We start from the raw sequence: 57,671 nt of genomic DNA on the forward strand, positions 1-57,671 counted from the left end.
TACTGGTTCACTATCGGTCACTAGGTAGTATTTAGCCTTGGGAGATGGTCCTCCCGGATTCCGACGGAGTTTCACGTGTTCCGCCGTACTCAGGATCCTGGACAGAGGAGACTTAATTTCGTTTACAGGGCTCTCACCTTCTCTGGCTGATTTTCCCAAATCATTCAACTATCAAATCTCTTGGTAACTCTAAAGTCCAGTCCTACAACCCCGAGAAGCAAGCTTCTCGGTTTGGGCTCTTCCCTCTTCGCTCGCCGCTACTGGGGGAATCGAATTTCTTTCTCTTCCTATGGGTACTTAGATGTTTCAGTTCCCCACGTCTACCTTCAACTAAGCTATGAATTCACTTAGCGATAACAGGCCGTTAGGCCTGCTGGGTTGCCCCATTCGGAAATCTCCGGTTCACAGTTTACTTACAACTCCCCGAAGCATATCGCAGTTAGTCACGTCCTTCATCGGCTCCTAGTGCCAAGGCATCCACCATGCGCCCTTAATAACTTAACCTCGCTTAATAATTTAAGCTATGAGTTTGCGATTAAGAACTAATTCTTGTTTTAACTCTTTAAAACGCGGTGTTTTCTCGGTTTTTCATTAAATAAGAAATAGAATAAATATCTAGTTTTCAAAGAACAAGTTTGAGAGTAGAACTCTCAAAACTAAACAAAGTTTTAAACCCCGTGTAGGTTTCCGTAATTTTCCTTAGAAAGGAGGTGATCCAGCCGCAGGTTCTCCTACGGCTACCTTGTTACGACTTCACCCCAATCATCTGTCCCACCTTAGACGGCTAGCTCCTAAAAGGTTACCCCACCGGCTTTGGGTGTTACAAACTCTCATGGTGTGACGGGCGGTGTGTACAAGGCCCGGGAACGTATTCACCGCGACATGCTGATTCGCGATTACTAGCGATTCCGACTTCATGCAGGCGAGTTGCAGCCTACAATCCGAACTGAGAACGGCTTTAAGAGATTAGCTTGCCCTCGCGAGTTTGCGACTCGTTGTACCGTCCATTGTAGCACGTGTGTAGCCCAGGTCATAAGGGGCATGATGACTTGACGTCGTCCCCACCTTCCTCCGGTTTGTCACCGGCAGTCTCGCCAGAGTGCCCAACTTAATGCTGGCAACTGACAACAAGGGTTGCGCTCGTTGCGGGACTTAACCCAACATCTCACGACACGAGCTGACGACAGCCATGCACCACCTGTCATTTTGTCCCCGAAGGGAAAATCTTATCTCTAAGATGGTCAAAAGATGTCAAGACCTGGTAAGGTTCTTCGCGTTGCTTCGAATTAAACCACATGCTCCACCGCTTGTGCGGGCCCCCGTCAATTCCTTTGAGTTTCAACCTTGCGGTCGTACTCCCCAGGCGGAATGCTTATTGCGTTAGCTGCAGCACTGAAGGGCGGAAACCCTCCAACACTTAGCATTCATCGTTTACGGTGTGGACTACCAGGGTATCTAATCCTGTTTGCTACCCACACTTTCGAACCTCAGCGTCAGTTACAGACCAGAGAGCCGCTTTCGCCACTGGTGTTCTTCCATATATCTACGCATTTCACCGCTACACATGGAGTTCCACTCTCCTCTTCTGCACTCAAGTCCTCCAGTTTCCAATGCAATTCTTCGGTTAAGCCGAAGGCTTTCACATCAGACTTAAAGGACCGCCTGCGTTCCCTTTACGCCCAATAAATCCGGACAACGCTTGCCACCTACGTATTACCGCGGCTGCTGGCACGTAGTTAGCCGTGGCTTTCTGGTTAGATACCGTCAATACAAGAACAGTTACTCTCTCGCATGTTCTTCTCTAACAACAGAGTTTTACGATCCGAAGACCTTCTTCACTCACGCGGCGTTGCTCCATCAGGCTTGCGCCCATTGTGGAAGATTCCCTACTGCTGCCTCCCGTAGGAGTTTGGGCCGTGTCTCAGTCCCAATGTGGCCGATCAACCTCTCAGTTCGGCTACGTATCATTACCTTGGTAGGCCGTTACCCCACCAACAAGTTAATACGCCGCGGGTCCATCCAAAAGTGATAGCCGAAACCATCTTTTACATAATGACCATGCGGTCATCATGGTTATGCGGTATTAGCACCTGTTTCCAAGTGTTATCCCCCTCTTTTGGGCAGGTTACCCACGTGTTACTCACCCGTTCGCCACTCAATTTTCAATCGGTGTAGCAAGCTACGATGATTGAAAAAAGCGTTCGACTTGCATGTATTAGGCACGCCGCCAGCGTTCGTCCTGAGCCAGGATCAAACTCTCATTTTAGAATTTGTGACTCATTTTTATACTAGCGAATTGACTTCGCAAATGTTTTTGCAGTTGTTTCCAACTGACCCTACACATTTGGTTTGTCTAAAACTTTGTTCAGTTTTCAAAGATCTACTCAAATGCCATCACCAATTAACAGTAGCGACAACTCTTAAAATTCTAACAGCTATCACTTTAACTGTCAAGAATTATTTTTAACAATCATTAAAAATAATTTCTAGCGACAACTATTTCAGTTTACTCAACTTTCATGTATCTGTCAAGTGTTTTTTATCTTAACTGACTAAAAGTGATTTAAACTGGATTAACCACCGGATTAATATCTTAAGCAGTCGACTTTTATATCATACCTGCTTTAAGCAACTTAGTCAACACTTTTTTATATAGATTAGCAATTAAATAACAATTTAAATCATAAAAAAATAGGGCAACGAATCTTCTATGATTCATTACCCTATTTCTATCCCTACTTTACAGAATCTTATTCAAAAAATCTTTCGCCCGTTCTGACTTAGGGTTACTGAAGAATTCATCTGGACTTGCTACTTCTTGAATATAACCATCAGCCATAAACCATACCTGGTCTGCTACTTCTTTTGCAAATCCCATTTCATGAGTGACTACAATCATCGTCATCCCTGAATCGGCTAAATCACGCATAACTTTTAAAACTTCCCCAACCATTTCTGGGTCTAGCGCACTAGTTGGTTCGTCAAACAGCATTACTTCTGGATTCATCGCTAAAGCTCGCGCAATTGCTACCCGTTGTTGTTGTCCCCCAGATAAACTTTGAGGAAATTGGCTGGCTTTATCCGCTAGTCCTACTTTGGCTAGTAACTCTTTAGCAGTTGTTTCTGCCTCAGTTTCACTAACCCCCTTAACTTTCATTGGCGCCAACTTGATATTTTCCAAAACGGTCATGTTAGGGAAGAGGTTGAAGCTTTGAAAAACCATCCCCATCTTTTCTCTTAATACATTTAGCTCTTTATCTGAAATATTGGTTAGTTCACTACCTTCAAAAATTACCTTCCCCGCCGTTGGTTTTTCTAACACATTTAGGCACCGTAAAAAGGTACTTTTTCCTGAACCGGATGGTCCAATTACACAAATAACTTGACCTTGTTCTACCTTTTCAGAGATATCTTTTAAGACTTCGTTTTTTCCATAAACCTTTTTTAAGTTCTTAACTTCAACTATTGTTTTAGGCATGTTTCATCTTCCCTTCAAAATAGTTTAATACTTTCGATAACGTAAATGTTACTACAAAGTAAATCAACATCGTGATAAATAGTGGCATTACCCCTTTATAGGTTGCTGATTGTACTAATTGGGTCTGATACATTAAATCACCTACACCAATAACTGAAACAATCGAACTTTCCTTGATTAAAGTGATAAATTCATTACCTAATGCTGGCCAAATGTTCTTGATGGCTTGGGGAATGACAACGTATTGGTAGGTTTGCTTTTGACTCAAACCTAAACTTCTAGCTGCTTCTGTTTGACCGATAGCAATCGATTCAATCCCGGATCTAATAACCTCTGCTACGTAAGCGGCGGAGTTTAGTGACACCGCAATAATCCCTGCTACTAATGCTGGTAAGGATTGGATAATCGCCCCAACCCCAAAGTAAACAAACATTACTTGCACCATCAATGGAGTTCCCCGGATAAATTCAATGTAGGCAACAGCTAGACTGTGTAAAATTTTGCCGTTTGACAAGCGCATTAAAGCTAAAAGGACCCCTAAGATAAAGCCGAAGAAAACAGCCACCACAGTAATTAATAAGGTGTATTCCAAGCCCTTAGCGAAGTAAGTCCAGTAGTTCAACATTGTATTTTGCTTACTTGCTGTTTGCATATATTGGGCTGCGTTAGGAACATATTGTTGGTCGATTAAATCAGCCTTCTTAACATCCGCAATCGTCTTGTTAGCTGCTGCAACTAGACTAGCAGACCCCTTAGGAAAAGCAATCGCAGTCCCGGTTTCATTCGTATTGACTTTAACTTTTGAATTAAAAGCGTATAAATTACTATTGTTTTGAACATAGGCCTTAGCCGTTGCCTCTTCCATTAAGACCCCTGCGACTTTGCCAGATTGTAAAGCTAAAATTAGGTTATTTAATTTAGCCAACCCTTTAACCTTGGCACCATCCATTTGTTTTTGGATTAAGGAGTATTCTAACGTCCCATTTTGTGCCCCAACAGTTTGGCCGGAAAAACTGTCTTTCGTTGTGTACTTAGTCTTATCTTTTTTATTGATAACAATATACTTGCCACCAGTATAATAGATATTTGAAAAATCTACGCTCTTTTGTCTTTCCGGAGTTGGGTTCATTCCGGAAATAACCGCGTCAACTTTATGAGTTTCAAGTGCTACTAATAATGAATCAAAGTTCATATTCTTAATTACTAACTTTACACCCATATCTTTTGCAAATTGCTTAGCTAGATCAATATCAATCCCAACATACTTTGTTTTGCCATCAACTTTAGCCGTAAATTCATAAGGTGGATAGTCGGCACTTAGCCCTACTACCAAAGTCCCCTTATCTTTTACTTTTTGTAGCGAATCGTCAGTTGTTTGACTACTATTAGTTGCTGCCCCCTCATTATCAGCAGCTTTGATTTGACTGACAGGTATAAATAGCGTTACTAACAATGTAAATAATATCAATAATTGCTTTAGTTTTTTCATAAGCTCTCCCTCTTTTTATTTCCTGATGATGTGTCTTAGTATACTATCTAATGGTTATTTATGCAATATAAAACGATAAAATGAATATAAAATGTAAATATTCATTTTGCTTGTTCCCACGTCCAGCCCTATAAATCCCGCTTAATTTATGATTTATCCTTTAATTCAGGCTAATTATTAAGTAAAAAATATGCAGTAAGCCTTAGGCTGACTAATTGAATTTTTCAACCAAAACTGTTATTCTTGAGAAAAAATAGGGAGTGACTACCATGAGTTTAAAGGTTAATCAACAAGTCGATCTTGAAACCTTATTCAATAAATTTGCGCTTGATCCAATAGAACCACCTAAAAAAAAGGCTGATTCCAAACAAGCAGAAGCTGCTGACAAGAGCGAAAAAAAGCCTCGTTCTAAAAACTAAGCTAGCTAACTTTACTAAAAAATCTACGTACTATGAACTAGTGTGAGTTTATAGTACGTAGATTTTTAATTTATTTAGCTGGTGAATATCCGTCTGGATAACGCTTGTTTAAGGTTTCAATATTATTTTTAGCCACTTCATCGAAAGGAATATCGGCCCACTGAGCAATCTGCGACAAATACCACAAGACATCTCCTATCTCATGAATCATTTTGTCCCTATCTAATTCCTTACCTTTGAAAGTATAATCTTTAATCAAATAAATTAACTGCCCTGCTTCTCCTGCTAAGCCCAAGGCACAATTAGTTAATACCTGCTCATTTCCGTATAGGGTCCGGTTTGCTTTTTCTTGATACTCGTTAAATTCCAAGTTAATTAGCCCCACTTTCTAATTGAGCTTGTTGTTCAATCCAAGCCCAAATATCTTCTTTACCTTGTTTAGTTACCGCAGAAAACAACACTAACTGATCCTTGCCGGTTAACTTCAAGGTCTTTTTAATCGTACTTTCTGCCTTGTTCCATTTACTCTTAGGGATCTTATCGAGTTTAGTTCCCACAACCAGTAATGGCAAATTATAGTAGTGCAAGAATTCTACCATCTGTTGGTCTAACTTAGTTGGCTCGTGTCGTGCATCAACTAGTGAAATTACCCCTTTTAACTCCTGACGTTTTTCAAAATAAGTTTCTAGCATCCGGCCCCATTTTTCCCGTTCCTTTTGCGAAACCTTTGCATAACCATAGCCAGGTACATCTACAAAATATAATTCATCTTCAATATTGTAAAAATTCAGGGTTTGAGTCTTACCAGGTTGACTTGAAGTCCGTGCATAATTTTTCCGGTTGATTAAACTATTGATTAACGATGATTTACCAACATTAGACCGCCCTGCCAAAGCAATTTCTGGATACCCTTTATCCGGATATTGTTCAGGCTTAACGGCACTAATCGTTAGTTCTACATTATGTACTTGCATTCAAAAGAAACCTCTCTATCCTTTAGTTATCACCAACCATTTTACCATACTTATAAACGACTAGCGAAAATAAAAAATAACCCTCGAAAAACACCCATATGTAGCGCTTTTCGAGGGTTACTTTCAATCATTATTTAACTTTTACGACTTCTTTATCACCGTAGTAGCCACAGTTTGAGCATACGTGGTGAGACTTACGTAATTCGCCACAGTTAGGGCATGCACTCATGCCTGGCGCTGTAAGCTTGTAGTGAGTCCGACGTAATCTTTTACGTGTCTTAGATGTTTTACGTGCTGGTACAGCCATTGGGAAAACACCTCCTTAATCTATTTCAAAAATATCCAACAAAAAGAATTTTACTTGTTCTAGCCAAAATTTGCAACTAATCTTCTTGATTTTCTCCAAAAAAATCGGCTAACTTCGCTAACCTAGGATCAAGTGTTTTTTCATCTTTTCGTAGTTGTTCCAACTGACTTTCACTGACAACCCGCCAGTCCTGGCCCGAAGGCATCTGCTTGGACTGAGCTTGTTGCTCTGCTTTTGTCAACACCTGCATAGGAATTTGCAATAAAATATTATCTTCAATTACTCTGTCAAAATCAAGGATATCCTTGTCTAACACAATCACGACGTCAGTATCTTCAAAGCCTGACAAATCATGCTCATGGTAGGAGACATAGTGTTCCGTGACTTCAAATGAAAGTGGCAACACCGTTGGTTCAAGTGATCTAGTAGACGGCAAAGTCAACTCGACTTGGACCTTGAAATAACCTAAAACTCCTAATTTATCCACGGAAAAAAGCCCTTGAACAGCAACCTTAGAAGCAGAAATTATCTCTGGACGCCGCTTTTTTAAAGCTGAAGTTAAATCAAGCTCTTCGTTAACCATAATCGGTTCACTGCCGGCTTGACGTAACTCATTTAGTGACCATTTCATGCTATTTTCCTCCTAATGCAACAAAATTTATTATACTTGGGTCAAAATACTTTGTCAATGCTTTTTCCTTGACACCCCTCTAAAAAATGCGCAGTGGCGCCTTTTTCAAGTCCTGCTCTTTACCAGTTAGACTTTGATAAAGCTTCCCTACCCGGTAATCTACCGCTAATGGCCCCTTAGCATCTTTTTGGGTAACCTTGGTTACTAACGGATAAGTAAACTGTTTTTTCTTAGCGTTCAGGTATTCTTGGCCCCGCTTGGTAAAGCCTAAAAGCCTAAAATAAGGGGCTTCATTATAACTTGTGATATCTTCAGTTTGTAAGTTCAATAACATTGCAACCGCCAGGCGGGCTAACCTTGTATAGGTAAAACGCTTGGTTTTGACTGCGTGCAACCAATCATCGAAGCTACTACCATGGGCCAGCTCATTAGCCTTTTGGACTAACCGGTACTCTATCCCCTCGGCCATCCCGTAAATATTAGCTAACTCCTTAGGCGTAGTTGTTAATAACTTATAGCGCAAAAACGGCCAGAAATCATCCCAAAAAACTAAGGAGTTAGCACTCAGGTCGGCATAGGTTTCATGTGGAACATAGGTCCTTAATTCAGCTAGCCGCCCTTGTTGGTAATTGCTTCTAATCGCTGAGGCGCTTGCTATCTGTTGACCAGCTTTCAAGGCCAACTCGTGATAACCAGCTTGGATTCTTTGAATAGGTTGCAACTTTAAAGGTGAACCCAGCTTTAAATTAGCCTTAGCATATGCTAAGGCTAATAAATCATTTGGCTCAGCTAACTCATGACCTAAGGCCTGTGTAATCGCAGCTTGAATACTAGCCGCATAAGATTGATTGTACTTTTTAAACTCGCCTTTTAAGCCTTGAACTTGACTAGCATAATTCATAAAATCATATTCTGCATGCTCCGCCCCAAAGACTAGATAATCTACCCCCAAGCTAGCTAATCCGTTGACGCCGTTAAAGGCAAACCTATCTGCAGGCTGAATGCAAGCTTGGGGCGGGAGTTCAATTATTAAATCGACTCCATTTACAAGTGCCTCTTTGGCCCGAGTCCATTTATCTAAGCATGCAGGCTCGCCTCTTTGCAAGAAGTTACCACTCATCACCACCACGATACAAGCCGTGGGTGCCTTTTCTTTAATTACATTTAGTTGGTGTAAATGTCCATTATGAAAGGGATTGTATTCAGTAATAATTCCTACAGCTTCCAGTTTACTCACCTACTTTTGACAAATAAAAAACCATCGTTCATCAGTTTTAGTAGCCTCTTTCCTAGCAAAATCAGCGCTAACTTCCACTTGTTTAAAACCCGCTTGGGCCAACATCGTTTTATACGTCACCAATGGATAGGTCCGCTCATAGTGAAGCTCGCTTAAGCGTTCATAGGCGGCCTTTTTATCATCATAAATAAAAAAGGTTAAATCATGAATAACACTGTGCTCGTCTTGCCCTGAGTAGCTATTCCACAAAAAAGCTTGCTCCTCGTCGCTGTAATTATACATGTAGTCCGGATAAACCACATCGGTCTTGTAGGGGGTAATCACATCAAATAAGAATTTCCCACCTGGCTCTAGGTGTTGGTATACCGCTTGAAAACAAGCTTGTAAATCAGCTTGGGTTGGCAGATAACACAAGGAATCCGCAAAACAAGTAACGTACTCATAATTTTCCAACTGACTCAAATCAGTCATATCGCCTTGATAAAGCTCTAACTCCACCCCCGCTTGACGAGCATGGTAATCAGCCAAAGCTAACATTTCTTCTGATAAATCTAAGCCTGCTACTTGATAACCATTTTGAGCCAAACTAACGGCTAACCTCCCGCTACCACATGCTAAATCTAACAAGTTGGCATTAGCAGGAAGCTGGGTTTTAACTAGGTCTAGCCAATTAGCATACATGTCTGGATCCATTAACTCATCATACAACTGTGCGAAGGTCGTATAAATCATTAGTCTTTCACCCAGTCAGAAACATCCACTAGTGGTGCTTCAGCCCATAATTTTTCTAAGTTATAAAATTGTCTTGTTTCTGTTCTAAAGACATGGACCACCACGTCACCAAAGTCCAATAGTACCCAGTTAGCCGCGTTTTTACCTTCAATATCACGAACTTGTACGCCAGCTGCTGCAACCTTTTCTTCAATCTCATCGGCAATCGCTTTTACTTGCCGTTCTGAATTGGCTTGCATAATAACAAAATAGTCAGCTAATAAACTAACATTTGCTACGTCTAAGGCCACAATTTCTTCGGCCCGCTTACTATCTGCTGCTTTTACAACTGTTTCTAATAATTCTTTGCTATCCATTAAAATCCTCCATATTTTTACCAGCGACATAGGCATTATAGGTTAAAATAGCCGCTGGGTAGATTGTTTTATTTTGTGCCAGTAAATACTCTAAGGTATGTTTAGTTTCATAAGCCACTGCTAAATCTAAATCTTTTTCAGCTAATTTTCGGGCTAGTTCAACCCCCGGAAAATCACGGCCAGCCTCGATAAAGTCGGCTACATAGATAATTTTATCAAGGGTCGTCATAACGGCCGCGCCCACCGTATGCTTTCTCACCGCATTTAAGACGCGTTCATCATTAATGTTTAACTCGGCTTTGATAATTTCGGCCCCAACCACTCCGTGCCAAATGAAGTTATTCCAGTTCAATAAATCCTGATCTAAACCATTGGCCATAATAACTTGCTTGAAGTCAGCGTCACTTCTTTCTTTAGCATAGTCGTGGACCAAGGCAGCGATACTAGCTAGTTCCTCATCTTCATTAAATCTAAGTGCAAGTTTCCTAGCAGCCTGCTCAACGCCTAAAATATGCTTATAACGATACTCACTGACACTAGCCGCTACCCGGGTTAATAATTCTTCACGCTTATTGCTTGGAAAAATTCCCTCTTTATATATTAACTCATTCACGATATAACCCTTCTTTATCAATATATTGCGCTACCCCATCCGTTACAAGATATTTGATTGAACATCCTTGCGCTACTTTTTGCCTAATTAGTGATGAACTAACTCCGATTGTAGGAACATCTACCCACAAGAGTGGATACTTACTAGTCCGTTTAAAACCCTCACGACTAACTGCTACGAACTGAATCATTTTAACTAACTCATCAATTCGATACCACTTAGGTAAATATTCGACCATGTCGCCACCTATGATAAAGTAATAATCATTTTCTGGGTGAAGCTGCTTTAGGTACTTAACGGTATCATAACTGTAAGATACCCCGCCTCGCTTCAGTTCAATATCTTCTATCCCTAACTTAGGGTTACCCTCGACACTTAGTTTCACCATTTCTAAGCGTTGCTTTGCCGCAATTGTTTCCTTAGTGTCTACATGGGGCGGCAGATTATCTGGCATCAGCAAGACCTCATCTAAATCTAGTTGATCTAAGACTTGATCCGCCATTACCAGGTGACCTAGGTGAGGCGGGTTAAACGTCCCCCCAAGTAAGCCAACTTTTTTCTTAGGCCCCTGGTAGTCCACCTGACTCAAAACTGCTACCTGTGGTGTTTTAACTGTACAAACCGTCACCGAAAACACTTCCTAGTTCTTCTATAATTTGGCCACTTCTAGCGAATATGACCGGTGTTCTTTTTTCTTAGCGGGACAATACAAGACCAAAACATGTCCAATTGTTTGTACCACTTGAATTTGACTGTGCGCTTCAATAAATTCCTTTACTTCAGCCACTTCCACCATCGTATTTTGTAATAAATTAATTTTTAATAACTCTCTTTTTTCGATTGCATCTTCAATCTGTTTGAGCCAGTTGGCACTAAGTCCATCCTTACCCACTTGAAATAAGGGCCGCATCTCGTGTGCTTGACTCCTTAGATACCGTTTTTGTTTTCCTCTTAATTCTGCCATCATTTTCCTCCTTAAACCATCGCCCGTCTTAAGACAACCGCAACTCCTTCAGGAGCCCAGCCTGCCACAACGGCTCCTGCTTTAACCGTAATCCAACCTAAACCAGCAAAGACTAAGTCGCTTTTAACATCGACTTTAAACTCAAATCTCACTAACTTAGGAAACTTGGCTAACTCATCTTTACTTGGTGGAGCTAACAATTCCCCTGCGTGCTTATCATAAAAACTAGCCGCATTTTGCGTCTTGGTTCTGTGAATCATTAGGTTATTATCTAGATAAGCAACTACCCCTTGCTTAGGTCCTGCTAAATAATCAAACCGCGCTAACGCCCCTAAAAAGAGGGTTTGGCCTTCATTTAACTGATAAACCTTAGGCTTAATTTCCTTTTGAGGACTAGCCAATTTCAATGTTTTAGCAGACAAGTAGTGGGCCATTTGGTGACGGTGAATAATCCCTGGGGTATCAATTAAATCATGTCCATCGCCAAAGGGAATTTCAATCCGATCTAACGTCGTTCCTGGGAAGCGTGAGGTGGTAATTAAATCACTAATGCCCGTTTTTTGCTTGATAATTTGGTTAATTAATGTCGACTTCCCGACGTTAGTAACACCCACAACGTATACATCTCGCCCTTGCCGGTACTTATCAATTAAGGCTAACAACCGGTCAATCGAATGGTTTTTCTTAGCACTTGTCAAAACAACCTCTAGCGGCCGTAACCCTTGCTTATTGGCTTCCTGTCTAACCCAATCTTGCAACTTAGAGCGTTTTAAAGACTTAGGCAACAAGTCTTCCTTATTTCCCACCATCAAAACGGGATTATTGCCTACGAAGCGATGCAGACCAGGAATTAATGAACCATTAAAATCAAAAATATCGATTACGTTTACTATTAAGGCGTCTGCTTCGCCAATACGGTTTAATAAGGCCAAGAAATCATCGTCGGTTAAAGAAACATCTGCCACCTCATTATAATGTCTTAACCTAAAACAACGTTGGCAGTAAACTTCATTGGTATCTAAAGCTTTTTCCAAAGCAGATTTCGGTGTAAACCCTGGTTGGTTCTTATCCACGGTTTGAATCTTTGCCCCACAACCAATACAATATAAAGCTTCATTTAATTCAGTCATTTAGTGTATGCCCCCAACTTTCCTTTAAGTCACCTTGTTTTAGTAATTGCTTTTTCACAATTTTTTCAATCCCGCGATTAATCCGTGTATTCCACGCATCAGTTTGAACGATTGGCTTAACTAATATACTACGAATGTTAGTATGGTTAGCAGCAGCAATGTCTGTTAAGAGTTGGTCACCCACCAGCACTAATTCACTATCTTGCACGTCAAATTGTTTCTTCGCCAGCTTAATGCCACGTCCTAATGGTTTTAGGGCCCGGGAAATAAACGGCAAGCCAAAAGGTGCCACCGCCTTTTTTACCCGCTGATGATTGTTATTAGAAACAACCACCACCGGAAGTTCGGCCTTCTTCATGACCTCTAACCATTCACGTAATTGGGGGGTGCCCAAAGGATTATTCCAGGCAATCAATGTATTATCCAGGTCAGTTAACACTACCTTAATTCCCCGTGCCTTTAATTCTGCCGGTTGCAAATCATAAATTGACTCTATCATCCAAGTTGGTTTGAATTTATTAAACATCCTTCCCTACTAGTCACTCAAACTAGCTTTTCCTTCCTAAAAATTTATCTTTCTTAATTATAGTTGATTATTTATAAAATAGGCAACTTATCCGCTAACCTATTAAGAAATTCTCACCTAAAATAAAAGGGCCATACCATTGCTGGCACAGCCCTTTACCTTATTAACTAGTGCTTATTTTGCTAAAGCCTTCTTAGCTTCTTCAACGATTGCAGTAAATGCAGCTGCATCGTTAACTGCAAGGTCAGCTAACATCTTACGGTTAACATCAATTTCAGCTAACTTCAAACCGTGCATTAACTTGCTGTAGCTAATATCATTCATACGTGCTGCAGCGTTAATCCGTGCAATCCATAATTTACGGAAGTTTGACTTAGTCTTACGACGATCACGGAATGCATATTGGTATGACTTCATAACTTGTTGCTTAGCAACCTTGAATTGAATATGCTTTGAACCGCGGTAACCTTTAGCTAATTTTAAGACGCGCTTACGACGTTTACGCGTAACTGTTCCACCTTTAACACGTGGCATGTGAATTCCTCCTTAAAAGTAAACAAACAATTTGTCTGTTTTAGCCATCTCATTGGGCTAGATAATCTATAACTGTGCTTTCTACTGGCACTACAGTGTAAAACGAACAATGAAAGTTTATTTCATTTGGGAAAGCATTTGCTTGATACGTTTCATATCTGAAGCAGATACCATTGATGCCTTGCGCAATTGGCGACGTTGCTTCTTAGTCTTACCGTGGAAACGGTGTGATGTGTAGGCGTTTGAACGCTTCAAACCACCATTTCCTGTACGCTTAAAGCGTTTTGCTGATGCGCGGTGTGTCTTTTGTTTTGGCATGATACAATCTTCCTCCTAGATATTTTAGCTGTTATTTTTCAGCCTTAGGTGCGAGCATTAAGAACATGCTACGCCCATCCATTTTTGGTTTTGATTCAACAGTGGCCACTTCTTTTGTCTCCTCTGCGAACCGATTAAGAACGTCACGACCAATTTCCTTATGGGTAATCGCCCGACCCTTAAACCGAATCGAAACCTTAACTTTATCACCCTTAGCAAGGAATTTTTGTGCATTCTTCATCTTCGTGTTGAAGTCATTCGTGTCAATCGTTGGGCTTAAGCGGACTTCCTTAACGTTAACCACTTTTTGCTTCTTCCGAGCTTCACGCTGTTTCTTCTGCAACTCAAAACGATACTTCCCATAATCCATGATCTTGGCAACAGGCGGCTTCGCTTTGGGTGCCACTAACACAAGGTCTAAGTTAGCTTGGTCTGCTAACTGTAATGCTTCTTGCTTGGTTTTTACCCCAAGTTGAGAACCATCAACTGCTATTAAACGTAATTCGCGTGCGCGAATACCGTCATTTACCATCTTATCAACTGCTATGGCGTTTCACCTCCAAATAATCTCAGAGAAAATGCAGAAAAAAACGGGCATCTATCACTAGACGCCCGCACTAATCCGTTTTTATCGGAATTAATTTCAGTTATCCTTGCCCAGGAACTCACTTATTCCTTAGGCGAGAAGCGGGAGCCTCTGCTTTTTTCTCAACTTTTACATAGTAACAAAGATTACTAAGTCTTGTCAAGGCTTAATTTTCTTTTCGTGAGTATGATTCGATATCGCGACTCAACATTGCCATAAAGTCAGCTTGACTCATAGCTTGAGTTTGTTCTTCACCATACTTACGTACAGTTACAGTTTCTTCGGCCTTTTCGTTATCACCAACTACTAAAGTGTATGGAACCTTATTAACTTGCGCTTGCCGAATCTTGTAACCCATCTTTTCGTTACGATCATCGATTGAAACCCGGATATGGTGAGCTGCTAACTTACTTTGAAGTTGCTTAGCGTAATCGAAGTGTAATTCATTTTTAACCGGGATAATTTCAACTTGCTTTGGTGCCAACCAAGTTGGGAAAGCCCCCTTGTAAATTTCGGTTAGGTAGGCTGTGAACCGTTCCATTGTTGAAACAATTCCCCGGTGAACCATAACTGGGCGGTGTTCTTGCCCATCGGCCCCAATGTATGATAGGTCGAAGCGTTCAGGTAATAAGAAGTCCAATTGGATGGTTGACAATGTTTCTTCGCCACCCAGAGCAGTTCTTGTTTGCACGTCAATCTTAGGACCATAGAATGCAGCTTCACCTTCTGCTTCAAAGTATTCTAAGCCCATATCATCCATAGCAGCTTTTAACTTGCTTTGAGATTTTTCCCACATTTCGTCGTCATCGAAATACTTTTCAGTATTTTCTGGATCCCGGTAACTAAGACGGAAACGATAGTCAGTGATATCAAAGTCATGGTAAACTTCTGTCATCAGTTGAATCAAGGTCTTAATTTCATCTTCGATGTGATCTGGTTCGATGAAGTCATGACCATCATTTAGCGTCATTTCCCGTACACGGGATAAACCAGTCAAGGCCCCGGATTTCTCATAACGGTGCATCATCCCTAATTCTGCGATTCGAAGTGGTAATTCCCGGTATGAACGCTTGTGGTGGTTGAAGACTTGAATGTGAGATGGGCAGTTCATTGGCCGTAATTCAAGCATTTCACCATCACCCATATCCATTGGTGGGAACATATCTTCACGGTAGTGGTCCCAGTGGCCGGATTGCTTATAGAGATCTAAGTTAGCTAAAACTGGGGTATAAACGTGTTGGAAGCCCCAAGCTACTTCTTTATCGATGATGTAACGTTCAATTGCCCGTCTGATTGTAGCACCGTTAGGCATCCAGTATGGCAATCCTGCCCCAACCTTAGGGTCAACAAAGAACAAGTCCAACTTGTTACCGATTACCCGGTGGTCACGTTCACGTGCCTCTTGTTGCCGCACTAACTCTGCATCCAAGTCTTTTTGCTTCAAGAAGGCAGTCCCATAAACCCGTTGAAGCATTGGATTACTTGAGGCACCCTTCCAGTAGGCACCAGCTACTGATAGAATCTTAAAGACCTTAACAGCCCCTGTCTTTTCAAGGGTCACAACATTAGAGAAGTCTACAAAATCGCCTAACTTCTTACCAATTACTTGACCTTCTTGTGCTTGTTCTTCAACCAACTCTGTTTGATAAGGGTCACCGGCTACTAATTTTAACGCTTCTTCTTTTGAGTAGCTGACTGTTTCAATCTCTAAGTTAGCCTTTACCAATTCCTTCATTTTGGCTTCAATTTTTTCAAAGTCTGTTTCTGCCACTTGGCCTGCTTGGTTATCGGTATCGAAGTAGAAACCATGTTCAGTTTCTTGACCTTGACCAAAGTGCATTTCTGGATAAAGTTGCTTTAAAGCGGCAGCTAACACTTTAGAAGCTGTATTCCATAAAACAACTAACCCTTCGTCAGAATCCTTAGTGATAATTTCAAGCGCTCCATCTTCTGTTAAGCCTGCTTGGTAGGCAACTAGCTTACCATTGTACTTACCAGCTACTGCCTTTTTGGCAAGGCTGATTGAAATTGACTCAGCAATTTCTTTCGTTGTAACACCAGCTGCAAATTCTTTGACAGCACCATCTGGAAAAGTTACTTTAATTTGTCCCATTCTGCTTCCTCCTAGAATTGATAAATAAAAAAGTCCCTAGTATCTACTGATACTAGGGACGTCATTAACGTGGTTCCACCCGATTTTTAAGGCTAGACTAAGCCTAACCTCCTCAAGTCCGTTGTTAACGGGTTCGACCCGGCCCAACTTTTCATTGGGCTCTTAAAATAAGAGCGGCAAAAAATTTACTGCGAGGTTTTCAGTCACGCCCTCGCTCCCTGCTTAAATTTCATTTAACTCTTACACGATTTAACTATATTTAAGCACTATCTAAAAAAGATTGCAAGCTTAAATTTACTTTTGTCTACGATTAGGCCCCTCTACCAAATACTCACTGGCCAAAAAGCGGATTCGTTCCATGATTCTGCGCGCCTTGACAGGCTCTGCTTCCCCCCGGTTATTGACCGTTAAATATTCACTTTCTAGCTGGGCCATCGCTAGGTTGGAACTAAAAAAGGTTGGTAGTTCTTCTTGCATGCGGTATTGGAGAATAACCCCTAACACATCATCACGCAACCAAGAACTAAGCTGTTCTGCCCCAATATCGTCTAGCATTAATACCGGTGCTTTTTTGATTTCATCAATTAGCTGCTTAGTGTTATTTTCACCAATCGCACTTTTTATTTCAACCGCAAAGGAAGGAAAATGAACCAAGGTACTTTTAAAACCATTAGCTGCTAATTCGTTGGCAATCGCAGCTAATAAAAACGTTTTGCCCACGCCAAATTTCCCTTGGAGATACATTCCCTTATGAAACTCCTGTGGTTGTTCTTGATAGGCATCAATAAAAGCTAGCGCCGCCATTAAAACGTCTTGGCGCTTGGTTTGATCATAATCTTCGATACGTGCCCGCCTAATACTCTTAGGCATATTAATTGTCCGCACCCGCGTCTGTCTAGCTAATTGTTCCCTTTGAGCTAGCAATTCAGCCGTTGGTACATAGTTAACCTCTATCCTATGCTGCGAAATCATTAAACTAGGTGAATAACCCTGCATGGGAATTTCTTTTCCCTGGGCAATATTTTCCTTAATTTTAACGTACTCGTATAGTTTGCTAGCACTTCTTTCGATATCTTCTTGGGTCAATTCAGCCCGGTGTGCTTGCAGAAAAGTTTTTACATCAGGGTCTGCTAATGCTTTAGTGACTAACTTCTGGTAGCGTTGCCGCATATCAGTCGTCCTCATTTTTTCCTGCAATACCTTACCTACATTTTCCACTAGCCTCACCTCAACTTTCCGATTTCTTCTTAGCATTAATCTTAGCCATTAACTGCTCAATTTGCTTACTCTTAGCCGGGTCATCAGGCGTGTCCTTTTCTTGATAATCAGGTTTTGCCCAAGCTGGTAAGCTCTCCTTTTGAATAACCCGTCTTTTAACTGGTTGAAACTTCGTTTGCTTAGCTTGTTTATCTTTACGTTGATAAAAACTCCTTACCTGTCTAATAGCATCTTCGGGATTGCTAATTTGTTTTTTAGCCCAATCTGCTGCAATACTTTCAAAATTAGAGCCAAAGTAAGGTTTATTTTGATCTGACAATAGGTAGTGAATCAAAATATTAATCACCGCATTAGGTAGGCTTTGTCGTTCGACTAAATTTTGAACCAAGTAGCGCTCATTTTTAGTCGCAAAGGTACCCATGTCCGTCTTTAATTTCTCTAAAAATTCAAGGGGTAAGTAGGCCCGACAAGCTGCTATTAATTGTAAATCTTCAGTGGTCATTCCACTATTATCCACCTTGGCAGGCGGTGCCACTTCTGTTTGGATACTGGCCTTTAAATTTAACCGACTCTCAAACTGCTGGTTAGCTAATTGCTTAAATTTCAGCAAGTCAACTTGCCCTGTTTGGACATTGGCCGCCTGCTCTAGCAGCTGCACTATCTGTAACTCATCTAAGCCATAAAGGAGGTGGACCGTTTTTAGGGCATCATAGTGCTCTACTAATACCTGGGCATTTATAAAGGATTTAGTCAATAGTTGCTGTAAGAACTGCTTGTCTAGGTCATCTTCTAAATTAGCAACCACCTTACTTGCAGCAACTTTTTGCCCACCAATCACTTTGGGGGTATATAAATTATCTGTCTGTGTTAACTTATACACCTCTAATAAATTTTTGGTAATTTCCACCGCCTGAGGGTGATTTAGTTGCTTAGGATTGTACTTTCTTTCGAGTTGTTCAAATTGTCTTTGCCCCACCGTTTCCAACAGCAAGGCGGCCATCAAATCATCAGTAAAAAAGCTCTGCCCCATCAATGGTTGTTGGACTTCATAGATGTAGAGCTTGCCTAAAGAATCCTCTTGCATATAAGTTTTCAAAAGGCCTAGGGCCTCTAACTTAATGCGCGCCTCATAAAAAGTTGGCAAATCTACACCTAGGTTCACCAGTAATTCTTTATGCGCCTTGCGCTTAGACAAAAGTGGCTTATAATCAACATTGGCGCTCAAAAAGGCATACACCCCGTAAGCACTTACCCCCATTAATGGCTGGTACAATGGTAATGCCTGGCTGACCATTTCTAGATTCAACCAGGTCTTAGCCGTTATTATAAAACCGGCTTGCACATCCAAGTCTTTCCAGCCGGCAACAATTTCACGCCCGCTCCTTAACATCGCCTCTACCTTCTTTATTAATTATTAATGATGCTCTCTATCCATCAATTCATTTAATTCATCAGCAAAAGCACGCATATCCTTAAATTGGCGGTAAACACTGGCAAAGCGAATATAGGTTATCTCGTCAACATCTACCAAGATATCCATTATATACTGTCCAATTGCTTGGCTAGAGATTTCGTTTCCCCCAACTGCTCGGACCTTAGCTTCAACTTGATCAACAATTTTCGTTATTTCATCCATGCCAACAGGCCGTTTTTCAGCCGCCCGCATAATCCCCCGTAAGATTTTATCACGACTAAACTCTTCACGCGTTCCATTTCTTTTAATTACTAGTAATGGGGTTACTTCAATTCGTTCAAAGGTTGTAAACCGATAACCACACTGTTCGCATTCACGGCGCCGCCGAATAGCATGCCCATCATCAGCGGGCCGACTATCTACTACCCGTGAACTATTATTATGACACTGGGGACACTTCATTGTTCCTCACCTCAGTATTAATTCTTAAAATTTATGCAAATCAGCATAAAGCTTCTATCTTAAGCCATTTTAGCACTTGTTGATAGGTTTCAGCAACGCTTTTAGAATTGTCAATTAAAACATCCGCTAACTCATTACGCTTACTTGCTGGCAACTGGTTAGCAATTCTTTTATGAGCTTCAGCTGCGCTTAGATTATCCCGCTTCATTACCCGTTCAAGTTGCAACTTGCTTGGGATTGTTACTACCATTACTTTGTCACATAAAGTCTGATATCCTGTTTCAAACAGGAGGGGGATATCTAAAACAACCAGTTTAACTTGGGCTTTTTTAGCTGCCTCTATTTCACGTAAAATCTCTGCCCTAATTAGCGGCCCGGTAATGTCGGTTAGGTTTTTGAGCAATTCCTTATTGCTAAAAACTAACTTACCTAATTTCTTACGGTCTAATTCACCGCTGGCAGTAAGGATTTCTTCACCAAACTTAGCCACAATCTGCTTTAAACCACTACTCCTTTTAGCCACCACCTGCCTAGCAATCAAATCAGCATCTATAATCAAGGCACCATTTTGGGCTAAATAAGCACTAACAGTCGATTTACCACTGGCAATTCCACCGGTTAATCCTAAAATATAAGTCATTTTACTTCACCTGTTGACAGTGAGGGCAAAAATGCGTCCCCCGTTGTGCGAGCACTATTTTTTCGATTGGCGTTTGACAGCGAGGACAAGGCTTGCCTGTCTGACCGTAAGCATGTAGAGCGAATTGGAAGGAACCCGTCTGCTCAAAGGCATCGGTATATGAACGAATGGTGGTTCCCCCTGCTTCAACTGCTTTGCTTAACTCCTCAATTGTGTTGTCATGAATCGCTTGGGCTTGCTTGCTGGTTAACTGGTTACAAGGGGTAGCGGGATGGACCTTACTTAACCATAAAATTTCATCAGCATAAATATTACCAATGCCCACCACTAAATTTTGATCTAATAAAGCCGGTTTGATGGCCTTTTTCTTTTTTTGCAACTGTTCATAAAATGTTGCAAAGGAAAATTCAGCCGCGGTCGGTTCAGGTCCTAGTTTGGCTAAAGACTTGACCGTCTGCTCACTTCCAGTCTGCACTAATTGCATGCGCCCAAACTTCCGCACGTCATTGTAACGCAACTGGCGCCCGTCAGCCAAAGTAAAAATAACGTGCGTGTGTTTTTCAACAGGCGCGTCCGCTTGTCTGACAAAATATTTACCTTCCATCCGTAAATGCGAAATCACAGTCCACTCATTACTAAAACGTAACAGCAAAAATTTCCCCCGTCGGTCAATTCGCTCTAGCGTCTGCCCGGTTAAACGCTGCTTGAATTCATCACTAGCTCCTATAATCATTTTCGGATATAAAACTTCTACTTGGCTCACCTTACTTCCAGCTACTAAAGACATTAAGCCCCGTCTAACTGTTTCAACTTCTGGTAACTCTGGCATTTAATTTCCCCCTTACTTAGCATCGAACCAACTGCGTCCATGCTTGCTTTCAACTTTTAACGGCACCGTTAATTTAACCGCCGAATCCATCACCTCTGGGACTAGGCGTTCTAAAATTGGAATTTCTTCTTTTGGCGCTTCAAAAATCAATTCATCATGCACTTGGAGTAACATTTTTGCAGCTAAGTTTTCTTTAGCCAACATCTCGTTCATCCTAATCATGGCAACTTTGATAATGTCTGCTGCACTCCCTTGAATTGGCGTATTCATTGCAGTTCGCTCAGCAAATGACCGTAAATTAAAGTTCTTGGCATGAATGTCGGGCAGATAACGCCGCCGCTTAAACAAGGTTTCGACATAGCCTTGCTTCTTAGCTAGTGCAACACTCTTTTGCATATATTGATGCACCCCAGGAAAGGCGGCAAAGTAGTTATCAATAAATGTCTTTGCCTCTTTATTGGTAATCCCAATGTTTCTAGCTAACCCAAAATCACTAATCCCATAAACAATTCCAAAGTTAACGGCCTTAGCTTGTCGCCTTAAATTAGGGGTTACTTCATCCGGACTATCTAAGTTAAAAATATTCATTGCGGTGTTGGCATGGATATCGAGCCCACTCTTGAAGGCCGCTTGCATGTTTTCATCTCCCGAAATATGAGCTAGAACCCGTAATTCGATTTGTGAGTAATCGGAAGAAAAAATCTCCCAGCCGGGCTTACTTGGAACAAAGGCCTGGCGAATCTTCCTACCTTCCTCTAACCTAACCGGAATATTTTGCAAATTAGGATCTACAGACGACAATCTTCCCGTGGCAGTTAGGGTTTGCGTATAACGCGTATGCACCTTATGGTCAGCCTCATCAGCCACTTTTAATAAACCTTCAACATAGGTCGATTGTAACTTGGCTAACTGCCGGTATTGTAAAATATTATCAACGATTGGAGCCTGGCCTTGTAATTTTTCTAAAATTGGAGCAGCGGTCGAATAACCTGTTTTAGTTTTTTTAGCGTAAGGCAAACCTAAATCCTCAAACAAGACCGTGCCTAATTGCTTAGGTGAGTTAATGTTAAATTCCTTACCTGCCTCTTGATAAATAACCTGCTCGATTTCCGCCAACCGCTCTTTAAATTTACTTTGCATGCTTTCTAAACAATCGGTGTCTACTTTAATTCCAGCTAATTCCATTTCCGCCAACACTAACGAAAGTGGTCGTTCCATTTCAAAGTAAAGCTGTTCTTGTTGATTAGCCTTTAACTGCTGGTATAAATCCGCCTTTAATGCCGCAATCGCTTTGACCTTATGAACCAAATGCTTGAAGTAAACAGCATCGTCACTTGGGAGCTTAAATTTTGCCCCCTTACCATAAACCACTTCATCACTGGCTATTTCCTGGTAGCCATGAGCCTGAGCTAAGATTCCTAAATCATTGCTATTTTCACTGTTGTCTAATAAGTAAGACACTAATAGTAGGTCAAAATCCACCCGAGCTAACTCTAACCCTAAGCGCTTTAAGCCTACGTAAGTGCGTTTGCCATCAAAAACGTCTACGGCTTGCTTAGCCAAAAGCTCCTTTAAGGCTGGTTGCTTGAGTAGCTGGCAGTTGCGGCTAACAAAATAACTGTCATCTAGCTTTAAACTAAAGCCGGTTAACTCGGCTTTATGGTAATTAGGACCATCCATTTCTAAATAAAAGGCTACTTCCTTAGGCTGCCGCTCAGAAATCAGGTCCAAATTAGCCGCGGTTAAGACCGTATACTCTAATGGAGCTGCGGTTTTTTCTTCACTTACTTGCATCTTACTTAAGAAGGATTTGAAATCCATCTCTTGATAAAATGCCCGTAACTTCTCATCGTCTACTCCTGCCCACTTCGTATCGGCTAATGAAATTTCTACCGGCGCGTCTTGCCTAATTTCCGCCAAATCCTTGCATAAAAAAGCAACCTCGCGATCGTTGAGCAGATTTTCCTTTAGCTTAGATTGCTTCATTTGCTCGATATTTTGGTAAATTCCCTCAACACTATCATATTGAGTCAGTAACTTAATTGCGGTCTTTTCTCCAACCTTAGTTACCCCCGGATAATTATCGGAACTATCCCCGACCAAGGCCTTCATATCAATAATTTGTCTAGGATTCAACCCCGCAAATTTTTCGGCTATATATTCAGGCGTATAGTATTCAACTTCAGACACACCTTTTTTAGTCACGGCAACCGTTACTTTGTCAGTAGTTAGCTGAGTTAAATCCCGGTCACCTGTCACAATCGTCACCTGGTAGCCTTGATTTTCGGCCGCTTTAGCCATCGTACCAATAATATCATCAGCTTCAAAATTCACTAATTGATAGCTCTTAATCCCATACCCTGCCAACAAATCTGGGAAGTAGGGTAATTGTTCCGTCAATTCCTTAGGCGTTTTATTTCTATTACCCTTATAGGCGGCAAACTTTTCAGTTCTAAATGTTTTTTTCCCGGCATCAAATGCGACTAAGATATTACTTGGCTCCTCCGTCTTTAACAGTTTATCTAACATCGTATTAAAGCCATATAAGGCATTGGTGTGTAAGCCATCATGGTTAGTAAATCTGTCAACCGAATTATATAAAGCATAAAAAGCTCTAAACGCGACACTATTTCCATCAATCAATAGTAATTTTTTTTCAGCCATCAAAAAGCCTCCCGTTACATCTTACTTCCTTTATTTTAACAAAGTTAGCGGGAAAGTAAAAATGAACTGCCGGTTATTAGCCCATAATAAAAGTGCGGATCCTTTGAAATTCAAAAAATCCGCACTTTCTTTTTGATTAACCTTAATCCTTATTTGACCCAATACCAAAAATATTAAGCAATTGAATGAAAAGGTTAATAAAGTCAAGGTAAAGTTGTAATGCCCCCATAATTGCCAAGTTCGTCGTATTAACTTGGTGCCCATATTGAAGGTACATTAACTTAAAGCGCTGAGCATCATAAGCTGTTAACGCACTAAAGATTAATACCCCAATAATTGAGAAGGCAAATTGAATCACCGAACTTTGTAAAAAGAGGTTCACAATCGAAACGACAATCAAAGCAATTAACATTGCCAAGGCATGTCTTCCGATGGTAGCTAAACTTTTTTTAGTATTAGTCCCCATTAAAGCCAGCACTACAAAGACAGTTGCAGCCGAAGCAAAGGCTAGGGTCACACTTTGGGCAGTATACATTGGAATAATGATTCCAAATATTAAGCCTTCAAAGCCGGCATACAGGTAAAGCATTGTCGCACTCGCCACTGGATTGCGGTCGGCTTTAAAACTAATCCCGATTACCAGGGCAAACTGGAGGATAAACAAAATCCAGATTGCCAACTTGTTAGTCGCAAATAAAGTAACAACCTGGCTGTAAAAAACCCCCATTACGAGGTAAGAAACTAAGGCTGAAACTCCGACTGCCGTAGCCATAAAAGCATACATTTTACTCAAAAACCGATTTAAGCCTTGTTCATTAGAAACAATCATTCGCTCTTGGTTATTCATTTATATCAACCCCCTCTAAACTACTGGTTTCATCGAGAGCTAACTGTTCCAATTTAGGTGGACGCACCATGATAACGGCATCTAGGACCCGTTCATCATCCTCATCTACACCTTCAACAGAAATTGTAACGACTTCTTTCATTGTGTCAATTTTTATTACTTCAAAGTCAAAAGTAATAATTTGGTTGTGGTAGACAGGCGAGATTAAGTTCACATCCATATTAACAATTTCACTCCCTGGTCCAGGAAGTAACTTGCTAATCGAGCTAGTAATAATCCCGGTAAGCAAGATTGGTGGTACGATTGTTTGACCGTACTCAGTTTTAGCAGCGTAATCCGGTTGCATATAAAGCGGATTAGTATCATTCGTTAAGCCTAGGTAAAGTAAAATCTCCCGTTCAGAGATCGTTTCCGTGACCGTTAACGAATCGCCTTCCTTTAACTCATCAATCTTTTTTCCTTGCCTATGCACATCTTCAGTCATAAACTGTGACACCTCCAATTAATCTTAAGCTTATCTTACCATATAATTGGAGGTAAAACCAACTAAAGGCGAGGGTTAAAAATTACTTAAGGTAGGCGTACTTATAATTCCATTGTGTTCCTGCCGTATTGTGAATAATCCCCTTGACCCGCTTCTTTTGTAAGTAGGCCGTGGTTTGTTGATACAGTGGGCTAACACCTTGTTGACTGTTAAATAATTTAGCTGCTGCTACTAGATCATTCCACCGTGCCAATTTATCGTTGGCATCTTCGTTAGTTGCCTTAGCAATCAAACGGTCGTATTCCGAATTACTGTAATTTCCATAGTTATAAGATGTTCCTGTTAGTGGAATTTGCAAGAAGGTAATTGGGTCGTTAAAGTCTCCCCCCCAACCAGAAACATAGATATCAAATTCACCTTTACGGGCCCGCTCTAAGGCGCTCTTTCCTGGAATATTTTGGACCTTAACCTTTAAGCCTGGTAACACCTTTGTATATTGAGATTGTAGATACTGCGTTAGTGCATCGTTTGTTGGGGTATCGCTTGAAGCCAGAATGTTAAAGGTTAGCTCTTTAAGCCCCGTTTCTGCCAAACCTTTGCGCCAATACTTTTGGGCTAAGTTAGCGTCATAAGCAACTGTCTTAGTCACGGCTTGTTCCTTGGAAAAATCTACGCCAGTTTGCGGATTTTTAGCTAAATCGTTGGCCACAAAGCCAGTTGGAACCTGAGAACCATCCCCAAAAACTTTCTTTGTCAACACTTTTCGATCTAGTGCCAGCGACAAGGCCCGCCGAATATTTTGGTTATTTAAGGCCTTCTTGTTAGCAGAATTAGTAGCATTGAAGTTATAGGCTAAAAAGGCTACATAAGAATATGGATATTGTTTGAATTCACTACTGTTCTTGTAATTTTTCACCTGCTGACTGGACAAAGGTGTCATGTCTAGCTTGTCTTGCTGATAGAGTTCATAACCCGTGTTAGGATTACTTACCACCTTATAGCTAATCTTATCTAACTTAACTTGTTTTTTATCCCAGTAATTAGGATTTTTTTGAAAACTCCACTTATCCGAAGTCCCCGTCCAGTCCTTAATTACAAACGGACCAGAATAAACCATGTACTTAGAATTAGTGGCATACTTTTTACCGTATTTTTCAACCACCTTTTGATTTTGTGGTCCAAAAAGTGGGTAGGCCATTAAAACCTTAAAGTAAGCGATGGGTTTTTCCAAACTAATCTCTACCGTCTCGTTATCAAGTGCTTTAATACCTAACTGTTCCACCGGTAACTTGCCCTTGCTAATTGCGTCCGCATTTTTAACTCCGGAAAAGAGGTAAGCATAAGGTGAGGCCGTCTTAGGGGTGAGCGACCTCCGCCAAGAATAGACGAAATCTTGAGCAGTAATTTGGTCGCCATTACTCCACTTAGCATTTCTTAAGGTAAATGTCCAAGTTAACCCATCAGCCGAAACAGTTGCTTTTTTAGCCAAGCCTGCAGTTGGCTGACCATTTTTGCCTAATCGATAAAAACTTTCAAATACATTACCTGTTTGCCCATAGCCAGTCGCCTTGGAAATATCAATCGTATCTAATGGTGCGCTAGCAGATAAGCGCAGTTCCTGTTGCTTGCTAGTTGTTTGTTGTTTGCCACAAGCCGTTAAGAATAACCCCGCTAATCCTAATGCCATGACTAACCCAACAATCTTTTTCTTCTGCATAGATCTTCATCCCTTCCCAATTTTATTAGTTACCAAACACAAAAAGGACCTGGATTTCCACAAACGGAAACACAGGTCCACCTACTTTTACTAGTATTAATTACGTTTAGTTAACTTAGGTTTTTTGAAGTGCGTTTCAATTTGTGTAACACAAAGGACATGTTGCCAGTTTGACAACATGAACAAGTCATTGTGTTTACACAAACTAATTTAGTCATTTCACGCACTCCTTTCTCAATCTATGCTTTTAGCATAAGCGTTAACTTACTTTTTGTCAATATATTTTTAAAATTAATTATTCTTTAAACTCAAATTACTTAAGAGTTCTTCGTAGACGTGTTCATACTTAGTGATATCGCCGGCCCCCATGAAGACTACCACATCATTATGGAAGTCTAACAGAGGTGACATGTTGTCCATACTTAAAATTGCGCCACCCTTAGTAATCTTAGCGCCTAAGTCTTTAGCAGACACCTTGCCATCCTTTTCTCTAATTGATGAGAAAATTTCTGTCAAAAAGACTTTATCGGCTAAATTCAAGCTGGCCGCAAATTCATCCATCAGCGCAATTGTCCGGCTAAAAGTATGTGGTTGGAAGACAGCAATAATCTTCTTATCTGGATATTGTTGCCGGGCTGCGTCCAAGGTTGCCTTGATTTCAGCTGGATGGTGGGCATAATCGTCAATAATCACCATATCAGCGACGCGTTTTTCAGAAAAACGTCTCTTAACCCCTTTGAAAGTTAACAGTTCCCGCTTAATTTCATCTTGATCTACTTTTTCAAAGTAAGCTACTGCAATCACCGCTAAACTATTTAAGACGTTATGTTCCCCAAACATCGGAATTTGGTAAGAACCAACGAATTCATCAAAGTGGTAAACATCAAAGGTCGAACCCTTAGTAGTCCGCTTAATGTTTTCCGCCCTAAATTCATCGTCTGCTTCGGTTCCATAAAAGTGAACTGGCACGTCATACTTTAGCTTACGTAAATGTTTGTCTTCGCCGTAAGCAAAAATACCCTTCTTCGTATTCCGAGCTAGCGTTTCAAACGCATCACACACATCGTCAATCCCTGTAAAGTAGTCCGGGTGATCGAAGTCAATGTTAGTCATAATAGTGTAATCTGGGTGATAAGCCACAAAGTGCCGGCGGTACTCGTCCGCTTCAAAGACAAAGAAACGTGAGGCCGAAATTCCCTTCCCGGTTCCATCACCGACCAAAAAGCTAGTAGGTGCTACTCCGCTTAAAACGTGGGCTAACAACCCACTGGTACTTGTCTTACCGTGAGCACCAGCTACCCCAATGCTAGTCGTTTCAGTCACTAACATTTCTACTGTTTCCGGGTAAGTTTGCACCTTCAAGCCTAGCTCTTTAGCGCGCTTAATTTCTTCATGATCTTCACCAAAGGCATTCCCCTTTACAATCGTCATGCCTTCCTTGATATTTTGAGCACTAAAAGGTAAAACTTCAATTCCAGCCTGTTCTAACCCTCTTTGGGTAAAGGTATACTTATCAATATCAGACCCTGCCACTTTGCAACCTTTATCCTTTAAAATTAGGGCTAATGAGCTCATCCCAGTCCCTTTAATGCCAACGAAGAAATATGTGGTATCCATATTCATAATAATAATCCTCTTTTCTAATTCACACTCAGAAATAGTGTAACATAAAAGCTCTCTGATTTGTTTTAAATTTAGCCCTGCGCTCTTAATTTATTCAATCCTTCTTGAGTCAAGAATACCTTACGTGGTTTAGAGCCATTTGACCTTGAAATATATTGTTTTTCCTCGAGTTGATCAATAATCCCCGCTGCGCGGTTAAAACCGATCGAAAATTCCCGTTGAAGTTTCGAGGTAGAAATAGCCTCCTCATTGACAATATAGTCCAAAATCCTCGGAAAGAGCTTATCTTGCTTTTCATCTTCGGTTAACTTCTTCTTTAGGTTTTCCGGGTCAAAAGCATACTTAGGCTGACCTTGACTCCTAACAAAGTCAGTCACTTGGTCGATTTCATCTCCAATATAAGTTCCTTGCAGTCTGACTGGCTGACTACTTCCGTTGCCTAAATAAAGCATATCCCCCCGGCCGAGGAGTCGTTCCGCCCCGGCGGTGTCAATAATTGTCCGGGAATCAACTTGACTTGAAACCATAAAGGCAATGCGAGTGGGAATATTATTCTTAATGGTTCCAGTTACCACGTCAACACTTGGTCTTTGGGTGGCAACAATTAGATGAATTCCCGCCGCCCTTGCCTTAGCCGTAATCCGAGCAATGTAATCTTGGACTTCCGAAGAGGCCACTAACATTAAGTCAGCAAGTTCATCAATTACTACCACAATGTAAGGTAATTTCAAACCATACTGGGCGCTTTCTTCGGCCTTGGTGTTAAAGCCTTCGATATTTCTTACTCCTGCAGCCACTAATAATTCATAGCGTCGTTCCATCTCTGCTACCACCCATTTTAAGGCGGCAGCAGCTGCTTGTGCATCGGAAATGACTGGCGCTAACAAATGAGGAATTCCTTGATAAGGAGCCATTTCAACGGCCTTAGGATCAATCAATATCAATTTCACTTCTGCTGGGCTTGCCTTGTACAAAAGTGAAACGAGCATACTATTAATAAACACAGACTTCCCAGAGCCGGTCGCCCCCGCAATTAATCCGTGGGGCATCTTTTGTAGATCTGTCACCTGGGGGTTACCAAACAAGTCTACTCCTAAAGCAACGGTTAGTGGCGATTTAGCCTCTAAAAAGGCTTGTGACCCCAAAACTTCAGCCAAGTTAACCGGCCGGGCATAGCGATTAGGAATTTCAATTCCGACGCTACTCTTACCAGGGATTGGGGCTTCAATCCGGACATCTCGAACTGCTAAGGCTAGCTGTAAATCATCCGTTAAGTTCGTGATTTTACTTACCTTTACTCCCCGGCCTAGTTTCACCTCAAATTGAACTACGGCTGGTCCAATTGTCCAGTTAACGACCTGGGCGTCAACCCGAAATGATTTTAAGGTCTCATCAAGCTTGGTTGCTTGCTCACTTACCCAGGTGGTTACTTGTTCGGTATTTTCGCTGATTGGAGCCGGTAATAAGGTCAAAGCCGGCCGCTCATAACCCCCGGCCGCTTGTTTTGCTTCGCCACTCACATCCGAGATTACGCTTGCTTGTTTAGGCTGCGCCGGCGTTTGAACCACTGGCTTTGTAGTTGCTAGGGGCTGCTTGTCATTTACAGTTTTAACCGGCTGTTTTTCTTGGACCTTTTCAAACTCAACTACTGGTTCTTCTTTTTTAGCCGCTTCTTCTTCAATAACCGCCTCAACTTGTGCGGCCTCAGGTTGGCTATCCACGACAGTTTCAGTTTCTGTTTGAGTCAGTGGTTGTTCAGGAAGTTCGTGGGGTTCAAAAACTACCACCGCTTCCGAACTATCCTCAACTGCCTTAGCTGGACTAGCTTCAACCACAGCAGCTTCCATCTCAGCTTGTTTCACTGGTGTCGTTACTTTACTTGGAGTTTCAAAATCAACTACCGGTTGCCGCAAATCAAACAACTCTAATTCCTGTTGACTTGCAATTGATTCGTCTTGAAATAAAATAAAGTCTGCCTTAGCCTTTTTTAGCTGCTGACTTAACTTTTGATACTTGGCCTTTAGATCAACCACCGGACCTTGCTGTCTAAATGGTGGAAAGGTCCGGGGATGAAAGCCACGGCTATTGTTATAAGCCGTCTTTCGAGTCAAATTAGTGGCGACTCGTTTATCCCCTTGGGTTTCATGTTTTGCTTTAAATTTATTATTTTCACCAGCCACTTTAGTCTTAGTTTGATAAAAGGCTGGTCCTGTATATTTTTCCATCTTCCCATTCCTAACAAAAAAATTGGACTAGTAGCAAATAGCTTGTACTAGTCCAATTTTAACATACTCTTTGATTAGTTGATAAATAATTGCCGCCCTTTTTCAAAGTCAAATGCTTGACCAACGGGAAATTCGTCCGCATCAAGCACTAAGATACCACGTTTTTGAGGAGCATTAGGTAAGGCTAATTCGCGCGCTGCACATAACATGCCATCGCTTTTAACTCCGCGTAGCTTACCTGGCCAAATTAAAGCACCACTTGGCATCATTGCTCCTACCTTAGCCACTACCACGTGTTGGTTTACATCAACGTTAGGGGCACCACAAACAATTTGTAAGACTTGCTCATTATCAACTTTAACCTTGGTAACGTGAAGGTGATCCGAGTCTGGATGCTCTGTCATTTCAAGTACCTTACCCACCACAAACTTAGGACTTAAATCAGCCTCTAATTCAGCTTTAAAGCCCACCGCTTCTAAGTGGTCGTTTAAAGTCGCCACTTGAGCCGTTGTCAAAAAGACTTGTCCTTGTCCCTTTAAGTCCGGTAAATATTCACCCAACTTAAAAAAGTTATAGCCGAGGGTTAAATCTGTCTTAGGTTCGTAAATCCGTGTCACATCCTGCTTTTGTTCGCTTGCTTGCGTGCTTTTATCCGGATTAATAATCGTCACTAACACGTCTCCCATTTGACTTGGATTGTAACTTGAAATTAACATCTGCTCCAAAACTCCTTATATTTTATTTAGCAGCACTTAAAAAGGCTGTTACTTCCGCCTTCGTCTTACGATCTTTATTTACGAAGCGGGCTACTTCTTTACCATCACGGTAAACGATAAAACTTGGAATTCCCATCACCATCAATTCTTGGCACAGGTCAAGGTTTTCATCACGATCAACTTGGATGAAAGTAAATTCCTTAAATTCAGCTTCGATTTCTGGCATAGCTGGTTTAATAAAGCGGCAATCAGGGCACCAATCTGCAGTAAAGAATAATACGTAGGCACCGTTTGCCAATTTTGCTTCCATTTCTGCTTTATTCATCTTAGCTAACATTTCCATTGGACATACCTCCAAATAATTTAATTGACTTCATTATAAGCTACAAAGAGGTAGTTGCAAACTTTTTTGCTTACTTTTTAAAAGCGAGCCGCTAGCTTGTAAATTGGTTGGCCCTTAGAACTGAATTTTTCTTCATATTCAGTCATTACATTGTCTACCACAGCCTCTTCATCTGCGTGTAAATCTAACCAGACTTTCTCAAAGGTCATCCCAAAATTATTAAGACTTGCTAGGGAATATTCAAATAAGCCCCGGTTATCGGTCTTAAATTCCAACTGACCATCGGCTACCATTATTTCCTTATATGCCGCTAAAAACGACTTGTAAGTCAGGCGCCGTTTTTCTTGCCGATTCTTAGGCCAAGGATCGGAGAAATTCAAATAAATCCCAGCCACTTCGTCAGTTGCAAAAAATTCAGTCAAGCCGGCCCCGTTAGCACAGACTAACTGTAGGTTAGGTAGTTGTTCTACCAATTGCTTTTTTAAGGCAATTCCAGTCGCAACAGTCTGCATTTCTAGGCCGATGAAGTTATAGTGGGGATATTTTTTAGCCATCTCTACAATAAAGCGTCCCTTACCCATTCCAACTTCAATGTATAAAGGTTGTACTTTTTCAAACCGTTCTTGCCACTTACCCCGATACTCACTAGGATTAGTTACCACCCACTGTGGATTTGCTTCAATCAAGGGCTTAGCCCAAGGTTTATTGCGTAAACGCATATTTTCCTCCCTTACTAAAATAAAGCTGGAAGGCAGACTACCTTCCAGTCACTTATTACTAAATATCTGTTTGTTTCTTAACCACTTCGTCGAGTTTAATTATGTCTTGGTTCATTTCATGGAAATGACCACGCTGATGCTTAGCTTTGATTTGCAACAACAGGTAACAAAAACTATACCAATTAATCCTTAGCATTAAATCGTCGCTAGGCTGTTCTGGACCATTAGCTTGGTAAGTTTGTAGCCATTGCTGCCAATTATTACGTGGGACATATTGACACATTAACATGCTTAAATCATACGCTGGGTCCGCAATCACCGCAGACTCCCAGTCAACCAAGAAAAGGTTGCCTTGGTCAGATAAAAGCCAATTTTTGTGATTTAAATCGCCATGACATACTTCGTAATTCGAGCGCTTAACTTGTGGCTGCTTAGCGCGTAACCGATTAGCTACGGTTTTTAAGAGCGGATGGTGGCGTAAGTCTTGTGGCAGCCCCCGAAAATACCGCTGAAGTAATTCCTCCGGTGTTACCACCTGACCACCAACTTGTTTTAACATCCGCTTTAACAAAGCCGAATGGTGCAGTCGGTACAATAAAGCAGAAACAGCTTCGCTATCCATCTCGGCCTTATGTAGGCACCGACCATTTAGCCACTCTTGAGCCGTTAAGGTATCCCCCGTCGTCATTCGTTTTGTCCAAACTAACCGCGGGGTAATCCCTTCGATCGACAAGGCGGCTAAAAAGGGAGACGTATTCCGTTTCAAAAACAACTTCTCTTGTTGCCTAATCCCCATGTACGCCGTCCCAGTATCACCATCTATCGGTAAAATGCGCCAACCGTTTTCTAAATCGAAATCCATCTTGGCTCTCCTTCTACTGATATCGATAACAATACAAGTCTACAAACTTAGAGGCACAGTGTCAAGTTAGTTTTTCCTAACCCGCCCTTGCCGCCAAACAAAATAGGGCTTGGTAATTAGGTAACTTTCTAACACTAACCCTAACAATAGGCAAGAAAACAGGTAGACATTTTGACCAGTAACTAATACTAGGGTGCTAAAGATAATGCAAACTGGCACTAACAATCGTAACAAGACCCCACTAAATTCACGTAACCGTTGTTTGTCACTAAGCGGGTAGAGGTAAACAAAGACTATCTCTTGGTAACGGTCACTCAAGCTAAATAATTGCAAACCAATTAGGTAAAGAAACAATCCGGCGACCCCACACGCTAGGTAGTAATTCTTAATGAATATAAGAAGCAGGCTGCCTAATACTGTTAGGCGTAAATAAATTCCTAAGTACTCACTGGTCCTCATAAACCCACGGAGGTACAAAAAAGCATACGCAGGTCTTGTGGGTAAGAGCCAGTCTAAATACTTCCTTCTTTTGGCGCTCGTCGTCACTAGGTTAACATCCGTAAACAGGTTAAAGAAACGGTACAAGCCTTGCATGCGGGCCGCTTCTTTTTCGATTAAAAACTTCCAGGCCACTACTTGCTGGTTTACCTTGAGACCATAAAGACAACCTAGCCAAAATCCCCCGCTTAGTATCAAACCACCTAGTGGAAAATAACTAGCCAGTACAACTAGTATCAAGCTAGCTAGCTTCATAAATCCCACTTGTTTTAAGGGGGCAAAGCCGCGCAAATAATCCCCGTAAAGTCCTAGCTCCTTTAATAGTAGTTGACTTAAACCTAAACAGATTAGTTGTCCTAAACTAAAGTTAAGGATGATTTTTAAATAGGGACACAGCAGTAAGTAAATCACAGCTTGTTCGCAGAGGCAAATCAGGCTAGTATAAACAAATGATTTCTTTAAATAGTGCTTTAAATCCGATTCTTTAGGCGCCAAAAACACCAGGTCAGCTGGCTCCAAAAAGGTTGCCAGGCGACCAAAGCTTAGGGCTAATCCCAAAATTAAGGCGACTATAATTTTGGTCCACCCCAAACTTTGACTAAGTGCATAAGTTTTCAAAAAATTATTGTAGTTATAAGCGACCGCCCCACAAATAAACAGTAACGCTAACACAAAGTGGTCATTTAAAACATAGCGTAAGTATTTTAACAGGTGTTTATGGTAGGCCTGCCGCCGTTTTTGCCATAATTCGTCCATGCTTAGTTCCTCTCTATCATTTGAAGATACAAATCAGCTAACGTTGCTTGACTATTCCCATATTTTGCTTGTAACTCAGCTAAACTACCGCTCGCCGTCACTCGTCCCTCATTGAGGAGCACAAACTTGTCACAGTAGTTTTGGGCGGTATCCAAAACGTGAGTCGACATTAAAATAGCCGCTCCCTGTGCCTTTCTTTGGGCGATTAATGCCAGTAAATCCCTAATCGCTAGCGGATCTAAGCCCAAAAAAGGCTCGTCAATAATAAATAAATCTGCATCCGTCAAAAAGGCACAGACAATCATTACCTTTTGCTTCATCCCCTTAGAAAAATTGGCCGGAAACCAGTCTAACTTTTTATCTAAGCGAAAGGTTGTTAATAACTTTTGGGCTCTTTGCCAGGCCTGCTTTTCATCTAAGTTATAGGCCATGATAGTCAAATCAATGTGTTCTTTTAAGGTTAGCTCTTCATATAAGATTGGACTTTCCGGAACGTAGGCTATGCTTTGCTTATAGCGTTTGCTATCTTCGCTTAAACTAACCCCGTTAATCTTAATGCTCCCCTTTTGCGGCCTTAACAAGCCAATAATATGGTTAATGGTTGTAGACTTACCTGCACCATTTAACCCAATCAAGCCCACTAATTGTCCTTTAGCTACCGTAAATGAAACTTGCTTTAAAACAGGAATCTGTGAGTAACCACCAACTAAATCTGTTACTTCTAAAGTCATGAACTTCCTCTTTTCTAAAAAAACATTTTCTTTAATTATACATTAACTTAAACTTTCCTTTATAGTGTATACTGATAATTGTAAACTATTTTTATTTTTCAGAAAGAAGGTCTTTTCATGGAAGATTGTATTTTTTGCAAAATTATCGCGGGTGAAATTCCTAGCACCACCGTCTACGAAGACGAAGTTGTCAAGGCGTTTTTAGATATTACCCAAGTAACTCCAGGTCATACTTTAGTCATTCCTAAAAAACACGTTCCTGATTTATTTGCTTATGATGAAGAACTAGCCAGCCAAGTCTTTGCTAGAATCCCTAAAATTGCGCGCGCTATCAAGGCTGCTAATCCTGAGGTAGTTGGTTTAAACTTGGTCAATAATAACGGGCAAGCCGCTTATCAATCTGTCTTTCATTCCCACTTCCATTTAATCCCACGCTTCGGCGCTGAAGATGGATTTGCGATGAAGTTCACCGATAATTCTGCTAACTACACTCCAACTGACTTGGCCCTAATTGCTAAAAGTATCGAAACCAAGGTGGAAAAATAAGTGACAAAACCAATAACTAAAATTTTATGCATCTCCGCGCTTGCAGCTGGTGCCTACCTCAAACGTGACCAAATCTTGACTACTGGCCGCCAGCTCAAACAAACTGTTGACGAAAACATTGCGGCCGTAGATGATTGGCTAGCTGCCCTGCAAAAAGTTAATGCTTCCTTGACACACTTAGCCCAAGAAGTGGATGCTACTTTACCCGTCATTTCAGAATTAGGTGAAGCCGTGGCAAAGTTTAGTGAAGAAAGTAGTAGCCACATTGAAGCCTTAACCGACTTTGACTTAAAAAAGTGAACTTTTTTTGAATTGTTTTAGATTTTTCTATAAAAGAAGAAATTTATGCTCAAAGTTCAAGTTAGATGTGGTATAGTTATAAGCGTTAACTTGCTTTGCAAGAAATTTAATGAAACGGATGTGTTTTCTACAATGAAAAAATGGTTAGTGGCATGTGCTGGTGTCCTAATGACCTTTAGTTTGGCTGCTTGTTCTAAAACTGTTGCTACTACTTCAGGTGGAAAGATTACTGAAAGTGAATACTACTCCAGCATGAAAAAGACTTCATCTGGTAAGGCCGTCTTAGAACAAATGATTCTAGACAAGGTCTTAGAAAAAGACTATGGTTCAAAAGTTACATCTAAGAAAGTTGATAAACAATTCAACGAACAAAAAGAAAAGTATGGTTCAACTTTCTCCACAGTCTTGTCACAATATGGTTATACTAACTCTTCTTTCAAAAAAGCTATTCGCTCTAACTTACTCCTAGAAGAAGCTGTTAAAGACCATACCAAGATTACTAACAAGATGTTAAAGAAGCAATGGGCTAAGTACCAACCAGAAATTACCGTTGCTCATATCTTGGTTTCTAAGAAGTCTGAAGCCGAAGACATTATCAACCAATTAAAGGCTGATCCTACCTACGCTAACTTCAAGAAATTAGCTAAGAAGAACTCAACCGACTCTTCAACTGCTAGCGATGGTGGTAAGTTACCTTCATTTGACAATACTGATACTAGTTTAGCTTCCTCATTTAAGAAGGCAGCCTTCGCCCTAAAACAAGGTGAATACACAGCTACCCCAGTTAAGACTTCTTACGGTTACCACATCATTTGGTCCGTCAAGAATCCTGGCAAGGGTAAGATGAGCGATCACATTTCAGACTTGAAGAAGCAAATTATTGCTAACAAGGAATCTGACTCCGAATACATGCAAAAAGTTGTTGCTAAGGTGCTTAAGGGTGGTAAAGTTTCCATCAAAGACAAGGACTTAAAGGATGTCTTATCTAATTACCTTTCAACTTCATCATCTTCTTCAAGCAAATAAGAGCTTAAAAAAATGGAACTCAATTGAGTTCCATTTTTTTTTACTCTAATTTTCCTTGCTTTCTTTGGTAAAAGGACCGCCCCTCTAAACCAAAAACCCGTTCCGAAAATTCACCCGGGCTAGTGTGGCTAAGACTGGTTTCCACCATTTGAATAGAGGCATCCAAATCGTCGAGGTGGTGTAAGATTTCAGCCTCTAAAATATGCGGTGTAACAGGCGAGCCATACTCAAGCAAACCATGGTGAGCTAGAATCATATGCCGTAATAAGATGGCGTCTTCCTTAGCGGTATCAATGCCTAGCTGTTGACAGGCCTTAATAATTTCTTCATCAACCAGTACGATATGACCTAATAGATTGCCGGCAACCGTATATTGGGTGCTCATTGCCCCCGACAATTCGATTACCTTCCCCAAATCATGCAAAATCGCCCCAGCGTAAAGCAACGACTCATCTACTTGCGGGTAAAGTTGACTTACACCTTGTGCTAGTTTCAAGATAGTCAGCGTATGGTATGCTAGGCCGCCTTGAAAGGCATGGTGATTTTTCTTAGCCGCTGGGTAGGTAAAAAACTGGGCTTGATACTTCTGCAATAACACCCGCACAATCCGGTTCCACGTACTGTTATGAATCTTAAATACAAATTTTTCAAGCTCCGCTTGCATCTCCGTAACACTTTGGGGTGCTCCTTGAACATATAAGCTTGGATCATTGGGTTCCTGCTCGGTCGCTAACCTGAGCTTATAAATTTTAATCTGCGGATTTCCTTGATAATTTTCACGCTTCCCGCTTAAATGTACGACTTGCCCACTTTGGTAACGTTTGACTTCTTCATCCGAAGCATCCCAGTACTTCGCGCTAATTTCACCCGACTTATCTTCAAATTCAAAGGCGATGAACTGTTTGCCATTTTTAGCCAGCCGCGCCTGAGCAGCCTTAATTAGCACAAATAAATCTAGATTTTCATTTAATTCATAATCAAATATTTTTTTTGTCATAAAAACCATCCTTTACACTAATAGCCAAATAATCCCTTTAAGTAACTACCCGCTTTGTCTTTGATACTTGCAGCTTTTGCCCCGATATCTTTACCGGCGTCCTCAAGTTTGGACCAGACTTGCCCACTAGAACTTGAACTAGCTGCTTTACTGTTTACCATGGTTGAAGCAGCGCCCACATCAAATTTAGTCTGCGGTGTGTATGGTAGGATACCTTCCATCTCGGTCTTAAATAGGCCTGCCCCAGCTCTTAAGCCTTGATTTTGGAGTGAATACTTAGACGAGTCAAAGCCAACCCAGGTCGCAACCACAACGTCGGGGGTATAGCCAATATACCAGTGGTCATTATCTTCGCCGTCTATTCTTTGAGCACTTTCCGTTGACCCAGTCTTACCCGCAATTGTAAAGCCATATGGTTTGGCACTAGTCCCCGTCCCCATTTTATAAACATCAATCATCATGCTGGTCATTTCGTTAGCAACTTTCTTAGAAATTATCCGTTTAGAATCCACCTTACTATTGTCAACGATAACTTTGCCAGATGAATCTACGATTTTACGAATTAGGTGGGGCTGGTACTTGACCCCTTGATTTGCAAAGGCAGTGTAGGCGGCGGCCATTTCGTAAGGCGAGACCCCCTCTTTCATTCCCCCTAAAGCTAGACTCAAGTTATTGTCTGATTTACTTAGGGGAATCCCAAATCTTTTAACGGAGGCATAACCCTTTTGAATGCCGATTTTATTTAAAAGCCATACGGCCGAGGTATTCTTACTTAGGGCTAAGGCTTCATACAGCGGCAATTCCCCACTGTATACCCCATTCCAATTTTTAGGGGTGTATTTATTGGTCCCGTAAGACTTTAAGGTGTCCTTAACTTGCGAGTCATAGTAATATCCGTTTTGCAGGGCCGGCGTGTACACTGCTAGCGGCTTAATAGCCGAGCCCGGTGAACGTTTCAGTTGTGTCGCCCGGTTATAACCTCGGAAAACGTGTGAGCCAGCTCGGCCCCCTACTAAGGCAGCTACCCCACCAGTCTGGGGGTTAATCGCAATTGAAGCACCCTGGGCCTTAGTTCCATCGCTAGCATTGTATGGAAAGAGGCTACTGTTAGCAAAGGCCGTTTGCATCTGGGTTTGATAATTTTGGTCCAAACTCGTGTAGATTTTATAACCCTTGTTCATAATCTCTGTTTCACTCAAGCCATAATCATCAATGGCTTCAGCAATGACCGCATCAAAGTAGTAAGGGTACTTATAACCAGAAACATAGTCATAACCGTTAGAAACCACCATGGCACTGGCTTGGTATTGGCTTAATTGACTTTGAGATAGCTTCCCATTTGCGGCCATTAATCCCAAGACCACATTTCTTCTTTGCCGGGCCGCTTGCGGATGGTCGGCTGGGTTATAGGCACTGGGACTCTTCAACATTCCGGCTAGAGTCGCTGCCTGCGGAACACTTAACTCACTGGCGTTAACGTTGAAATAGCGTTTAGCCGCATCCTGTACCCCCCAAACCCCATTACCAAAGTAAGCGTTATTGAGGTACATGGTCAGAATCTCTTTTTTACTATAATCATTTTCCACCTGGACTGCCAAAAATAGTTCTTTGGCTTTTCTGCTAAAGGTTTGCTCTTGACTCAAGAAGGCATTTTTTACTAACTGCTGGGTGATGGTGCTTCCCCCACCGCTAATACCACTTTGGCCAGTTAGCTTATTTTTAACATAAAGCAAGCCGGCCCGGCCAATCCCTGTAAGGGAAAAACCGTATTCTTTATAAAAATTGCGATCTTCCGTGGATAATACGGCGTTAGTTACGTTAGGCGAAATTTGCTTTAAAGAAACCCAAGTCCCCTTTTGGGCATATAAATACCCCGCCTTATCCCCATCTACGTCATAAATCTGGGTCGCCTGCTTGAGGGTTGCCTTTAGCCCCTTAACATCTGTCGTCTTAGCAATAAAGGTTAGGTAGGCCGAACTCACTACTGCCAGGCTCAAAAAGATGACAATTAACCACCGCGTTAGCTGATACCTGTACCACTTTCTTTTAATGAAGCTTCCCAGGCTGCTAACCACTTTTTGGAGTCCGGTTAATATTTTGTCCTTAAGTGTTTTTGCTTCCATTCTTATTACCTGTTATTGTTCAGCCACATGCTTAGTAAACAATGAATTAATCTGACTGGCCTCATCTTTTGAACCAGAAATAATAACGACCGTATCGTAGCCGGCTAGTGTTCCCGCCACCGCTGGAAGAGATAGGCCATCTAAAATAGCAGCCAATACGTTGGCGTTACGTGGTAAGGTATGAATAATATTCATAAACTCAACTTGCCGAATGTCAACCACAGTTTCTTCAATCGCCTTTATCAACTTTTCTTCTTCGTTTTGATTATTGCCCTTAAAAATCACATAGCGAACTACTCCGTTGGAATCTTGCTCCTTAATAATTTGGAGCTCCCGAATATCACGGGAAATTGTCGCCTGGGTGGCCTTAATTCCATTGGCCTCTAGTTGGCGCATTAATTCATCTTGAGTCGCAATGACATTTTGCTTGATTAATTGTTCAATTTTCCTTTGTCGTTCTGCTTTTTTCATTTTAAAAAATCGCTCCTTAAAGTGATTGCATAAAGATACGCCTTTTATTATAGCAAAAAAGCCTTAACAAACACTATCAGATTGATTAAGAACTGGTAAATAAAAACATCCTGCAAAAAAAGTTTGCAAGATGCTTTAGTCTTTATCGTAATAATTTGAAACCACGTTCTAGAATCTCGATTTGCGCCAGGGTTTCTTCATCCTTGACCAGTTTTTCCGCCCCGTTAACCAAGCTTTGGTAAACTCCTTCATAAAGCCGGCTATAGTCGCCCACCTTTGAGACGACCTTTTCTTCATGATAATTACCGGCAGCGTCTACATAAGTCAAGGTTCCGTAGTCCTCAGGTCGATCTAGCCCAAAATCAGGGTGAGCTTTAGTTGGCAAGTAAAAGTGCTTCAAATCTTGTTCCTGCCGATCTTCGCTTACCTTGACAAAACACCCCTTGGTCCCTGTTAAAACGAAACTAGGCCGGCTCTTGAGCCTAAAGTAACTGGACCTAACGGATACCTTAAGATTATCGTAGTTCAAGTCCAAATCAAAATAGTCATTCATCCGTCCGCGTCCTAAAAGTTGGCGGACATCGTAATTAACCTGGTTAGGCTTGCCAAAGTAAGCTAACATTTGATCCACCGTGTGGCAGGCATGGGTGTAAAGAAAGCTATTCTCCCAGGTTAACTCAGACTGGCTTTTTGGCACTTCGGGTCTGAAGTAATCGTAATTATTTTCTACTTCTAGTAGTTGACCTAACTTGCCACTTTCAATCACCGCTTGAACAGTTAAAAAGTCAGAGTCAAAGCGGCGGTTTTGGTAGGCTTGGATAAAGAGGCCCTTAGCTTGAGCCAACTCAAACAACTCCTTGGCTTGAGCTACCGTTTGTGCAAAGGGCTTTTCTACCAAGACATTTTTACCATGTTCTAGGCATTCCTTGGCATACTGGTAGTGAAAAGCACTCGGGGTTGCGACTACCACTAAGTCCAATTCATCATCGGTATAGATATCATCTAGATTATTGGTGTAGTTAACGTTAGCTAACCGTTCCCAAGTAGAATTGTTATGGCGGGCAAAAATCGTCTTCACTTCAACCCGGCCACTCTTCAAGGCAAATGGTAGGTGATAGCGATTGGTGCTCTTGCCGTTTCCAATGTAAGCAACTTTTAACATAAAAACCAACCTTTCAATAAAATATTAGCTAATCTAATCCTACACTAGGTCTTTGGTACCCGCAATTTTTTTGATCGTTGCTAAAAAAGCAAATAACTGTTATTTTTCTTTACATGCAGTCGGTCTTTCCGGCTGTTTTTTTAGTTTTGCCAGTCAACAACCACTTGATTTTTTAGTGGATAGGTAATCAGTTGGCTCGTTGCTAGTTGCTGTCCCTGTAATTTAGCGGCGTGAAGCTGTGGGCTCTCGTAAGTAAGATAATATAATACCCCCGCTTGCAGGTCGTAGCAATCTGAATAGACCGTATATTCACAACTGTGCTCGTCTACCCAGTTAAGGCCCTTTACCTGCTTAACCGTTGCTAAAATTTGGAAGAACTGGTTAACATCGCTAAGGGGATCTGTCCCCTTTAAAGCGTTGAGTTTAGCAAAACTAGCCCTAACAAAGCGCCCCTTAGGCGATAAATCTCCTGGTAAGCCAATACTTCCAAAGCCAGTAGCATCTACCGGTAAGTCTAAGCTGGAAGCAAAAGTGTTGGGGGTGGTCCGCGCACTTAACTGCCGGTAATTTTTTAGGTTTTCTAGTTGGTAATTAAAGGCTGGGTTATTGGTTAGGACCCCGACTGGGTTATCATAAATGTGTAACCCCGTTTTAGTTGCCTCTACCACGATGCTTTCATCTTTGTCAGCAATCAGCCAATGTAAATCAGCCAAGGGCAATTGCTCGCTAAAGTTAATCTTAACCAGGTTTAAATCGGCTAATAACTTTCGGGCTTCACCGACGTTATGGGCTTGCCCTAACAACCAGGGGATAAATTCAAAGGGACTGACATTGCTTTTACCAACTGTTACTTTGCCATAATAAGCATTTCCCGGGAAATTTAAGCCTGCCATCCCTAGTCCCGCCTCGTTAATGGCGTCAAAATAAAGCGGATAGTCGGCTACTACAATTCCCACCCCAATTAAGGCTAGGTGTGTCTTCACACTAGGGAGTTGCCGCCAGTTAAATTCATAATTTTGGGGCGTGATTACCACCTGTTCACCATAAGAGTAATTTAAATCCAAGTTACGGCCAAAATAGTTGCTCGTTCCTGTAAAAGTAATTGCTGTACACATAAACTCACTTTCTTTCTAAAGTTTTAAAAAGCCAGGTAATTAAAATTAATCCTACTATCGTCGTTAAAATACTACCCTCAATGCCAAATGCCCCACCACTAACGAGGTTTAACCGATTTGTAGCTTCGGCATTTAAAACACTAGTTGCAAATTGATTGCCACTAACCTTAACCCCCATTACCGGACCCTGCATAAAGTTCCATGCACTGTGAGTGGCTCCAACCAGCAAAATATTATCAGTTAAGGCATAAAGCAAACTAAAGACTAATCCAAATAAAAACAGGTTAAGGATTGGTAAAAAGGCCAACCCATTATTGCTAGCATGCAGTAAGGCAAAGACCAAGGCGCTGACTATTATCCCCCACTTTTGCCCCTTATAGGCCGCCACACTATTTTGTAAGTAGGCCCGACACAACACTTCTTCAGTTAAGCCCTGGATCATAAAGCCCACCAGTAGTCCTAAGAGCAAGAGCCAATCAGGCTGGGGTGTGACGCTTAATTTAAACCCACCAAATAAAGTAGCCACCAATACTATTGCTAATAAACAAACTGTCCCTAAAGCAAAGCCCTTGGCATAAGTTAGTAGCCACTTCTCCCTTGCAAATCCTAAGGCCCTAAGGGAACGTTTATTGACCAAGCGGTTGTACAGGCTGATTCCTAATAACGGGAACAAAAAACCAAATAGGGCTGCCAAGGCCCCGCTGGCAGTTTTTTCATCAAAAGCAGCTTGGCCACTAATTAAACTAAAGCCCCACATTAACAGGCCGGTCCCTAATCCCCCTGCTAATACAAACATCAAAACGATTACTAAAATCGGCGTCCACCAGTTTTTGCCTGGTCTTTGCTTGATTAAATTTAAACTTTCCATTTACAATCTCACTCCAATATTTATTACTTTTGATAACAATTATAGCCTAAATTCTTAAACTAGTTATAAATAAGCCCTTAATAAATCTTTTTTAACTACGGTTAGTGTAATAAAAAAAGCCTGAGTCCAACCAACTACTGGTCAAACTCAAGCTAAGTCTAGCTACTTTTGCATTTTTAAACCGATACCTGTAAAACCACTCAAAACGGATAGGATTGGCGACATCCAAGCAAAGATAACAAATGGTAGAAATTCTAAGACGGGCACGCCTAAAGTGGAAGCTGCAAAGGAGCCGGCTACCCCCCAAGGAATTAAGTAGTTAATTACGCTACCACCATCTTCTAACACCCGACCTAAGGCTAGGGGAGCAAGCTTTACCCGCCCAAATGCATCTTTAAAGGCCCGCCCAGGTAAGATGACTGATAAGTATTGCTCACCAACAAAGAGGTTAACCCCAATTCCTGATAAAATCGTTGCTAACACCAAGTTGCCCGGTTTCTTTAAGCGTTTGATAAGAGGTTCCATCGCCGTTTGAATAATACCTAATTCCATTAATAAGCCCCCCAATGCTAGGGTGGTCACAATCAAAGAAACGGTCCCCATCATGTTGGCAATTCCTCCCCGGGTTAAGAGGGCGTCAACCGCCTTATTATGGGTTTGAGAGACAAAGCCTTGTTCCATTAGCGTTGCCAATTCAGTTAAAGCTACGTGCGGCTGGTGGAGAAAAATAATTCCAGTTGAAACAAAAATATTGATAAACAAAGTTGGAATGGCAGGAATCTTAAACCAAGCGCAGACAAACATTAATACTACCGGCAAAGCGGCTAACCAGGAAATACTAAAATGACTTTCCAACACCCTAACCGTTGTTTCAATCTTAGTAAAGTCAGGAGCAGTCTTGCCCCGCCCAATTAAGACAAAGACCAGTAACGAAACCAAGAAGGCCGGGATGGTTGTCCACATCAAATTCTTAATATGGGCAAATAAGTCCGTGCCCGCAATTGCTGACGCTAGGTTAGTCGAATCCGATAGGGGTGAGGTTTTATCACCAAAGATAGCCCCGGACAAAATCGCCCCTGCCACCAAGGCTGGATTGATATTCATCGTAATCCCCATTCCAAAAAGAGCAATTCCGATTGTGGAAATGGTGGTGAAGGCACTCCCAATCGAGACCCCTACCAAAGCGCAAACTAAAAAGACAGACGGCACAAAGAATTTAATGCTAATCAATTTAAAGCCTACTACCATTAAGGCGGGAATAATTCCAGCTTTAATCCAAACCGCAATCAAAACCCCAATTAAGATAAAGATAAAAATCGGAATTAATGCGGTGCTGATCCCGTCTTTAATCCCATTATGAATCTTCTCCCAGGTAGCACCGTGGATTTTAGCTACCAAAATTAATAAGGCAATTACTGTTAAAACCGGCGTTTCTGGTGAGAGGCCCTGTTGAACCCCACCAGCTAAGATTACCAACAAAATAATTAACATTACAACTGATTCTTTTAGCGAAAATTTTTTCATATGTATGACCTCCATTAAGTTATCCAAGTAAAAAGTTCCACTTGTAACTTAATATCGGATTAGTCCCCCACAAGTCATAAGCTTCCTCCTTTGCTAATAAAAAAAGTCCCAGTTAGAAAAATCTCTAACTGGGACGATTAAAAACCGTGGTACCACCCATCTTGAACTTACGCTCCACTTTCAGAGGTGATAACGGTCCTACTAGCCGAACTTATCTGTATTTCGAACATTTAATCCTGACCAGTTCGCATCACCCACTGGCTTTCTGACACCTAGATTAAAGTCTAATTAGTAATTTATAAGATATGCACATAATAACACAAATTTGCCACTTGTCAAAGCCTTTTTTACAAAAAAAGAGCTTTATTCTAACCTAGTATTCTCTAACCAACTTTGTTAACATGGCTTTCAGAGGTGATTTGATGATTAAAGAATTTTGTGCGGAAAACTATTTAGATATTCCTACGGCAATTAAAAATGGGGCCAACCGCATTGAACTGTGCGATAACTTGGCAGTTGGGGGCACGACCCCTAGTAAAGGCGTTATCCAGGCCAGTGTCGCCTACTGTAAAGCACGTCAAATTCCAGTTATGACCATGATTCGTCCCCGTAAGGGAAATTTTCATTATACTAACACAGAATTAGCCATCATGAAAACCGACCTGCTCTTAGCTAAGGAGCTAAAAACAAGCGGACTTGTCTTTGGCTGCCTTGATGCTAACAATTGCCTGGATAAGCAGGCCTTACTTGAATTAATAAACCTAGCTGATGGACTAGAAATTACCTTTCACATGGCGTTTGATTCAATCCCCCAGGACAAACAATTTGCAGCCCTAGATTGGCTTGCCGACCACCATGTTACTAGGATTCTGACTCACGGCGGAGATGCTAAGCAGCCCCTAAGTCAGACTTTGCCCCACCTTAAAGAACTTATTGCCTACGCTAAAGGTAGGATTACAATTCTGCCCGGTGGGCAAATTACTTATGCCAACGCCACTAAAATCGCCACTAGCCTAGGAGTTAATGAAGTTCACGGAACTAAAATCATTCCCCTATAAAATGTTACGCGTATCAGAATTAGCTGAAATGAAAGCCTTTGCTTAAAATTAATTCTGAGGCATGCTATAGTAAGACTAAATATCCTTACTTTTTGAAAGGAGCGGTTAATTTGCCTCACAAAGCTAATTTGCCAACTTCTGATCGTGAACTACTCTTCCTTAGTTGGCCTATTTTTGTTGAATTACTAATGGGAGTAATTATTGGCAATATCAATGTATGGATGATTTCCCACTTTAATGAACTAGCCGTCGCTAGTATTAGCGCTACCAACCAGTTAATCGGGCTCTCTGTTAATATCTACGGTTTTATTACGATTGGCGCCCAAATTACTATCGCCCAATTTTTAGGAGCCAACCGCAACAAGGAGCTACCTACAATTATTAATACCGCCCTGTTTGGTGGTTTAGGCATTGGCTTAGCCTTAAGCCTGCTGTTCTTTAGTTTTCCCAAACAGTTATTAGCCTTTATGAACCTGCCCCCTAATATTATTAGCCTCGGAACGGACTATGCCCGCATTTACGGAGGGGGGCTCTTTATTGCAGCGCTCAATGCGGTAATGATTGCCACCCTAAGGACGCACGGCTATACTAGGCAGGCTCTAATTATTCCAATGGCAGCGAGCCTCTTTACCGTTTGCGGTAACTTTGTGGCCCTCTTTTCTCCCTTCGGCCTTCCCAACCTGGGGGTTAGGGGCCTAGCTTGCTCTGCTTTGTTAGGGAATCTTATTGCCTTTGGCTTAGCCTCCCAGCTTTTAAAAAAGTATATCCACTTTGACCTCCTATCCGCCCGGCCACGTTTGATTTCGGCTAAAATGCTAAAACAAATCCTCAAACTAGGGCTGCCCTCATCAGGCGAGTCAGTTTCTTACCAAGGGGCCCAAGTGGTGGTGACCATGATTGTGGCGTCGCTGGGAGCCAACGTCTTAATCACTAAGTCTTACGTTGCTTCTATCACCCAGTTTGTTTTCTTAACCGCTGCCGCTTTGAGTCAAGGAAATCAAATTATTATCGGCCGCAATGTTGGGGCTAAAAACTTTACCCAAGCCTACCAGCGCGGACTGCGTTCAACCTGGCAGAATGTTTTAATTTCTACTTCCATCTGCCTAGCAACCTTTTGCTTCATTGAGCCTATCATGCACATTTTCACTCATAATCCAGCCATTATCAGCTTGGCGCGGTGGGTCTTTTTAGTAGAAATCTTGCTGGAAGCTGCCCGGGCGGTTAATATGACCCTGGTTGGCTCCCTTAATGCCAGTGGTGACGTCAAATTCCCCCTGATTTGTAGTTTGACCGTCCTTTGGCTAATCTCCTTGCCTTTCTCCTACCTACTCGCAATCGGGCTCAAACTCGGCTTAGTCGGTGTTTGGTTAGCCTACACTATTGACGAATCCTTGCGCGCTTGCTTGATGATTCACCGTTGGTGCAAAGGCCAGTGGCGTCAAAAAGTCATTATCGATTAGCAAAAAAGCCCCTAACCAATTTCAATTGAAGTTGGTTAGGGGCTTTTTACTAAGAACTAGTGCTTCTTTTTATGATGTTGCTTTTTAACATCCGCAGCATACCGGTGGGCATGCTTCTTCAGATAACGTAATAAGTCAGATTCCGTTTTAAACTCGCGGGGGTGAACCTGACCATGGAGACGCAAAGTAATTTTATTAATCTTCATGCGTCCCGTCCATGTGTAAGTATGTTCTACAATAAAGCGATTTTGGTAATCACCCTTATCATTTTTTTCAAACTTAAGAACATAATTTTTTTCAGGCACCATCAACGGATTAACGTGCTCTTTTTCATACGCAACACCGTGAGCCTTCAAAAAATTCTTAGTTTTTCTAAGCATGTTAATTCCTCCTTCTGATAGTTTCCTAATCTATTAATAAGTTAACAGTATTATCTAACTACAAAATTATACCAGTTTAGCCACAATAAGCAAGCCAAATTTCAAGAAAAGTTGGTCAAAATTCAAAAAGGAGACTACTAAGAGCCTCCTTTACCATCTATCACCCGTACGGGGATCGAACCCGCAACTCCGCCTTGAGAGGGCGACGTCTTAACCAATTTGACCAACGGGCAATCACTTAACACTCTTAATATTATACGCCCGTTTTAAATTTTGTCAACGTTAAAAATTGGCTAGCGGGAATAGACAAACCGTAACTTGGAGATTGGTTCAAAGTCACGTTGGTAATACTGAACGATTAACTGCTTTTCATCACTTTCAACCACTGCATAAGTTCCGTCAAAGGAGGCAAATTCCCCCCGCGGAAAACTAATACTGCCGGGGTTTAAAAATAAGGTCTGGTCATGGTAAACACAGCCCAGTTGGTGGGTATGACCAAAAAAGACCAAGTTAGCTCCCTCCTCTTTAGCAGCCAGTTGTAAATCAGTCATTCCGTAACCCACACCCTTAGTGTGACCGTGAATTAACAATACCTTATCACCACTTGCCCCCATCTCAAACAGTTGTTTTTCAGAAAAGGCTGGATTGTAGTCGCAATTACCCCCGACAACTTGGTAAACATCAAACAACTCATCATCAGCCCGCAGTTCCGAATCACCACAGTGAAAGAAATAATCAACATTGGCATGATATTTATCAAGCAACTTAACTAAAATCTCACGGTCACCGTGATTATCGCTTACTACTAAATAACGCATTCCTATTCCTCCCACCAATTAGCAAATTTTTTCATTAAGGCTCTAGTCGCAATTCCCCGGTGACTAACTTCATTTTTCTCACTTTGGCTCAATTCAGCAAAGGTCTTTTTCAAAGGTGGATAGTAAAATAAGGGGTCATAGCCAAAGCCCCCTGCCCCCTTAGCCTCTTCTAAAATCAGGCCGTTAGCATCACCGCTAGCTACTAATTCTTCCTTACCAGGACGTGTCACTACGATGGAACAGTGGAAGTGGGCTGTCCGTTTTTCGGCTGGAAGTCCCTTTAAATTGGCCAATAACTTGCGGTTATTAGCCGCATCATCGTGGTCACCGGCATAACGAGCCGAATAAATCCCAGGTTCACCATTTAAGGCATCGACCACCAAGCCAGAGTCATCCGCAAGTGCGGCCACCCCCAAAGCATCACTTAACGTCTGGGCCTTTTTACGTGCATTTTCGGTAAAGGTTTTGCCGTCTTCGACAATTGCGGGAATCTCGGTAAAATCCTTTAAAGTTTTAACCTCTAGTCCATACGCCCCGAATAATTCCGCGTACTCACGAGCCTTACCGGGGTTGTTAGTCGCAATTAATATTGTGTTCTCATTCACATCTCTCACCTACTAAGCCAAATAATTATTTTAATCTCAATTAAGATCGTAACACTTTTTTTAAGTTAAATCAAAACAAACGTTCTTTGCTATCTTGTTAGCGGTCTCAACTTTTCTTTATTATGCCATTAGTCCTTAGCTTTTTCAATTAACCCTAGCTAAAATTTAATTTCTTACTTAAATTTAGCCTGCTCTTAAAAAGAATGGGTTATAATGAGACTAGCTATTTTGGGAGGATTTTTCATGACTAATAATTTTTACAAAACTTCAATGGCAGCTAACCAAACCAATTCTACATTAGCGGTTACCATTTTGCGTGATGCCCTTATTCCTGAATTGACTGGAGAAGCAACCGGCATCTTATACTGGGTTGGTAAACGTTTGGCCCGCCAATTTGCCTTGGCTAAGGATGAAGACCTACCCCTTTTCTTTGAACAAACTAATTGGGGCACCCTAAAACGGATTAAGGGCAAGGCCAACCAACAAGTTTTCACCCTCACAGGCGAAATGGTCGCAACCCGCCTCAAATTAAACGATCAAGCCGATTTCAAACTCGAGTGTGGCTTTTTAGCTGAAACAGTCCAAAACCAAAGCGGGTTCATGGCCGAAGCCTTAGTGGATTCCGTTAACAGTAAAAAAGGGATTGTTACCATTATTGTCCAAGTTGATACTAAAGATCCGCTAGACTTTGAACTGTATGAACAACCAGAAACCTTAGAGTTAGTCACGCCAAAAAAAGAGGCAACGGAATAAAATCATAAATATAAATAGGACGTAGCCTAACCAAACTTTAGTTTGGCTAAGCTACGTCCTTATTTTTAGCTGTTTTTTTCGTGCTGCTTAATAATTGGTAAAATAATTCCCAAAGCGGTTAAAATAACGGGCGTTAAAATATTTAAGGCCAGTGTAAATGGATCTGGTGAGTAAATCCCTAGCAAACAACACAAGGCTGTTACCAAGAAACACCAAGCTCCAAAAAAGATGGCCAGCTTATCATTTTTAACAAACTGATAGCTTCCTTGGAAATGTTTCTTATGCATTCTTAAGGCAATGTAAGCAGCAAAAACCCAAAGATACCGCAGGGGCATGGTGGTCGCGTTAAGCTTAACTAACTGGGTCAAAACCTTGGTGGCCCCTGGAACAACTGATTGAACCAAGATAATTGCTCCAGACAGGATACCAACCATCCAGATACCATTAGTGTAAGCCCCATACTTATTTTGCTTCAAAAGTTTGGTAGGGATAAATTCCTTAGCCTCTTTACTCCCCAATAGCATCCGCAACGGAGCATCAATACTCAAAACTAAGGTTGAGAATTGACCGATTACGTTTGTCCAGGCGTAAATTACCATCAAACTATTTCCCAGGTGATAATAATTACCTAACTTTTGGAAGGCCCAGTAAGCCCCGTTAGAAACATAGCTATCAAAGTTAGCGTCAATTTCTTTAGGGTTAAACATCATCCCCATAGCAATCGTACCCAAAATGGCACATACCATCACCATAATGGCCAAGGCAATCATGCCCTTAGGAAAATCCTTGCTAGGGTGTTTCATTTTATTAACGTAAGGCGAGATTTTCTCGCAACCTCCCACCGCAAAAACTAAGATTGATAATGAAGTGAAATAATTGACATTAAAACTAGGTAAGAGGTGCTTAAAGCTCAGATCTACGCTCAAAAGATTGGCATGTGGGTTAAGCACTGGGGCGGCTAACATTAATAAGATGTAGAGGATAGACATGATAAACATGGTACTCCCCGCAATCGTTGCTAGTAATTTCAAAACGGACAAGCCCCGACTGGCCAACCAGCAGAAAAAGACGAATAGGATAAAGGTCACACCTTGAACCAACATGGTGTTCATAGCATCAAATTTATCAACACTTTGAAATACAGCCCAGGCTAAGGCTCTTAAGCCCCCTGTCCCTTTACTAGAAATGTAAGCAACATGACAGGCCCAGTAAGTCCAACCAGCATAATAGGCTATCTTGGGGCCCATGGTTGCGTCAACCCATGAGGAAACGCCCCCCTCTGACTCCTTAAAAACAGCCCCTAGTTCCCCTACCATCAAAGCGTAAGGTACAAAGTAAAGTAGAAACATCAACACCCAAGAAAAGATGACCTTGGTGCCTCCAAAATAAATGTAGCCGTTAACTACATTACCGAAACCCCAAACGGTCGAAAAGGCCATTAGAGCTAGGGTCCACCAAGCAATCTTCTTAGCTTCTTTTGCTTGTGTTAGCATAATAATCCCCCCATAAATCGGAATTTTGAGACAGCTGTCTACACTTTAATTATAGCACTTTCATAAAAGTCCATTTATCAAAATCTTATGAGAATATTAAAAGAAGATGATATTACCCTTAAGTGAAACCTAAAAAAGCCTAGCTTTTCCCAAAAAAGAAAAGCTAGGCTTATAATTATAGTTCACCTTTTAAAGGTATTGGTTTAATTTAGCTTCAATCGCTTCTTTAGGATGATACCCAACCAAAGTATCAACCACTTGGCCATCCTTCTTAATTAGGAGTGTAGGGATACTCATAATCCCAAACTTAGCCGCGGTAGCTTGGTTTTCGTCCACATCAACCTTGTTAAAGGCGACCTTGTCACCCATTTCTTGATCAAGTTGTTCAATCACAGGTGATTGCATCCGGCAAGGACCACACCAAGTTGCCCAAAAGTCTGTCAATGTTACTCCATTTGCAGTTGCTTCTTCAAAAGTTGCGTCTGTTAATTCTTTAACCATTATCATTTCCTCCAATTACTTTTTGTAAGTAAATCATATCATGAATTACCAAGAAAGCAAGTTTCTTGCTCACTACTTAAAATAAACGATGGTTGCCCCGTTGCCACCCGCATTCGGAGGAGCAAACTCAAAACGTTTAACCGCTGAATTGGCCTGGAGGTAAGAAGTAATTCCCTGGCGCAAGGCCCCAGTTCCTTTACCGTGTACAATCGTTACCGACCCATATCCTGCTAAAAGCGCAGCGTCAATATAGCGGTCAACTTCAGTCATTGCTTCTTCATAGCGCTTGCCCCGTAAATCTAAATTAGGCGAAACGTGGCTTGTTTTACTTGAGCGTACCACCACGTTTTTTTGCTTAGGCTCAGCCTGGGCGGCGGTGATTTTTTCCAAATCAGCCTCGTCGATTTTCATCTTCAAGATGCCTAGCTGAACTTCCCAGGCATGGTTACCCACCTTAGCCAATAAGACTCCGCGTTGCCCGTATGATTTAACTAAGACGTCATCATTAGGGTGGAAGTCCTTTTTAGCCTTAGCCCGCCGTAAGACCTTATTTTTTTGTAAATGCAATGGTTGCTCTAAGGCATTTAGCTGCCCCTTGGCGTCCATCAACTCATTTTCTTTAATATTTTGCCCGCCTGCTAAACGTAACTGCCGTAGGTCACTAATGATCTCGTCGGCCTTAACTTGGGCTTGCGCTACAATCTCATTAGCCTCTTTTTTGGCCGTTTCTAAAAGGTGTTCTTTTTGCTTAAGGTAGGCTTCAAAGTTACTGCTCAACTCTTGGTGCAGCTTTTTAGCCGCCCGTAATTTCTGCTTAAACTCGATAGCATTTTCCTCAGCATCATGCCGCTTACTTACTAAGTCGGCAATCATTTGGTTTAGGTCCTGACTATCTTGACTAGTTAATTGCTTGGCAGCGGTAACGATACTTGGATCTAAACCCAGGCGCAAGGAAATATCTAAGGCGTTACTACGCCCAGGAATTCCGATTAGCAAGCGGTAAGTTGGTTTTAAGGTCTTTTCATCAAATTCCATCGAGGCGTTGATTGTTTCCGGCCGCTCATACCCGTAAGCTTTAAGTTCAGGATAGTGGGTCGTTGCCACGACGTAAGCCCCCTTAGCACCCACAGCGTCTAAGATTGAAATGGCTAGTGCAGCCCCTTCTTGTGGATCCGTCCCAGCCCCTAGTTCATCGAAGAGGACTAAACTACGTTCATCTAAATTAGCTAAGATTTCAACGATGTTAGTCATATGGGAAGAAAAGGTACTTAAACTCTGTTCGATTGACTGTTCATCCCCGATATCAGCAAAGATATTAGAAAAGACCCCAATCCGCGATTCTTCAAAGGCAGGGATAAATAGACCTGACTGCCCCATCAATTGGACTAAGCCTAAAGTTTTTAGGGTAATTGTTTTCCCACCAGTGTTAGGCCCGGTAATCACAATTGCCTGGTAGTCCTTACCAATTGCAATATCGTTTCGGACGGCCGTTTTTTGGTCTAAGAGTGGATGCCAAACTTGGCGCAAGTAAACGTCGTTTGCACTAGAAACCAAGGGTAAGGTGGCCTTTAAGTCGTGGGCATACCGTGCCTTAGCGTTAATAAAGTCCAATTGGCCTAAAAGTTGGGCATTTTGGGCTAATTCCTTAGTGTAGGGAGCCAACTTTTGACTAAGCTCCCTTAAGATGCGCCTAATTTCCTCTTTTTCTGCCGCCTGTTGTTGCTTAAGCCGGTTGTTTAGGGTGACAATTACTTGGGGCTCAACAAATAAGGTTGCCCCCGAAGAACTTTGGTCATGAACAACCCCGCCAAACTGGCCCCGATACTCGGCCTTAACCGGAATAACGTAGCGGTCATTTCTAATCGTAACCACCGCGTTAGACAGGTACTTAGCAGCTTTCCCCCGGGTATAGTCCGCCAGTTTTTCTCGAATCGTGCTTTCTGTCACCGAAATCTGTTGGCGCAAACTCTTCAATAAGGGGGAAGCCTCATCGGTAACGTGCCCGTCACCTTCAATCGCAACTAGTAGCTCCTTGCCTACAGCTGGCAGCGTCTCTAACTGGTCTCCCAACTGATACAGCTGTTCTAGCTTTAATTCTTCACTCGCCAGTTGCCGTAAGAAGCTTTTCACCTCACTAGTCGCACGCAAAACCTTGCCAACTGCAGCTAATTCCTTGGCATTTAGACTAGCTTCAATTTCTAGTCGTTTCAAGTAAGGTTTGATGTTAACCAAAGTAGCTAAGGGAATCCCGCCCTTTAAGCGGAACACGTCGGCGCCGTCACTAGTTTGCGCCAACCAATGATTAACTTCGTCGATATTGCTACTTGGTTGCAGTTGGGCTACTAGCCTTTGGCCCATTTCCGTTTGGACATAGGTGGCTAACCGGTGTTTGATTTTATCATATTCAAGTGTTTGAATTCCTTTTGCGTTCACTGCTCATGTCCTTTCTACAAAAACTAACTTACTCTTGGCTATCTAACTAAAAAACTAAGCAACTCCTGTGAAAAAAGCGGTGTTTGTTCTAAGATAAATTCTGCTAAAGTCGAATTACTTACCAGGGCGTTAATGTCTTGGTTCGGCCAAGTTGCCAATAAAACTAGGCCAAAAAAGATTAGCCCGTACATAATTAAACAAGCCACCCCTCCGCCTAAAAGCGAGTTTAGCTGGGATAATACCGGCAATTTGAAAACACCAGCAATTAAGCCTGTCCCAAAGCGGAAAACTAAGCCTAAACTGATAGCGGTTATCCAAAAGGCTAAAATGCGGTAAAAGACCTGGCTGAGGTTAACATTTGTCCAAAGCAAAAAGCTAGTCGATTCGCTATTTAAACTAGGCAACAAGGTTGTTAAAAAATCTCCCAGCCCACCCGCTAGTAGTAACGAGAGGGCTAAAACTATTGCGTAGGCAACGAAGTTTAGCATTGCCAACACCAAGCCCCGCCTTAAACCGTAACGAAAGGCCAGGATTAATAAGATTACTATTATTAACGAGAGAATCATACTTTCACCTTATATTTATTTAGGTAACTTATCATTCAGTTGGTTTAACTGCGCTTGTTTTTCTAATTGGTCAGAAACCGCATTTAAGGCAATTAAAATGGCCGCTTTTTCCTTAGATAAAGACGGCATCATTTCTTTAATCTGATTTAATTGTTCTTCAACGGTGTCAACTACCGCCTTCATATGTTCTGGACTATGTTTACCAATCACCGTGTATGTTTGTCCATCAATTTCTACTTTAAAGCGTCGAACTTGTTCGCTCATTTTAGAACCACCTTTAATTATGCTAACTGTCTTCTATTCTAACATAGCAGCCGAACTTTCACGATGATTTTATCCCAAAAAGCCGCTATAAAAAAAGCATGTACCCCGCTAACGGGATACACACTCCTATCCTTTACTCTCTAACCACTTGCTTAGCGCATATTTTCGTCATTTAAGAAGGTGTCTAAAACTCCTTCAACCATGTCCCATTCTTCGTCACTTTCGATATCAAATAGCTCCGCGTCCTTAGCATCGCCATTTTCATCTGGGTTGAAGGCAAAGGCTAAGACATCTACTTGTTCTTCTGGTTCTGACCCTGCAGGAACAAGCAAGATGTAAGATTTTCCATAGTCTTCTGATTCAAAGGTAAATAATACCTGGTATAAAGTTTCATTTCCTTGATCATCTACTAGCGTGATTAATTCTTCTTGGTTGTTTGCATCTGCTGCCATGTTACTACCTCTTTTCTAAATTTCGCTGAGCAACTTGCCCTTAGCATCTAAATAATTTTGCAAAATCAAACTAGCGGCCAATTTATCAATTACCTGCTTGCGCTTTTTTCTTGACGCATCCGCTTGTTCCACCAACATCCGCTCGGCTTCCACCGTCGTCAGACGCTCGTCTTGAAAATCAATTGGCAAGTTAAACTTGGTCGCCAACATTTGGCCGTAAGCTTGGGCCGCCTCTGCCCGGGGCCCTAAGGTGTTATTCATATTTTTAGGCAGGCCTAACACAAAGCCAACCACTTCATGTTCTGCCACTAACTCTTGCACCCGGTCTAAGCCAAACACCCCGGCCTCTTCATCAATGGGGATAATTTCGACTCCCTGAGCAGTCCAGCCCAACAGGTCGCTGACGGCCACCCCCACAGTTTTAGAGCCAACATCTAAGCCCATTAATCGTCCCACTATTTCTCCTCCTTATCTAGGTAGGAACGAACTAATTCTTCGATAATTTCATCTCGTTCATACTTTCTAATTAAATTACGTGCATCGTTAAGGCGGGGAATATAAGCTGGATCACCTGATAAGAGGTAACCGACAATTTGATTAATTGGATTGTACCCCTTTTCTTCTAAAGCATTGTAAACAGTCGCTAACGTTTCTTTAACGTCTTTTTGACGGCTGTTGCCAAAGTCAAAGTACATTGTTTTATCTAACGAACTCATACTAAGCACCCCCAAATTATAGTTTCCTTCACCTTATTGTACCCGAGCCGGGCCTTAGTAACAATTAAAACACCTCAATGTAATTTATTCGTAATCTAATTGTTATATATAAACTTCATGTTATCTAGCCACTAAAGTTAATCCCTAATAATCTAGCCTATTATATAAAAACACCGAACCAGTGACGATTCGGTGTTTGTTAATTATTTCGTTTCTAACCACTTAGAAGCTTGACTTAAGGCAGCTTGAATTCCTTCAGGCTTCTTACCACCGGCTTGGGCCATATCTGGACGACCCCCACCGCCACCACCAACAAGTGGCGCGATTGCCTTGATTAAGTCACCGGCCTTTAAGCCAGCCTTAACTTGGTCTGGGCAAACGGCGGTAATTAAGTTAACCTTACCCTCAGCAGTTGCTGTTGCTAAAACTAATACGTCGGAAAGTTGTTTAGCCTTCCATTGGTCTGCCAACTGGCGTAATTGGTTCATCCCGGCAACTTGAACTTGCCCGGCAATCAAGGTCTTGCCGTTGATTGTTTGTACCTTTTCAAAGACACTTTGTGCTTGTTGGCTAGCAAACTTAGCTTCCAAGGCTTGCTTTTGTTGTTCAAGTTCCTTTAGGTTAGCTTGCACTTGCTTAACCTTAGCGGGTACGTCTTTAACTTGCACAATCTTCAATTCCGCTGCAGTTTCTTGTAAGAGGCGGTCCCGGTTAGCTAAAAATTCAAAGGCTTCACGTGAAGTTACGGCTTCAATCCGGCGCACACCAGCCCCGACCCCTGATTCAGAAACAATCTTGAAGAGGCCAATTTCATTGGTATTAGCAACGTGATTCCCCCCACAAAATTCCATGGAGTAATCGCCCGCTTTTACAACCCGGACTTTT

Annotated in this window: 61 protein-coding genes, 1 tRNA gene, 2 rRNA genes and 1 other annotated feature (2 of these 65 cut by a window edge); of the genes, 7 read left to right on the forward strand and 57 right to left on the reverse strand. The window is 41.7% G+C overall.

What is annotated here, in order from left to right:
- From N4597_RS07240 to N4597_RS07255, 4 genes are all read right to left on the reverse strand, one after another.
- Positions 1–504 (reverse strand): 23S ribosomal RNA (locus N4597_RS07240) (it extends 2,414 nt beyond the left edge of the window).
- A 199-nt stretch (positions 505–703) separates the two neighbouring features.
- Positions 704–2,266 (reverse strand): 16S ribosomal RNA (locus tag N4597_RS07245).
- The 16S and 23S rRNA genes sit together here, the layout of an rRNA operon.
- Positions 2,267–2,740: 474 nt before the next feature.
- Positions 2,741–3,478: an amino acid ABC transporter ATP-binding protein gene (locus N4597_RS07250; RefSeq protein ID WP_056976369.1), complete on the reverse strand. Its 738-nt coding sequence runs from the start codon at positions 3,476–3,478 to the stop codon at positions 2,741–2,743.
- A complete protein-coding gene (locus tag N4597_RS07255; protein WP_260903149.1) occupies positions 3,471–4,967 on the reverse strand; it encodes an ABC transporter substrate-binding protein/permease in 1,497 nt (498 codons plus the stop codon). The genes N4597_RS07250 and N4597_RS07255 overlap by 8 nt, the downstream gene beginning before the upstream one ends.
- Before the next feature lie 269 nt (positions 4,968–5,236).
- Here N4597_RS07255 and N4597_RS07260 point away from each other — a divergent pair, with 269 nt between their 5' ends.
- Positions 5,237–5,386, forward strand: a complete 150-nt coding sequence (locus N4597_RS07260) for an SPJ_0845 family protein (protein ID WP_167588933.1) — start codon at positions 5,237–5,239, stop codon at positions 5,384–5,386.
- Between the two features lie 70 nt (positions 5,387–5,456).
- Here N4597_RS07260 and N4597_RS07265 read toward each other — a convergent pair whose 3' ends face one another.
- The 33 genes from N4597_RS07265 to N4597_RS07425 form a co-directional block, all read right to left on the reverse strand.
- Positions 5,457–5,756, reverse strand: coding sequence for a nucleoside triphosphate pyrophosphohydrolase family protein (locus tag N4597_RS07265; RefSeq protein WP_260903152.1), 300 nt, complete (start codon positions 5,754–5,756; stop codon positions 5,457–5,459).
- A gap of 1 nt (position 5,757) precedes the next feature.
- Positions 5,758–6,360, reverse strand: a complete 603-nt coding sequence (yihA, locus tag N4597_RS07270) for a ribosome biogenesis GTP-binding protein YihA/YsxC (RefSeq protein WP_260903153.1) — start codon at positions 6,358–6,360, stop codon at positions 5,758–5,760.
- A gap of 130 nt (positions 6,361–6,490) precedes the next feature.
- Positions 6,491–6,667 (reverse strand): 50S ribosomal protein L32, encoded by a 177-nt coding sequence (gene rpmF / locus N4597_RS07275; RefSeq protein WP_082174174.1) that lies wholly within the window; start codon positions 6,665–6,667, stop codon positions 6,491–6,493.
- 76 nt (positions 6,668–6,743) lie between these two features.
- Entirely contained in the window at positions 6,744–7,298 is a 555-nt protein-coding gene (locus N4597_RS07280; protein WP_056976373.1) for a DUF177 domain-containing protein, read from the reverse strand.
- Between the two features lie 79 nt (positions 7,299–7,377).
- On the reverse strand, positions 7,378–8,526 hold the full coding sequence (locus tag N4597_RS07285) for a nucleotidyltransferase (protein WP_260905255.1): 1,149 nt from the start codon (positions 8,524–8,526) through the stop codon (positions 7,378–7,380).
- A gap of 9 nt (positions 8,527–8,535) precedes the next feature.
- Positions 8,536–9,267, reverse strand: coding sequence for a class I SAM-dependent DNA methyltransferase (locus N4597_RS07290; protein ID WP_056976375.1), 732 nt, complete (start codon positions 9,265–9,267; stop codon positions 8,536–8,538).
- Positions 9,267–9,623, reverse strand: a complete 357-nt coding sequence (gene rsfS / locus N4597_RS07295; RefSeq protein WP_050611067.1) for a ribosome silencing factor — start codon at positions 9,621–9,623, stop codon at positions 9,267–9,269. Before rsfS ends, N4597_RS07290 begins: the two co-directional genes overlap by 1 nt.
- Positions 9,616–10,236 (reverse strand): bis(5'-nucleosyl)-tetraphosphatase (symmetrical) YqeK, encoded by a 621-nt coding sequence (gene yqeK, locus N4597_RS07300; RefSeq protein ID WP_050611068.1) that lies wholly within the window; start codon positions 10,234–10,236, stop codon positions 9,616–9,618. The genes rsfS and yqeK overlap by 8 nt, the downstream gene beginning before the upstream one ends.
- The gene (locus tag N4597_RS07305; RefSeq protein WP_050611069.1) at positions 10,229–10,864 is read right to left on the reverse strand and encodes a nicotinate-nucleotide adenylyltransferase; all 636 of its coding nucleotides are present in this window, start codon (positions 10,862–10,864) and stop codon (positions 10,229–10,231) included. Before N4597_RS07305 ends, yqeK begins: the two co-directional genes overlap by 8 nt.
- A 21-nt stretch (positions 10,865–10,885) precedes the next feature.
- A complete protein-coding gene (gene yhbY / locus N4597_RS07310) occupies positions 10,886–11,200 on the reverse strand; it encodes a ribosome assembly RNA-binding protein YhbY (protein WP_050611070.1) in 315 nt (104 codons plus the stop codon).
- An 11-nt stretch (positions 11,201–11,211) separates the two neighbouring features.
- Positions 11,212–12,330, reverse strand: a complete 1,119-nt coding sequence (yqeH, locus tag N4597_RS07315; RefSeq protein ID WP_260903164.1) for a ribosome biogenesis GTPase YqeH — start codon at positions 12,328–12,330, stop codon at positions 11,212–11,214.
- Positions 12,323–12,856, reverse strand: a complete 534-nt coding sequence (locus N4597_RS07320; RefSeq protein ID WP_050611072.1) for a YqeG family HAD IIIA-type phosphatase — start codon at positions 12,854–12,856, stop codon at positions 12,323–12,325. The genes yqeH and N4597_RS07320 overlap by 8 nt, the downstream gene beginning before the upstream one ends.
- 174 nt (positions 12,857–13,030) lie before the next feature.
- The gene (gene rplT, locus N4597_RS07325; protein ID WP_050611073.1) at positions 13,031–13,390 is read right to left on the reverse strand and encodes a 50S ribosomal protein L20; all 360 of its coding nucleotides are present in this window, start codon (positions 13,388–13,390) and stop codon (positions 13,031–13,033) included.
- A gap of 117 nt (positions 13,391–13,507) precedes the next feature.
- On the reverse strand, positions 13,508–13,708 hold the full coding sequence (gene rpmI, locus N4597_RS07330) for a 50S ribosomal protein L35 (protein WP_003699793.1): 201 nt from the start codon (positions 13,706–13,708) through the stop codon (positions 13,508–13,510).
- A 31-nt stretch (positions 13,709–13,739) separates the two neighbouring features.
- The gene (gene infC, locus N4597_RS07335) at positions 13,740–14,240 is read right to left on the reverse strand and encodes a translation initiation factor IF-3 (RefSeq protein WP_050611074.1); all 501 of its coding nucleotides are present in this window, start codon (positions 14,238–14,240) and stop codon (positions 13,740–13,742) included.
- Positions 14,241–14,286: 46 nt separating this feature from the next.
- Positions 14,287–14,417 (reverse strand) — a sequence feature (ribosomal protein L20 leader region).
- Between the two features lie 43 nt (positions 14,418–14,460).
- On the reverse strand, positions 14,461–16,407 hold the full coding sequence (gene thrS / locus N4597_RS07340) for a threonine--tRNA ligase (RefSeq protein WP_056976385.1): 1,947 nt from the start codon (positions 16,405–16,407) through the stop codon (positions 14,461–14,463).
- Between the two features lie 294 nt (positions 16,408–16,701).
- A complete protein-coding gene (dnaI, locus tag N4597_RS07345) occupies positions 16,702–17,625 on the reverse strand; it encodes a primosomal protein DnaI (RefSeq protein ID WP_260903176.1) in 924 nt (307 codons plus the stop codon).
- A gap of 10 nt (positions 17,626–17,635) precedes the next feature.
- The gene (locus N4597_RS07350) at positions 17,636–19,015 is read right to left on the reverse strand and encodes a replication initiation and membrane attachment family protein (protein WP_094051171.1); all 1,380 of its coding nucleotides are present in this window, start codon (positions 19,013–19,015) and stop codon (positions 17,636–17,638) included.
- Positions 19,016–19,039: 24 nt separating this feature from the next.
- Positions 19,040–19,501: a transcriptional regulator NrdR gene (gene nrdR / locus N4597_RS07355; RefSeq protein ID WP_089144915.1), complete on the reverse strand. Its 462-nt coding sequence runs from the start codon at positions 19,499–19,501 to the stop codon at positions 19,040–19,042.
- A 40-nt stretch (positions 19,502–19,541) separates the two neighbouring features.
- The gene (gene coaE / locus N4597_RS07360) at positions 19,542–20,141 is read right to left on the reverse strand and encodes a dephospho-CoA kinase (protein WP_260903178.1); all 600 of its coding nucleotides are present in this window, start codon (positions 20,139–20,141) and stop codon (positions 19,542–19,544) included.
- 1 nt (position 20,142) lies between these two features.
- Positions 20,143–20,970 carry a DNA-formamidopyrimidine glycosylase gene (mutM, locus tag N4597_RS07365; protein ID WP_089144913.1) on the reverse strand — a complete coding sequence of 276 codons (828 nt, stop codon included), beginning with the start codon at positions 20,968–20,970 and terminating at the stop codon, positions 20,143–20,145.
- A 12-nt stretch (positions 20,971–20,982) separates the two neighbouring features.
- On the reverse strand, positions 20,983–23,634 hold the full coding sequence (polA, locus tag N4597_RS07370; protein ID WP_260903179.1) for a DNA polymerase I: 2,652 nt from the start codon (positions 23,632–23,634) through the stop codon (positions 20,983–20,985).
- Between the two features lie 142 nt (positions 23,635–23,776).
- Entirely contained in the window at positions 23,777–24,481 is a 705-nt protein-coding gene (locus tag N4597_RS07375; protein WP_089144911.1) for a Bax inhibitor-1/YccA family protein, read from the reverse strand.
- Complete coding sequence (locus N4597_RS07380; RefSeq protein WP_050611083.1) at positions 24,474–24,965, reverse strand: MaoC/PaaZ C-terminal domain-containing protein; 492 nt, start codon at positions 24,963–24,965, stop codon at positions 24,474–24,476. Before N4597_RS07380 ends, N4597_RS07375 begins: the two co-directional genes overlap by 8 nt.
- An 82-nt stretch (positions 24,966–25,047) precedes the next feature.
- Entirely contained in the window at positions 25,048–26,682 is a 1,635-nt protein-coding gene (locus tag N4597_RS07385) for a peptide ABC transporter substrate-binding protein (protein WP_260903181.1), read from the reverse strand.
- Positions 26,683–26,973: 291 nt separating this feature from the next.
- Entirely contained in the window at positions 26,974–28,305 is a 1,332-nt protein-coding gene (gene murC, locus N4597_RS07390; RefSeq protein WP_172573488.1) for a UDP-N-acetylmuramate--L-alanine ligase, read from the reverse strand.
- A 71-nt stretch (positions 28,306–28,376) separates the two neighbouring features.
- Complete coding sequence (locus tag N4597_RS07395; RefSeq protein ID WP_260903185.1) at positions 28,377–30,530, reverse strand: DNA translocase FtsK; 2,154 nt, start codon at positions 30,528–30,530, stop codon at positions 28,377–28,379.
- Positions 30,531–30,604: 74 nt separating this feature from the next.
- On the reverse strand, positions 30,605–31,246 hold the full coding sequence (gene ytpR, locus N4597_RS07400; protein ID WP_170091588.1) for a YtpR family tRNA-binding protein: 642 nt from the start codon (positions 31,244–31,246) through the stop codon (positions 30,605–30,607).
- Positions 31,247–31,268: 22 nt separating this feature from the next.
- Entirely contained in the window at positions 31,269–31,589 is a 321-nt protein-coding gene (locus N4597_RS07405; protein WP_050611088.1) for a thioredoxin family protein, read from the reverse strand.
- A gap of 77 nt (positions 31,590–31,666) precedes the next feature.
- Positions 31,667–32,308, reverse strand: coding sequence for a tRNA (guanosine(46)-N7)-methyltransferase TrmB (gene trmB, locus N4597_RS07410; RefSeq protein WP_094051162.1), 642 nt, complete (start codon positions 32,306–32,308; stop codon positions 31,667–31,669).
- A gap of 58 nt (positions 32,309–32,366) precedes the next feature.
- Complete coding sequence (locus N4597_RS07415; protein ID WP_260903187.1) at positions 32,367–33,170, reverse strand: phosphotransferase family protein; 804 nt, start codon at positions 33,168–33,170, stop codon at positions 32,367–32,369.
- A 66-nt stretch (positions 33,171–33,236) separates the two neighbouring features.
- On the reverse strand, positions 33,237–34,424 hold the full coding sequence (locus N4597_RS07420; protein ID WP_260903190.1) for an ABC transporter permease: 1,188 nt from the start codon (positions 34,422–34,424) through the stop codon (positions 33,237–33,239).
- Between the two features lie 2 nt (positions 34,425–34,426).
- Positions 34,427–35,155: an ABC transporter ATP-binding protein gene (locus N4597_RS07425; protein WP_204773179.1), complete on the reverse strand. Its 729-nt coding sequence runs from the start codon at positions 35,153–35,155 to the stop codon at positions 34,427–34,429.
- Between the two features lie 117 nt (positions 35,156–35,272).
- On the opposite strand from N4597_RS07425, the gene N4597_RS07430 reads away from it, so the two are divergent.
- The 3 genes from N4597_RS07430 to N4597_RS07440 all read left to right on the forward strand — a co-directional run bounded on the left by N4597_RS07430 (position 35,273) and on the right by N4597_RS07440 (position 37,027).
- Positions 35,273–35,701, forward strand: a complete 429-nt coding sequence (locus N4597_RS07430) for an HIT family protein (protein WP_050611093.1) — start codon at positions 35,273–35,275, stop codon at positions 35,699–35,701.
- Entirely contained in the window at positions 35,702–36,001 is a 300-nt protein-coding gene (locus N4597_RS07435; RefSeq protein WP_056976413.1) for a hypothetical protein, read from the forward strand.
- 132 nt (positions 36,002–36,133) lie between these two features.
- Positions 36,134–37,027 carry a peptidylprolyl isomerase PrsA gene (locus tag N4597_RS07440; RefSeq protein ID WP_101811276.1) on the forward strand — a complete coding sequence of 298 codons (894 nt, stop codon included), beginning with the start codon at positions 36,134–36,136 and terminating at the stop codon, positions 37,025–37,027.
- A 40-nt stretch (positions 37,028–37,067) separates the two neighbouring features.
- On the opposite strand, the gene N4597_RS07445 is transcribed toward N4597_RS07440, so the two are convergent.
- The 7 genes from N4597_RS07445 to nhaC form a co-directional block, all read right to left on the reverse strand.
- Complete coding sequence (locus N4597_RS07445) at positions 37,068–38,024, reverse strand: 3'-5' exoribonuclease YhaM family protein (protein ID WP_056976415.1); 957 nt, start codon at positions 38,022–38,024, stop codon at positions 37,068–37,070.
- Between the two features lie 17 nt (positions 38,025–38,041).
- On the reverse strand, positions 38,042–40,147 hold the full coding sequence (locus tag N4597_RS07450) for a PBP1A family penicillin-binding protein (RefSeq protein ID WP_260903201.1): 2,106 nt from the start codon (positions 40,145–40,147) through the stop codon (positions 38,042–38,044).
- Positions 40,148–40,159: 12 nt separating this feature from the next.
- Positions 40,160–40,618, reverse strand: a complete 459-nt coding sequence (locus tag N4597_RS07455) for an arginine repressor (protein WP_056976417.1) — start codon at positions 40,616–40,618, stop codon at positions 40,160–40,162.
- A gap of 142 nt (positions 40,619–40,760) precedes the next feature.
- The gene (locus N4597_RS07460; RefSeq protein WP_202022311.1) at positions 40,761–41,780 is read right to left on the reverse strand and encodes a Gfo/Idh/MocA family oxidoreductase; all 1,020 of its coding nucleotides are present in this window, start codon (positions 41,778–41,780) and stop codon (positions 40,761–40,763) included.
- Positions 41,781–41,920: 140 nt separating this feature from the next.
- Complete coding sequence (gene bsh, locus N4597_RS07465) at positions 41,921–42,895, reverse strand: choloylglycine hydrolase (RefSeq protein WP_260903202.1); 975 nt, start codon at positions 42,893–42,895, stop codon at positions 41,921–41,923.
- A 4-nt stretch (positions 42,896–42,899) separates the two neighbouring features.
- Positions 42,900–43,763, reverse strand: coding sequence for a CPBP family intramembrane glutamic endopeptidase (locus tag N4597_RS07470; RefSeq protein WP_260903203.1), 864 nt, complete (start codon positions 43,761–43,763; stop codon positions 42,900–42,902).
- A gap of 162 nt (positions 43,764–43,925) precedes the next feature.
- Positions 43,926–45,287, reverse strand: a complete 1,362-nt coding sequence (gene nhaC, locus N4597_RS07475; protein ID WP_089143818.1) for a Na+/H+ antiporter NhaC — start codon at positions 45,285–45,287, stop codon at positions 43,926–43,928.
- Between the two features lie 422 nt (positions 45,288–45,709).
- On the opposite strand from nhaC, the gene N4597_RS07480 reads away from it, so the two are divergent.
- Positions 45,710–46,345, forward strand: coding sequence for a copper homeostasis protein CutC (locus tag N4597_RS07480; RefSeq protein ID WP_089143817.1), 636 nt, complete (start codon positions 45,710–45,712; stop codon positions 46,343–46,345).
- 110 nt (positions 46,346–46,455) lie between these two features.
- On the forward strand, positions 46,456–47,805 hold the full coding sequence (locus N4597_RS07485) for an MATE family efflux transporter (RefSeq protein WP_260903207.1): 1,350 nt from the start codon (positions 46,456–46,458) through the stop codon (positions 47,803–47,805).
- 56 nt (positions 47,806–47,861) lie between these two features.
- Here the strand turns inward: N4597_RS07485 and N4597_RS07490 are convergent, their stop codons facing one another.
- From N4597_RS07490 to N4597_RS07505, 4 genes are all read right to left on the reverse strand, one after another.
- Complete coding sequence (locus tag N4597_RS07490) at positions 47,862–48,185, reverse strand: hypothetical protein (protein WP_050611105.1); 324 nt, start codon at positions 48,183–48,185, stop codon at positions 47,862–47,864.
- 160 nt (positions 48,186–48,345) lie between these two features.
- Positions 48,346–48,418, reverse strand: a tRNA-Glu gene (locus tag N4597_RS07495).
- Positions 48,419–48,478: 60 nt separating this feature from the next.
- Complete coding sequence (locus N4597_RS07500; protein WP_260903209.1) at positions 48,479–49,003, reverse strand: metallophosphoesterase; 525 nt, start codon at positions 49,001–49,003, stop codon at positions 48,479–48,481.
- A 2-nt stretch (positions 49,004–49,005) separates the two neighbouring features.
- Positions 49,006–49,608 carry an XTP/dITP diphosphatase gene (locus tag N4597_RS07505; RefSeq protein WP_089143815.1) on the reverse strand — a complete coding sequence of 201 codons (603 nt, stop codon included), beginning with the start codon at positions 49,606–49,608 and terminating at the stop codon, positions 49,006–49,008.
- A gap of 243 nt (positions 49,609–49,851) precedes the next feature.
- Between N4597_RS07505 and N4597_RS07510 the strand changes: the two genes are divergently transcribed.
- Positions 49,852–50,361 carry a YslB family protein gene (locus N4597_RS07510; RefSeq protein WP_089143814.1) on the forward strand — a complete coding sequence of 170 codons (510 nt, stop codon included), beginning with the start codon at positions 49,852–49,854 and terminating at the stop codon, positions 50,359–50,361.
- A 65-nt stretch (positions 50,362–50,426) separates the two neighbouring features.
- On the opposite strand, the gene N4597_RS07515 is transcribed toward N4597_RS07510, so the two are convergent.
- The 9 genes from N4597_RS07515 to alaS form a co-directional block, all read right to left on the reverse strand.
- Positions 50,427–51,854, reverse strand: a complete 1,428-nt coding sequence (locus N4597_RS07515) for an APC family permease (RefSeq protein ID WP_172584851.1) — start codon at positions 51,852–51,854, stop codon at positions 50,427–50,429.
- A gap of 189 nt (positions 51,855–52,043) precedes the next feature.
- Positions 52,044–52,355: a thioredoxin gene (trxA, locus tag N4597_RS07520; RefSeq protein WP_167588958.1), complete on the reverse strand. Its 312-nt coding sequence runs from the start codon at positions 52,353–52,355 to the stop codon at positions 52,044–52,046.
- A 72-nt stretch (positions 52,356–52,427) separates the two neighbouring features.
- Entirely contained in the window at positions 52,428–54,788 is a 2,361-nt protein-coding gene (locus tag N4597_RS07525; protein WP_260903216.1) for an endonuclease MutS2, read from the reverse strand.
- 38 nt (positions 54,789–54,826) lie between these two features.
- Complete coding sequence (locus N4597_RS07530; protein WP_167588960.1) at positions 54,827–55,354, reverse strand: CvpA family protein; 528 nt, start codon at positions 55,352–55,354, stop codon at positions 54,827–54,829.
- Between the two features lie 15 nt (positions 55,355–55,369).
- Positions 55,370–55,618 (reverse strand): cell division protein ZapA, encoded by a 249-nt coding sequence (locus N4597_RS07535; RefSeq protein WP_056976430.1) that lies wholly within the window; start codon positions 55,616–55,618, stop codon positions 55,370–55,372.
- Between the two features lie 152 nt (positions 55,619–55,770).
- On the reverse strand, positions 55,771–56,070 hold the full coding sequence (locus N4597_RS07540) for a DUF1292 domain-containing protein (protein ID WP_050611114.1): 300 nt from the start codon (positions 56,068–56,070) through the stop codon (positions 55,771–55,773).
- Positions 56,071–56,085: 15 nt separating this feature from the next.
- Entirely contained in the window at positions 56,086–56,526 is a 441-nt protein-coding gene (gene ruvX / locus N4597_RS07545) for a Holliday junction resolvase RuvX (protein ID WP_050611115.1), read from the reverse strand.
- On the reverse strand, positions 56,526–56,786 hold the full coding sequence (locus tag N4597_RS07550) for an IreB family regulatory phosphoprotein (protein WP_056976431.1): 261 nt from the start codon (positions 56,784–56,786) through the stop codon (positions 56,526–56,528). Before N4597_RS07550 ends, ruvX begins: the two co-directional genes overlap by 1 nt.
- A gap of 203 nt (positions 56,787–56,989) precedes the next feature.
- Positions 56,990–57,671: the final stretch of an alanine--tRNA ligase gene (gene alaS, locus N4597_RS07555; protein ID WP_260903222.1), read on the reverse strand. Its footprint extends 1,964 nt past the window's final position; the window shows 682 of its 2,646 coding nt (coding positions 1,965–2,646); its start codon lies off the right edge, out of view — the gene reads right to left on this strand; its stop codon occupies positions 56,990–56,992.

Source organism: Ligilactobacillus agilis, assembly GCF_025311475.1.
Lineage (GTDB): Bacteria > Bacillota > Bacilli > Lactobacillales > Lactobacillaceae > Ligilactobacillus > Ligilactobacillus agilis.

Excerpts from the sequence above, each read along its gene's own strand:
- N4597_RS07250 (WP_056976369.1), bottom strand. The coding sequence starts at position 3,478 with ATGCCTAAAACAATAGTTGAAGTTAAGAACTTAAAAAAGGTTTATGGA.
- N4597_RS07255 (WP_260903149.1), bottom strand. The coding sequence starts at position 4,967 with ATGAAAAAACTAAAGCAATTATTGATATTATTTACATTGTTAGTAACG.
- N4597_RS07260 (WP_167588933.1), top strand. The coding sequence starts at position 5,237 with ATGAGTTTAAAGGTTAATCAACAAGTCGATCTTGAAACCTTATTCAAT.
- yihA (WP_260903153.1), bottom strand. The coding sequence starts at position 6,360 with ATGCAAGTACATAATGTAGAACTAACGATTAGTGCCGTTAAGCCTGAA.
- rpmF (WP_082174174.1), bottom strand. The coding sequence starts at position 6,667 with ATGGCTGTACCAGCACGTAAAACATCTAAGACACGTAAAAGATTACGT.
- N4597_RS07280 (WP_056976373.1), bottom strand. The coding sequence starts at position 7,298 with ATGAAATGGTCACTAAATGAGTTACGTCAAGCCGGCAGTGAACCGATT.
- N4597_RS07290 (WP_056976375.1), bottom strand. The coding sequence starts at position 9,267 with ATGATTTATACGACCTTCGCACAGTTGTATGATGAGTTAATGGATCCA.
- rsfS (WP_050611067.1), bottom strand. The coding sequence starts at position 9,623 with ATGGATAGCAAAGAATTATTAGAAACAGTTGTAAAAGCAGCAGATAGT.
- yhbY (WP_050611070.1), bottom strand. The coding sequence starts at position 11,200 with ATGGCAGAATTAAGAGGAAAACAAAAACGGTATCTAAGGAGTCAAGCA.
- yqeH (WP_260903164.1), bottom strand. The coding sequence starts at position 12,330 with ATGACTGAATTAAATGAAGCTTTATATTGTATTGGTTGTGGGGCAAAG.
- N4597_RS07320 (WP_050611072.1), bottom strand. The coding sequence starts at position 12,856 with ATGTTTAATAAATTCAAACCAACTTGGATGATAGAGTCAATTTATGAT.
- rplT (WP_050611073.1), bottom strand. The coding sequence starts at position 13,390 with ATGCCACGTGTTAAAGGTGGAACAGTTACGCGTAAACGTCGTAAGCGC.
- rpmI (WP_003699793.1), bottom strand. The coding sequence starts at position 13,708 with ATGCCAAAACAAAAGACACACCGCGCATCAGCAAAACGCTTTAAGCGT.
- infC (WP_050611074.1), bottom strand. The coding sequence starts at position 14,240 with ATGGTAAATGACGGTATTCGCGCACGCGAATTACGTTTAATAGCAGTT.
- thrS (WP_056976385.1), bottom strand. The coding sequence starts at position 16,407 with ATGGGACAAATTAAAGTAACTTTTCCAGATGGTGCTGTCAAAGAATTT.
- N4597_RS07350 (WP_094051171.1), bottom strand. The coding sequence starts at position 19,015 with ATGTTAAGGAGCGGGCGTGAAATTGTTGCCGGCTGGAAAGACTTGGAT.
- nrdR (WP_089144915.1), bottom strand. The coding sequence starts at position 19,501 with ATGAAGTGTCCCCAGTGTCATAATAATAGTTCACGGGTAGTAGATAGT.
- coaE (WP_260903178.1), bottom strand. The coding sequence starts at position 20,141 with ATGACTTATATTTTAGGATTAACCGGTGGAATTGCCAGTGGTAAATCG.
- mutM (WP_089144913.1), bottom strand. The coding sequence starts at position 20,970 with ATGCCAGAGTTACCAGAAGTTGAAACAGTTAGACGGGGCTTAATGTCT.
- polA (WP_260903179.1), bottom strand. The coding sequence starts at position 23,634 with ATGGCTGAAAAAAAATTACTATTGATTGATGGAAATAGTGTCGCGTTT.
- N4597_RS07375 (WP_089144911.1), bottom strand. The coding sequence starts at position 24,481 with ATGAATAACCAAGAGCGAATGATTGTTTCTAATGAACAAGGCTTAAAT.
- N4597_RS07380 (WP_050611083.1), bottom strand. The coding sequence starts at position 24,965 with ATGACTGAAGATGTGCATAGGCAAGGAAAAAAGATTGATGAGTTAAAG.
- N4597_RS07385 (WP_260903181.1), bottom strand. The coding sequence starts at position 26,682 with ATGCAGAAGAAAAAGATTGTTGGGTTAGTCATGGCATTAGGATTAGCG.
- murC (WP_172573488.1), bottom strand. The coding sequence starts at position 28,305 with ATGAATATGGATACCACATATTTCTTCGTTGGCATTAAAGGGACTGGG.
- N4597_RS07395 (WP_260903185.1), bottom strand. The coding sequence starts at position 30,530 with ATGGAAAAATATACAGGACCAGCCTTTTATCAAACTAAGACTAAAGTG.
- ytpR (WP_170091588.1), bottom strand. The coding sequence starts at position 31,246 with ATGTTAATTTCAAGTTACAATCCAAGTCAAATGGGAGACGTGTTAGTG.
- N4597_RS07405 (WP_050611088.1), bottom strand. The coding sequence starts at position 31,589 with ATGGAAATGTTAGCTAAGATGAATAAAGCAGAAATGGAAGCAAAATTG.
- trmB (WP_094051162.1), bottom strand. The coding sequence starts at position 32,308 with ATGCGTTTACGCAATAAACCTTGGGCTAAGCCCTTGATTGAAGCAAAT.
- N4597_RS07415 (WP_260903187.1), bottom strand. The coding sequence starts at position 33,170 with ATGGATTTCGATTTAGAAAACGGTTGGCGCATTTTACCGATAGATGGT.
- N4597_RS07420 (WP_260903190.1), bottom strand. The coding sequence starts at position 34,424 with ATGGACGAATTATGGCAAAAACGGCGGCAGGCCTACCATAAACACCTG.
- N4597_RS07425 (WP_204773179.1), bottom strand. The coding sequence starts at position 35,155 with ATGACTTTAGAAGTAACAGATTTAGTTGGTGGTTACTCACAGATTCCT.
- N4597_RS07430 (WP_050611093.1), top strand. The coding sequence starts at position 35,273 with ATGGAAGATTGTATTTTTTGCAAAATTATCGCGGGTGAAATTCCTAGC.
- N4597_RS07440 (WP_101811276.1), top strand. The coding sequence starts at position 36,134 with ATGAAAAAATGGTTAGTGGCATGTGCTGGTGTCCTAATGACCTTTAGT.
- N4597_RS07445 (WP_056976415.1), bottom strand. The coding sequence starts at position 38,024 with ATGACAAAAAAAATATTTGATTATGAATTAAATGAAAATCTAGATTTA.
- N4597_RS07450 (WP_260903201.1), bottom strand. The coding sequence starts at position 40,147 with ATGGAAGCAAAAACACTTAAGGACAAAATATTAACCGGACTCCAAAAA.
- N4597_RS07455 (WP_056976417.1), bottom strand. The coding sequence starts at position 40,618 with ATGAAAAAAGCAGAACGACAAAGGAAAATTGAACAATTAATCAAGCAA.
- N4597_RS07460 (WP_202022311.1), bottom strand. The coding sequence starts at position 41,780 with ATGTTAAAAGTTGCTTACATTGGAAACGGCAAGAGCACCAATCGCTAT.
- bsh (WP_260903202.1), bottom strand. The coding sequence starts at position 42,895 with ATGTGTACAGCAATTACTTTTACAGGAACGAGCAACTATTTTGGCCGT.
- N4597_RS07470 (WP_260903203.1), bottom strand. The coding sequence starts at position 43,763 with ATGGAAAGTTTAAATTTAATCAAGCAAAGACCAGGCAAAAACTGGTGG.
- nhaC (WP_089143818.1), bottom strand. The coding sequence starts at position 45,287 with ATGAAAAAATTTTCGCTAAAAGAATCAGTTGTAATGTTAATTATTTTG.
- N4597_RS07480 (WP_089143817.1), top strand. The coding sequence starts at position 45,710 with ATGATTAAAGAATTTTGTGCGGAAAACTATTTAGATATTCCTACGGCA.
- N4597_RS07490 (WP_050611105.1), bottom strand. The coding sequence starts at position 48,185 with ATGCTTAGAAAAACTAAGAATTTTTTGAAGGCTCACGGTGTTGCGTAT.
- N4597_RS07500 (WP_260903209.1), bottom strand. The coding sequence starts at position 49,003 with ATGCGTTATTTAGTAGTAAGCGATAATCACGGTGACCGTGAGATTTTA.
- N4597_RS07510 (WP_089143814.1), top strand. The coding sequence starts at position 49,852 with ATGACTAATAATTTTTACAAAACTTCAATGGCAGCTAACCAAACCAAT.
- N4597_RS07515 (WP_172584851.1), bottom strand. The coding sequence starts at position 51,854 with ATGCTAACACAAGCAAAAGAAGCTAAGAAGATTGCTTGGTGGACCCTA.
- trxA (WP_167588958.1), bottom strand. The coding sequence starts at position 52,355 with ATGGTTAAAGAATTAACAGACGCAACTTTTGAAGAAGCAACTGCAAAT.
- N4597_RS07530 (WP_167588960.1), bottom strand. The coding sequence starts at position 55,354 with ATGATTCTCTCGTTAATAATAGTAATCTTATTAATCCTGGCCTTTCGT.
- N4597_RS07535 (WP_056976430.1), bottom strand. The coding sequence starts at position 55,618 with ATGAGCGAACAAGTTCGACGCTTTAAAGTAGAAATTGATGGACAAACA.
- N4597_RS07540 (WP_050611114.1), bottom strand. The coding sequence starts at position 56,070 with ATGGCAGCAGATGCAAACAACCAAGAAGAATTAATCACGCTAGTAGAT.
- N4597_RS07550 (WP_056976431.1), bottom strand. The coding sequence starts at position 56,786 with ATGAGTTCGTTAGATAAAACAATGTACTTTGACTTTGGCAACAGCCGT.